Here is a 57,671-nt window from a genome sequence, read left to right on the forward strand (position 1 = left end):
TTAAAACAGAGGTTATGGCACTTTTAAAATTACCTTACATTACTATTAACAATCTAATTACTATAATAAGTTATTGATCTGTATTTAAAATAAAATCGAAAAACCTTTAGTATATTTTGTAAATAAATCGATTGCAATCAGGATGATTATCAGTAAAATAAGAACTAATAAATACGTCATGATTTGGGCTTTCTTATTTAACTCAAAAGTGGCGGGATTTATAAAATAATCAGCATAGACGGCCTGAGAAATTTTTATATGAGGCGAAAATAAAGTAACGCCTTGCAAAAAATGTCCAATTAAATGATATTTGTTTTTCGGGATATAGGTTAGTCCATTCTCAGGTTTAGAGAAATGAATAGGAATCTGTTTACCTTCCCTAAAAGCGAAAATATATCCCGGAGAATATTTTGTTCCAATTTTTCTATCGATATCACTTACATAAGCTTCTCTGCTGCTCTCAAACTCCTTGTATAAAATACTCTGGATAATGCCATTGTATTGGTGATGATGTATACCATTCCGATCTACAGAGATGAGGATGATTTTTTTAAGTTTTTGGCGCTTGTGATTCTTATAAAAAACCAAAATACCCCAAAGTAGTATAGGAAAATATACTAGATTGAAGATTATCTCACCAGTAGATAAACGACTATTATGCTCCAGCTGAATGCTTAAAGGAAGGGCTATAAATAAAGCAAGCATTGCAATAACCAAAAGCCCGAACAGTATGTACACAAAAATAGTAGCAGTTAGATTACGTTCTGAAGTTATTTCAGGGAAATTTTCTTTGTTATAAATCATTAACTAATTATTATTAAAAAACATCATTAAAATTTAAATCGGGCATCCCTCCTTTCTACCAAGTTTGTTTTTACTGAATCAAACTGGTAAAATTAGATACAATCTTTTATACCTAAACTCTTTCTGTAATATTATAAAAAAAAAGATAAAACTTCTTTGGTTAAGTTAACACTGAGTTTCTCTGTTAACATAAATCTTTTTTTAGTTCAGGAATTTGTTATAAAACATTTCCAGGATCGAAAATCCAAAAGTGTAAATCCTAATTCTACTGAGTTACCACAACAAAACTACTAAATTTGAAACTTCATAAATAGAATTATTTTTATCAAAACTATAATTCACTACCTTATTTAAATTAAAATGGTTCGAATCTGAATCCTTGTTGTCCCTAAAATACATGAGCTACAATAAGTGGCTCCAAAACCAATTAGACTTTTGCTAATAACCTATTTTTATTAAATTATTATCCTCTTTATGCAACTTTCAAACTAATAAATCATAACATTCAAATAAAAAAACAATTAAGTTTGCAGTATGGGGAAGACTATTAAAATTATATCATCAGAGGAGTTTCCAAGACAATTTATGTCTGATGCTTCTTTAGAGTTTGATTTTTTAAAAACTCCTCTACAAATATATGATTTGAATACTACAACAGAGTATATTCAAATTCCAACTCCGCTTTTTAGGCCTGATTATAATTTTATTGTCCATGTTACTAAGGGTAATGCAAAACAACAAGTAGATAATGAGGTAGTATCATTAACAGAAGATGATGTTTTGTTTGTAAAACAAGGCCATATTACTGCAATGAAAGAAATTGATTTGGTAATTACAGGTCATTTTATTTTATTTGAAGAAAGCGTCCTCAATCACATTTTGTCAAAACAAGAATTGATACAGATTTTCGCCACTAATTCCGTTATTAAGTTGCCGAAAAAAACTAGTATATGGCTTAACTCTTTATTTTGCTTATTAGGTCAAGAATTTCGGAATGAAAATTCCAATATTGAAATTTGTTATTCGCTTATGCAAGCAGCCTTTCAAAAAATAATTTCTTCAAATAAAGAACTTAATAAAACTGTACATCGAGGTAATGAAATCACTTTTTCCTTTAAAGAGTTGGTTTACAAATTCCATAGCCAAGATAAATCGGTATCCTTCTATGCTGATAAATTAAAAATTTCTGTAAATCATCTCAATAGATGTATTAAGCAAACCACTGGAATAGCTCCAAAAGAATGGATTAACAACGTTAGCATCCTGCAAAGCCAAATTCTTTTACAAGATTTGACTAAAGATATCTCAGAAATTGCTTTTGAATTGAATTACGAAGATCCCTCTTACTTTGGGCGACTTTTCAAAAAAATAACAGGTACAACACCTTCTCAGTATCGAAGTTCACTTAGGCACGATTTGTCCGAATAAAGGCAAACTAAATCCTAGCAACAATTATTGTTTTAACCACACCTTTGTCTCAAGAAAATCTTAGAGAGCAGATAAAGCTCGTGTGTTTAAATTAAATAAATGTTATTTTGAAAAAAGTGCTATCATTGGTTTTATTAACCTCGTTTATTTGCCTTCCAAATAAATCTCATGCTCAATTAATAACTGATGGTGCAGGGATTGGAGTTACTGTTAATGGAAAAAGTAGCTTTGAGAATTTATCTACTGTAAACCCGTATCATGAAAATAAATTCAAATACAATACCTACGATTATTGGTTGCCAATACCCTCTTTTAAAATTGGAAAAACTCGTATTCTTGGAATAGTCAACTACCGTGTTTTAGACTTTACATTCGACAAGAAAATTAAAGTTAGTCCGAATTACATCACAAAAATACAAGAGATAAAACCAACCATTGTTGTGCGACGTCCTTTTGGAAAAAGATGGGCCACTTTTGGAGTTTTCATACCAACTATTGCTTCTGATTTTCAAAGTAATTTCTCGTTGAATGATATGGTATTTGATGGCATTTTTGGAGTTTCAAAGAAGTTTGGAGAAAAATCAAATCTTGAAATTGGGATCGGACCTCATATTATGTATGCCTTCGGAAAATTTTTGATAACACCTGCGGTATCTGTCGATTATAAAAGTAATAATGGTAAGTGGTTTGCTCAGCTATACTGGCCAAGGGTCAATATTTTTCGAAATATCGGCAATAATACACAAGTTGGTGTGGCGGGATCGATAGACTGGACACTTCACAACTTACAAAATTACAAGAATGATGAGAACCAAGAAATTGATTATGCACAGTTCTCGGCTATTCATGGAGGTTTACAAATTAATCAACGCCTTTTTGATGGTTTTTGGCTTCAACTGCAAGGAGGTCTAGCATTTGCTAACAAATACACATTGTATAATTCTGAAAATAAAACAATTAGCAACTATAAAACAAGCGAAATACCATATGTAAAAATGATGCTAACCTATCGTTTTGGGAAATAATAAAAAAATTCAATAACAATAAATTAAAAGGAAAAAATGAAAAAATCAATTCTTAGTGTTCTACTATTAGGAGTATCGTATTTTGCTAATGCGCAACAGTTAAAAATGAATGTAGATGTGACCAATGTTCAAAAAGGAAAAGGGAGTGTCGTACTGAATGTTTACAACAAAAAAGAAAATTTCCTTAAGACCGCTTACTTTACCAAGATTCAAAAGGCAAATCAAGGAACCATAAAATTTCAAATCGATTTGCCAAGAGGAACTTATGCTATTACTGTTTTTCAGGATTTGGATAGTAATGAGAAGTTAAATAGTAATTGGTTAGGAATGCCTAAAGAGCCTGTAGGAAACAGCACCAATTTTAAACCTGATGGCGGAGCACCAACATTTGGAGATTGCTCAATTTATGTTTTGAATAATGATTCTACAATTGCAATTGACCTCAATTAAGAAAACTTAAATTATGGAAGAGGCAACTTTTAAAAATAGAATTATTGCAGAAATAAAAGATGCTTGCAAGGAATATCAGACGGGTGATACATTGATTACAGCCTTAAAACCTACAACTATTCAATTTAAAACCGGGGAACTTACATTGATAATAGGTCCTTCAGGTTCAGGAAAAACAACCTTGTTGTCACTATTGGGTTGTGTTATTTACCCCACTAAAGGAGATGTTTTTATAGATGGTCAACAAGTAAATACACTTTCGTCCAAAGAATTATCGATTTTGAGGTTGAATAAAATAGGATTCGTATTTCAAGGCTTTAACCTTTTAGCTCCACTTAACTCTTTAGAAAACGTTATGATGCCACTGCAACTTATGCATTTAAGTGATTCTGAGGCAAAGAAAAAAGCAGAAAAAGCATTGGAATTAGTAGGGATGAAAGATAGAATGAAAAACTTACCCAAAATGCTAAGTGGTGGTCAACAGCAAAGGGTTGCAATTGCGCGAGCACTGGTAACTAATCCGCCAATTATGCTTTGTGATGAACCAACAGCTGCATTAGATGTTAAAAGTGTTGGTTTGGTAATGAATGAATTAAAAGCACTTGCCCAAAATGGTAAGAGTGTTATTGTAGTTACACACGATATGCGGCTCAAAGAATTTGCTGACAGAATTATTTATGTAGATAATGGGATTGCAACCGAAAAAGAAAATCCAGCATTTATTGAGAATCATTAATCAAATTATTAAAGAATGAAATATATTTTAATTTATCTAATAGCCATTTTTTTTTGTAGTTGTAGTAAGAAAGAAGAAAAGATATCAAATCAGGTATCAGATCACAAGGAAGTTGTTCCATCAGATATTGTGGGACTCGGCAGGATTGAACCTGATGAGAAACTATCCTCATTGGCTACAGAAGTAGGAGGCATTGTTGTAGCTATCCACAAGAAAGAAAATGATATGATTATCAAAGGTGATCTAATTATTGAATTGGATCATTCTCTTCAAGATGCAAAAAAAGAACAGATTAAGAGTAGAATGGAAACACAAAGAATCGAAATTAATGTTGCACAACTAAACTTAAAAGAGCAGAAAATAAATTTAGACAACAAACAAATTGAGTTGAAGCGATTGAGAAACTTACTTGAAAAAGGAGCAGAAACAAGACAACATTTTGATAATATAGAAACAGAAACAAAAAAAATTCAAGCGAATGTAGAGCAATTACAAGCTCAGGTTATGATAGCAAATACACGACTTCAAGAAATTAAACAAGAGTTGAACGTTTCAGATAAGGAATTGCAACAGTATTTGGTAAAAGCACTAAGCAACGGACAAATTTTGACAATGAATGCTACTAAAGGTGCTGCATTATCTCCAAATCAATCATTTGCAGATTTTATTCCAAAAAGCAAATTAGTTGCTACTTGTGAAATTGATGAGCTATTTGCAGACAAAATTAAAAAAGGGCAAAAAGCTATTATCCGTCAAATTGGTTCCAATAAAACCATTGGTTCAGGTATTGTAGTTTTTGCTTCTTCGGCACTCAAGCGCAAATCACTTTTTTCTGAGAAAGCTGGTGATCAGGAAGACAGAAGGGTTCGGGAAATAAAAATTCTATTGGCGAATCAAACAAAGTATCTAATTAATTCTCGAATTGAATGCGTTATTCAAACATCTAATAACTAAGATAAACAAAAATGGAATTGCATATAACTTAAAATTGGTTGCAAATACTCATTTGGAAATATAAATACAGCATTTCATAAAAAAACAAATAGCATCTCAAAATGAATTCTATTATTAAAACTGCTTGGAAGTTTATCCGCTTTGATAAAACAAAAAGTATAGGAGTAGTTGTTGGAATAGTAATAAGTACCTTTCTTATTGGTCAACAAATCGGTACATTTAATTTTTTGACAGGACTAATGAGTGTGTTGGTAAAAAATACAACAACAGATATTTGGGTTGTTGATAATAAGACGACAGATGCCAACCAACTTAGTCTGATTGACACGAGAAAAGAAAAAGAGATTAAGAGCCTACCAGGTATTAAAGAAGCATTCCCTATTGTTGTGACAAATGGGAAAGCTAAATTTCCCGGAGGAACAAGTGCTGTGGTAAACATTATAGGAAGCGAATATCCTTATTTTAAGGCAGGTCCTGATAGCACTAAAATAATAGAGGGAAAACTTCCTGATTTATTGCAAGAAGCGGGTGTCTCTGCAGATTACTTTGACCGAAGTAATTTTGGAGGTTCATCAGATGTTGGAACCTATTTTGAGATTAACGGAAAAAGAGCCGTTATTACACTACAAACTAAAGGAATACGAGGTTGGGGCGGTTATTTAATGTACACCTCAATAGATAGAGCAAGATATTATGGCAATATCTCTCCCACTAATATAAGTGCCTTAATGGTAAATGTAAAAGAAGGGGAAGATGTGGATCTTGTCGTGAATCAAATCAATAATTCGATTTATGGAGTAAGAGCTTGGCGTACATCATCTCTAAGTTCATCTACTATAAAAAGTGTTTTAGCTTCTACTGGTTTAGGTGCCAGCACAGGATCTCTGGTCGGGTTTGCCATCATTGCAGGTTTTTTTATTATTGGTTTAACTATGTATTCGTCGGCACTCGACAGGATTAAGGATTATGGAACTTTAAAAGCAATTGGTGCTACCGATTCATATATTAGAAATTTAATCCTTACTCAAGCCACTTTATTTGCTATTGTTGGATTTCTAGTTGCTCTTGTTTTCTTAATGGGTTTTAAGAACGGAATGCATCAAACAGGAATATTGATAAATTTTAGCCCAATAATACTTCTCTCAATCCTAATCGTCACTTTTTCTATTTCGCTTTTTGGGGCTGTATTTGCAATTAGGAGAATAAAAAATGTAGAACCTGCTTCAGTATTTAGAGGCTAAAAAAGTTATTATAATGAAAAATAATACAATGAATGGGTGCTTTATAGGATGCCTTATACTACTATGTATTTCAAAAATGAATGCACAAAACCCTGTATGGTCGTTAAACAAAGCACTTGAAGAAGCACAAAAGAACCGAAAATTATTGACTTCGTTGGAAACAGAAACTAAAATCAATCAGTTAAAAACAAAAGAGCTAAATGCAAAATATTTGCCCAGAGTATCGCTGAATTACAACTATCAGTATAATCCAATTATAGCTACAAATGTTTTACCTGCTAGTGCATTTAACTCTGGAGATTCTTCAAGTGATATGATTCCGATAAAATTAGGTGCTAATTATTCTCAAAATACGGGTGTTTTACTGCAACAACCTTTGCTAGATATCTCCATTTCTAAATTAATTACAGAGTCTAAATTGCAAGAAAAATTAGCAAGTTTAAGTGAAAAAGAAGCAAGGTTAGAGCTTGCTTATGAAGTTTCAAAAGTGTATTTCAATATATTGTTAGCAGAGGAACAAGAAAAAGAAGCTATTGGCGATACCACTCGCACGGCATTAAGCTTGAAAACCATAACCCAAAAATATAATAATAAAAGAGTTTTAAAAGTTGATGTGAATGATGCTAAAGTAACGCATAATAATACTGTCCAAAAATATCTTAATGCAACAAATAACGCGTTGGTCCTAAAACAGTATCTTTTGTATGTTACAGGAAATGAATCTTCTCTAGCTTCTTCAATAGTATTAGAGAAATATAACATAAATGAAAATATTACTGATTTCGATGAAAATCTAATTCTGACGTTACCTCAAATCGAAATTTTAAAAACACAAAATGAAGTATTAGAGAATAAAAAGAAATTGGAAAAAGCAAAACATAGCCCAATGATTACCGCCAATGGATATTTAGGAGCTGATCAGTTCACCGAAAATATGAATCCTTTTCAGCAAAACAGCTGGTATGGGAATAGCTATATTGGTGTCTCCTTAAAATTACCCATTTTTTTTGGGGAGAATACAGCAAAAAGAATAGATCAATTAAAATTTCAGCAAGAGCAAAATAATAATCGAATTGTTGAGGATGTTAATAAAAACAAATACAATGCTCTCAATGCAAGTGCTACATATAATAATGTCTTGCAACAGTTAAAAACCGTGCGTGAAAATAGCATACTCACTTCCGAGATTGTAATGATCTACCAAGAACGGTATAAGTTTAACCAAATATCGTTTTATGAACTAAATGATAAAGAAATACAATTACAAAATCTAGAGCTTGTACATAATCAACTTCAAAAAGAATTAATAGTGTCGTGGCTTAATTGGAAAAAGGCTGCGGGAAAATTAGTTTTATAATATTTAAAACCTCATAATACTGTTATTACAAGTATGCTTATAAAGACATACAATACAAAAAAAGACTGCTTCACAAAGTGCAAAGCAGTCTTTTATATTTTGTAAAGAGAACTCTAATTCATCTTCTAATATAAATAATTCAGGGCTGTAACATCATTAGCATTGAAAGCTCCAGTTTCATTTGAACCAAAACAAGCTCTCATATAAGAAGTTGCATCATATCCTGAAGGTGTTCCTGGAATTAGGATTGCTCCAACACCAGCTGTTCCTTCATTTGAATTTTGCCCACAACTTTGACGGCTGAACCAGTCTGTATGACGTAAACCAATACAATGACCTATTTCGTGTGCAGCTACGTGCGCATTTACACCTGTTGAATAAGTATCTAATCCAGAATATAATGTAACTGAATTATAAGGATTTCCTCCTGAAGGGAAACCTGCTACACCACCAGCAGATCCAGTCTGTCTTCTTACAACAATGTTTGCACCTGTAGTACTTGAACTAAAGGTTAGTGTAAAATTAATAGACAATCCTAAATTATTGTATCTGTTTATTGCTGCTTGTAATCCAGCCTTCATATTTGCACTTAAGGCTGTTGTACCAGTCCCAGATAATCCTACAACTTTAATAGTTTTTGGGGTAGATACTAAATTAGTAGTACGATATTGTTCTGTAGTGATACCACCGTGAAGATCCATTTTTTTTAATTGATCTTCCGTCATGACTATACATCCTTCTATCAAGAACGCATCCTCAGTAGTACCATCTAACTTGGTATTTTTGATCACTTGAACATCTGTACTATTTAGTGAAAGTGATCTAATTTTATTTAACACCTCTGGTGTTACTTTAAGAGACTCCTGATTTGATTGACCTGACTCATCTTCTTTGTTGCAAGACAACAGGGTTAACGCTATAAACGATAAGGCTAAAATTGATTTAATTTTTTTCATAATAGGTTTTTTGGGTTGTTAAAATAAATTGATAAATTAGGGGCTTTACAAAATATTAACATCAAATTTAAATTATTTTTAATCTTAAAATACTTATAAAAAACAAATTTAACAAATTTAACATTTTTTGTTAAATTATTCCATATACCTTTTTAATACTAATTATCCGATTTTAACCGCAAACCCAATGAAATCAATAATCAAATAGAAATCAACCTGTTATAGACAACAATATTATTTAATATTTTACTTTGTTCACAATCTGTTAAAATGTTTTTACACTTTCATATAACATTTAAAATAGAAAACAAACTAATAAAAAGAGAATCACTCTTACAAATTTGGAAGATTATCAATGAAATAAAAAATTATATTTTTTTTACAAATACTTTAATAACTTTGATTTACCTACAACTATAAACATTTAAAATAGAAATCATTAAGTACAAGTTTCATTTTTTTCTTTATCTCAATTAAGAAGTAAATAAGATTTACAATAGTCAATTTAGATACCATTGATAAAAATGATTACAATTGCCCTAACATCTACAATAAATGAAGACACAAATTACTTTTTTCTTTTTTATGATAACGACAATCAGTCTCTCACAAAGTTCTGAAAAATGGAAACAATACATAAAAAAAGAAAACGAAAGGAAATTTGAGAAATACTATTTTACATCTTTAAAAAATGCACATCACAACAAATACAAGATTGTAAAAAAACTTGACAGTACTTTTTGTATTGTTGAAAATGAAAACTCAAAATCGAATCAATCATTAAAAAAAAATCTCCCAGTTAATAGTTTATGGAAACTACCTTCAAATTTTTCAAATCACAAAGGAGACAAACAGTACATAATAGCTACTGATAGTATCGAAACCTTAATTACTGACTTGAAATCGATTAACATTTCTGATATCAAAATACTAAATAACCATCTCGTAGTCATAAAAAGTGACTCCAAAAAAATCATTGATGAAATTACAACTCTAAACAGTGTATCATCTATTTCACAGGAATCTCTACAACCAAAAGGAGAATCTAAAATAATAGACCAGAATTTCAGTATCAATTCTATAAATAAAGCCAATACTAATTTTCCCCTTTTAACAGGCGAAAACCAAATTGTAGGGATTAAAGATGATTTTTTTGATGTTAATGATATTGATCTATTAAATAAAGCTATTTCTTCCCCAACGCAATCGGCTATTGTATCGAGCCATGCAACCGCTATGGCGACAATAGTTTCTGGATTAGGAAATAGCTCTGCATTAGGAAAAGGGGTTGCTAAAAAGGCTATGATACTATCATCCGACTTTTTAAACATCTATCCTGATGAAGTAGTAACTTTACAAGGAGCAACCACTCAAAATCATTCCTACGGTACAGTGATTGAGAATTTCTATGGTTCGCTCGCCAATGCTTATGATACGCAATTATCCTTAAATAATGATTTGACTCATTGTTTTTCCTCTGGTAATAGCGGACTTCGAGGTTATAAATCACTTACAGGTAATTTCAAACAATCAAAAAATAGTATTTTATTTGGTTGTATTGACCAAAACGAAGTAATTATGCCTTTTTCTTCAAAAGGTCCAGCGTACGACGGCCGAATAAAACCAGAATTAGTAGCCTTTAGTACTCAAGGAACTTCAAATTCTACAGCATTAGCAACAGGAATTATTACCCTTATGAAACAACATTATAAAACTATAAACAATACCTCTTTGACTAATGCCCTGACAAAAGCAATTTTAATTAATAGTGCAAAAGACTTAGGTAACACAGGCCCAGATTTCACCTATGGCTATGGTAATATAAATGCTGATAAATGCTTAAAAACGATTAGTGAAAATAGAATAATATCTAATAAATTGAAATCTGGTCAGACAAATTCACATACTATAACTCTTCCTGAAAATACTAAAAACTTAAAAATCACATTAGTTTGGAACGATTTACCCGCTTCAATCAACAGTAATATTAGTTTGGTAAATGATCTGGACCTCGAAGTTATTTCGGCTGACAACACTACTTTTTTACCCTGGATTCTTAATTCTAATACTCCTGAGTTACCAGCATTAAGAGGAAAAGATAAAATTAATAACATAGAACAAGTAACTATTGAAAATCCCACAGCTGGTCTTTATAATATCAATGTTATTGGCTCATACGTTTCAAATACATCCCAAGATTACAGCATTGTTTACGAATATGAATTGAAAAATCAATTTGAATGGAATTATCCAGTTGCAAATGATAATTTCCCTTATGATGGTAAAACTATTTCTCCTTTCAAATGGAATTCATCATTTTCTGACACTCAAGGACAATTATCTATTAGTTACAATAATGGACAAACTTGGGAAGTTATCGCAAATGATATAAATGTGAATAGCGAACAATTTACTTATACTCCAGCTGAACAAAAATTTTCAAGAGCAAAATTAAAAATGACCATTAATGATGTCGATTATATCTCTGACACCTTTACTATTTCTTATGATTTAAACATCACTACAAGCCTAGTTTGTGATGGTGCTACAGAAATTAATTGGGACAAACCCACCGATGTTACTTCATTTAATATTTATCAACTGATAGGAGATCATTTAGAGTTTAAAGAGCAAACAACAAACACTAATTATATCTATACTGATGGAAAGATTCACACTGTTATTCCTGTATTTAACAATAGTGAAGGAATAAAAAGTGAGTCAACATTACAGTATGCTCAAAACTCAAATTGCTATTTCGAGTTAGCACTAGCAGAAATTTATGATGAAGACAAAGTAAGGGTTGATGCCAGTCTTTTTAGCTTATATAATATCAAAAGAATTGAGTTAGTAAAAATAATTAATAATACCGAAGGTGTTATCAGTACAATAAATGATATCAATTCAAAAACATTCTCTTTTTTAGATTCTTCTCCCACAAAGGGCAGTAATAAATATAAAATAAATATAATTTTAGAAAACAACAATGTAGTAAGCTCCCTGATTCTGGATACTAATTATTTAGGCAATGATTTATTTTTTGTTCATCCCACACTATTACGCAAAAATGAAGAACTAAATATTGAAGCAAAGAAAGAGGAAAACGCAATTTTCTATTTATACAATATTAGCGGACAAAACACTATTACTTCTACTCTACTTTCTAAAACCAATAACATAGATTTAAAAAATATCACCACAGGAATTTATATCTACAAAATAATTACAAGCTCAGGCGAAACTCAAACAGGGAAAATTGCAGTTTATTAGTCTATAATTAGATATTTATTTTTTTGAATCATACAAAATTGAACTTATAACAAAATTCCAAAAACAAGTTTTTATAATTTGTAATCACCTTAAGAACATTAAGAGTCGAAAACTAAACAGGTAAAAGGAATACCTCTTTCCATAAAAGAACTAAGAGGGATTAAAAGGTGTTATTTCACCTCAGAAAGACTCAATATAACCTCAATTGTATTTCTACTCGAATATTACAAAACATCACATTACATCGACGTATATTAACTCAAAAGAACTAACACCAAAGATGAATTAATGCAAATTACAGAACTATATCTGGAAACATAAAAAACAATAAGATACCCTCTTCTGTCATGAGCAATAATAAAGCTTTCAGTTTAACTCCAAAAAAAAACTCCAATTAGCTTTAGCCAATTGAAGTTTTTAGTACTCAGAGCGGGACTTGAACCCGCACGAACATTGCTGTTCACTGGATTTTAAGTCCAGCGTGTCTACCAATTTCACCATCCGAGCATTATGTGGTACCTCCAGGGATCGAACCAGGGACACATGGATTTTCAGTCCATTGCTCTACCATCTGAGCTAAGGTACCATTGTTTATTTATAAATATATAAACAAATTAAGAAAAAAAACCTGCTTTGTTTAAAAAAACAGGTTCTAAAGAAAGGCGACGACATACTCTCCCACATAACTGCAGTACCATCTGCGCAGGCGGGCTTAACTACTCTGTTCGGGATGGGAAGAGGTGAGCCCCGCCGCAATAACCACCTTAAGGTCGTTAGTTGCTTTAGGCAACTTCTTTTAAAATATTTGTAAAAATATATTCTGTTTCGTTACTATTATTAATTCTTGATTGAGACAAAGGTTTTATAATTACATTTTTAAAGTTATTGTGATAAAACGTTTTTAAATCTTCTTTAGAATTAGTAACCAAAGTATTTGGTGTCTTGAACCCCAATTCTTTAGCTAGTTTTAATTGATATAATTTATTTTCAGCCTGATAAATACTAAAAGGATTACTCAACCATTTTGCATCAATTGTAGATAATAAATTTTTTAATAAAGCGTCATATTCTGTTAACAAGTAAGTTCTTTCAGTCAAATTTTGATTTTCTATATTTGGCAACTTTGTTCTCCTAAACCATACTGAACAAAAATTAGTTTCACCATCAAACTCTAATTTGAAGTTGTTGTCGATTTTGTAATTTTTATTGACAATGTCTTCACAGTTGAATCTTTTGTACTTTATGTTCCTTTGATTCAGTTTATTAATTACAAAATCACTGGTGTAATCCTCTTTGTGAGTTATGATTAGGATTGTCTTATCAGTCATTGTCTGTTGATTCTTGAGAAATAAATGTGAAAGTGTTCGTTCCTATCATTGATTTAAAAGCATTAAAACTTGAATCATTATCGCTACCTTCAATTTGATATGATGTGTGCGTCAAAGTGCCCATCATTAACCCCATGTTTTCACTATCACAATCCGAAGATTCATTGTAAGTACGTGTATGGGTTTCGGTTGACATATTCAGCAAATCAATAGCTGGAAGTCCTGTTTTGGTGTAAATCGTAAGGTTCAATTCTGAACTGTACGCGATTTGGGAAAGGTCAAAATTTTCATTTTTAAATTTTTCCGTATATTGCAAAATTAATGGATTCATAACTGGATTTTTACTGATAGTTTTATCGGTCATTGTCTGTTGCTTCTTGGGATACTAATGTTACAGAAGATGTGCTCATCATTGATTTAATGGCATTGAAGCTTGCGTCATCATCACTTCCTTCAAGTTGATATGAGGTGTGTGTTAAAGTTCCCATCATTAATCCTATATTTTCGCTATCAGAATCCGATACTTCTGTGTATGTTTTTGTACCCGTTTGGGTTGACATATTTAGATATTCTATTGCAGGAAGCCCCGATTTTTTATCAATCGTTAAGTTCAATGTTGAACTATATTCTGTTTTTGAGAAATCAAAATTTTCAGTATTTGATTTCTCAGCATATTGCAAAATTAATGGATTCATAATACTATTATTAATGCTTTCAAGCAAAAAAACTTCTTTTAAAATCGGTTGTGTTAACATCTAAGCGTATTTCTTGCTTTGTGTGATTTCATCTAATGATTCAATACTCTCTTTTATATCTAAATTTTGCTGAATCGTTTCTTGTCATACTTAACTTAGCAATCATTTTTTGCAAATGAAATAAAAGAGATATTGTACAAACATACGAAAAAGCAATTGAAAGAAAAATGAGTAAAACCGTAACTTATACCGTTTTTCTTAGTTTTGGCTTTCCTTTTAAAATTAAATAAAATAAGTAAGTTATATGTTGACATGGTTTCAATCTTGAGTTTTTAAAATGTTAGAAAATTTTGCAATCACTAGTACATTAGTTATGAAGGCGCTTATAAGACGCCTTCATCAGCAAATGAATAATAGGATTCGGTAGTTATAATTAATGAATCTAGTAATGTGATTTCAAGAAGTTTTCCAGCTTCTTTTACTTTTTGAGTTATTTGTTTATCGGCTTCGGAGGCTGTGAGGTTTCCTGAAGGATGATTGTGAATCATTATCAGAGATGTAGCATTTGCCTTAAGGGCCGCTGAGAATATTAATCTTGGATCTACAATAGTTCCTGTAATACCTCCAGATGAGATTTCGTAAATTCCAAGTGTTTTGTGAACTTGATTCATAAACAATACTTTGAACTGTTCGAACAATTCTATTTTATTATAATCCCAAGCTGAAAGAGCCAGTTTGTATGCATCTTTGGAAGATTTGATTTGCGGTCTTTCAGAGTTTTTTACTTTTGTTTTGTAGATCAGTTCAATTTCAGATACAGTCTGCCAGTTTTGATTTAAAGTTTCCATAATTTCTATATTTTAAATTAATTATGGAACATCCGCTGGGAATCGGCTAGCAAGCGCAAATAGCAACGCAATAAAGCAGGATTTTTTTTCCTGCATTTATGGGGGAATTTTTTGCAAGCGTCCGCAAGCGATTCCCTAACTTTGTGACGAAATTAAATAAGATATTAAAAGAATAAAGAACCGTTTGATAAATGCGTTTCAAAAAACACTAGTGAAAAACTTTTTAAATTAATTAAGGTTTGTCCCTTCTGCAGTCACTAAAAACAGAAAAGCTTACAAAGTATTACTCTGGCTTGTTTTGTTTTTGAATGTGCCAATAAAGGATAAATTACACAGCATTTTATTGAGGGTTTGAAGAGATTGGCTTACTACAAGTAGGAGATGTCTTTAGATGTCTTCAGTATTTTGATTTCGATGTTCCACTGAGGATTGAAGGAAAAATTTATTTGATTTCGCAAATAATTTTCAATAAGATATTATCGGATAATTTATTTAAAGTAAAAACAGACAGCATTAACTTTTTGTGGTAAAAAATAGCATCTCAGTTTAGTTTACTGATTTATAACAAAATTATAATTTTTTTAATGGGTTTTCTTTGGCATCATCATCCGTGGCAAACCCAAAACGTTTAGAGAGATAGCTACGAACAGCACTGAAGTTTGGATGTTTCATACCATTTTCTAGCCCGAAAGAATTAAGGACGTCAACAGACATTTTATCCATGTAAAATGAAAATTCAGGTGACTTGAGCCATTCCAGTGGTATTGGAATGTAATTTTGTTCTTCGGGCTGGCTTCTCATTTCTGTCGATAGTTTTGCTATCAAAGCCGCAGTCTCTTGCTGAGTAGTAGGCGGATTTCTCTCTAGTAAAATATTGACTTTTGTTGAAATAACAAAGTTCCTGAGAGCCGAAAGGATCTGCCAGTCAAGAAAACCTGTCGTACGTAATGAATCAACAAGTATCTTAAAGTCGGGATCTCGTTTCCAGATTTCAAGGCTGACCGATAAACTTTTATAATTACGTTTATATCTCCCGACAATTTTTTCTAATGACGTAACCTGATCATATTTTGCGCTGACTCCTTTAAAAGCTATATCTAGTCTGGATCCTTCGGAAGTAAAATCATTAAAGCTGACAGGGTTGAATGCTGAACGGTGGGATTCATTAAACTGTTCCTCAGTTAAAAGATTGAGATATACTTTTTGGTAGGTATTTATAATTAATCCCTTATGTCCTAAATTTTGTTTTGAGTAAAGTTCATCAAAAGCTTCGTAGAATTCTTTACTCGGAAGCAGACTTAAATTACTTAAGAGAGTTCTAATACAAGTTGTTAAAAAAGCATAGTGATATTGAATCTTTAGCTGGTCTGTTACCTCTAACGCAGGAATAGCTAAATCCCAGACTGCCTCATCATGAGATACGCGCTGTTTTAAATTTTGTGTGTATTCATCGGCTTGACTTAAATGAATTGTTGCTTGCATTTCCAGAAGATGCAGATCGACATTCATTAGGCCAATTTCACAGAGTATAATTTGAAAAAGGGCAGTAAATTCTTCTGCAATTGAATTCATCTTTACCTCATTTGAGAATACAATATTCCATTTTATTCCATGGGTGTCAAATTCTATTTTCCTTGACTGTCCGATATCGCTGAAAGGAATCATGGTAAGTTTTCTTTTCAGTAATTCTTTTAACTTGTTTTCATCTCTAAATTTTACTTCAGTATGCTGACCAATTTCCTGTAGAAATTCAGTATAGATCCAACCGAGTTTTTGCTTCTGATGTTGAATAAATTCCTGTAATTCTGGATGAATTATAGTCGCGGTACTTAGAATAAAACCAAGTTCCACTAAAACATTTGCTAAAACATGATCCCTTTCCAAATCAAGATCATCAGCATTAAATTCAATTCTTGCGTGGATGTAATTTTGAAAATCATCTAATGCACTGACCCAGCTGCCCTGCTGGTAGTCGGCGTGAAAAACTGAAGCATAGCTGTCACCAATAAGCTTCAATATAGTATGATCGCCAAAATGGACAGACCCCCAGACAGCAGTCAAACCATAGTATTTAGAGGCAAAATTCATTCCCAAAGCCCAATATACTTTTGCAATGTTGTTAAGTACCATTATTAACTGGGGGCGGGCATCATCATTATTGCAGTAATCTTTAGCTTTATGCAGGCAGCCTAGTGCTTTAAGATAGTTTGCAACTGAAGGTCTGCTAAGATAACTGGAGCTTCTTTGAACCAGCGTTTTTGCCGTCTCAAGGTTTTGTCCTGTTTTCATTGCCAAAACTTCGATGCTATCCAAATAATCTTCTAATACTTGTATGGCGGCAATCTCTGCTTCGAGTCTTATAAGCAGATCTAATATGGTAGAGGTTTGATTATTAAGAGTCGTTATACTGTAGGAGCTGGCCTGCGGGAGAATTTCAGGGATTTTACTGTAGAATTCTACTGACAGAATCGTCTTATCCAGCATAGAGATAGACGGATCGTTATGAAAATGAAAGTTTCCCATTAGCTGTAAAGCCAGGCAAAGTTCATCGACATTGTTATGATTTGATATTTTATTATCAATAATTTTATGTATTGAATTTCGCCAATTTTCTATCTCTTGAAACGTAATAAGTTCTGGAAAACTCTGAGAATACTTAGCCGCTATTTCTAGCAGTATTATATCATCTTCTACGTCAGAAAAGGAATTTCTATCGTCAAGATTTTCAAAATAATATCTGATTAAGTGCTCTGTACCTTCAATTGTATTTTTTATTGTGAAGGTTTTTGAATCCGGAGATAAAAGAATAAAAATATACTCGTAGATTGCTTTTCGACGGCAGGATGTTAATGTTTCCTCCAGTTCCATGTACTGTTTTAAAAGGCTACACCAAAGTTCGTCATGATCGGTTTCGATGAGCTCCCATCTGCAGTGCCTTGTCGCAGCAATGATTTCATAAAATTCTCCGACTCTGAAATCATTAATCGTTCCTTCTTCTTTCCATTTTTCGTAAAGGGCGGCATACCATCTGTCTTTTTCTGATCCCATATTAAGAAGTAGGATATCAAGCGACAGATTTGTGAGAATTTTTTTCTGTGTATCTTTTTCCGCAGTCCGAGCAGCTATTTCAGATAAAAGAACTGATATATAAGTAGTGGACTGATCTGGATTTAAAGAAAAAGGAAGCTGTATTACTAATTCCTCTAGTTCCTTAACAAGTTGCGGGATGGCATTTTCTTGAGGTACTGCATCAAATTTCCATCTGATAGATCTTACGAAGTCATTCCAGACATCATTAGGTAGTCGGTCATATATTTCCTTGGCTTCTTTCATTGCTTTATCAATTTCTGGAGAAAGCTTTGCGCTCATAACACTGGTTATATATTCATCAATTATAGATTTTACTTTTATCCTGCATCTTTCGAGCATTTGTGGTGAGAGTTCATCCTGATTCTGCCACCACTCCTTCAAAAGTTTTGGATCCTCGGTTTTATACTGTCGTGCTGGCCGAGAATTAGTTTCAAAAATAAAGGTCACATCATCCAATATATAATCACCTTTACAGTAGAGCATAAAAAAATGAGCTATGCTTTTTACTATTTCTTCCTTAGAAAAAGAAAAATTGTCAGAATATAATTTTACCTGCCTAAAAGTGGAAGTTCCAGCGTCTACACTGCGTTCGAAAATATCCTCTTCATAGTCACAATAAATGTTTGTGTCGTTCTGCTCAATTCTGTTTTGAAGCCATGTTCGCAGCGTTATAAGTTTCTGAAAGTAAAAACCCTGCTCTGTAGCAGTGGCATCGGTATCTTTTGTAAATAAATGTAGCTTGGTTAAACTCATAACTGAAGTATTGCTTTTTTTATAATTGAAAAGGAGCTGATACCATTTATTGATTTTGTATTAAATGGTAAGTGTTTATGTGTAAGCTAAAATACATTATTTTGATATCTTAAATTAAGTCCCTGATTTTTTTATACTAATTCCTCCAAAATTTTCTCAGTAATTCTTTGATAGCGATAATCTTTCAAAATAGAATCGAAAGACTTTAAAAGATTTTTTCTATGCAAAACACTTTGTACATCATTTGATTTTAAAGCATTGAATGCACCAACGATAAATTTTATAGTATCTTGATCCCTGCCAAATTCTGGTTCTCTGTTTTTTCCTTTATTGTCATGCAAAATCGCTTGATTAAATATATTGATGGATATATTGACATACTTACTGCATTGCTGAGTTAAATATGTAAGTAATTGCCCGGAAAGATAAAAATGAGAAGAGCTAATAAAAAGTGTCAGGAATTTTTCGATGTCAATTAATTCAATGTGATCAAGATTCAAATAATGAAAAACCAATCCTTTGGATGGATTTATGTTCTCAGCATCCATTAAATAGTCCAAAATAGTATTCCCTTTTAAATGACTTTGTTCGTTATGATAATAATTTTTGAAAATGACATGAAGAGCCCATGATCTGGTATGGAGATTTCTTAATATGAGGTCTTTAAGAAGTTTTTCAGCGGTGTCCTCTTCATAGAGATAAGAACTATATAAAATTAAAAATAAAGCATTAGAATCATCTTTTCCTAAGTTCTTGCTTTCAATCATTTTAGTAAAAACCGGGATAAATTTTTTAAAATTAATATTAACCATATATTGAAGTGACCAAAGAGCGGATACAGTAATATAAATATTGTTTTCTTGGAGAAGGTAATTACTAAAAATTTCAAAGGATTTTTCGCGATCTAAATTGTTTAGATAGACAAAGCGATTCAGTACAATGGCTTTTGCTTCGGCAGGACCGTCTTTTAATATTTTTTCAATTGTGTCAAAAGTGACCGCTTTATATTTTTTGTCGGTTATTCCCAATAATGCTTTAGCTGAGATTCCATAATCAGTACCAATAGCAGCTCTAACTAAATCATCTTCAGAAGTTTCAGAATTAACTAAAAAATCTATTTTTTTTGCTTTACTCCAATCAAGAGCTGAGTCAATAATATAGTTTAAGACTTCATTATCTTCAATATTAGATTCAATAATATATCCCGCAATTCTGACAAAGAAGTTGATATCATCATGCTCAATGCTATTGACAGACGGTTTAAGTTTTTTAAACAGCTTATGAATTACTTCAGGATCATATTTTATTTCAATTAATCCCAACATTCCTAATAGAGCGTAGTTCCTGTTTATTGTAATGTCTTCTATTGCTTGCTCTATAATTTCAACAGATCTTTTTGGATAATTTCTTGCGTGGTCTTTAAAAGCCCATGAGTGTTCTCTTAGCCCTCCTTTAAGGAAGTCCTCTGCAAAAGCATCTCTTTCTGAGTCATAGATTCGAAATGAACTTAGCCACTGAGTTGCTGTCATTTTATTGTATGCTTGGTTATTCAGCGGTTTTCGCACGATACCTGCTAGGAGATTGCCTGAGCTATAAGTCTCTTTGAAATTTTTAAATTTCCGATCTAATTCATCTCTTCGTTTTTTCAATTCGAGATTTTCTTTAAATGTATTTTCGGGGAACCTTCTTAAAAGGATGTGCTGTGTAAAACCCCATTTCAAGTGTAAGTAACTTTTCTCATTGTATTTACGAACTACCGTTTCAGTGGGAATTCTAAGACTTAAGACGAGTTCGACAATATTTTTTTGCTGTTTGAGATTGAAAAACGTAAAACTGTTTTGAAATAAATCACGGAACTCCACTCCAAGGTCACTTGCAGTTAAAAAACATTTATTATCATAAAAATGCAAGAACAATTTATAGGTATAGCCTGAATAATATTGAAGAGAACCACTTATAGCATGAATAATTAGGCGCAGAACTGCCTCATATCTTGACGTAAGATGATTATCAAGAAATTGCTTAAAATCGGGACTTTCAAGTAATGCCATTTCACGCAAACAATTAGCTAAAAGCCAATAATAAAACCCGTCTTTATCAGAAGGCTTTTTCGTATTTAAATTTACGCGCGTGTAAATATGATCATCATAAAAACTCAAACAGTTATGATCATTTGATTCTAATTCTTCAATTAGATTCTTAATCAGAGGCTTTGATAATTTCCACGGAATTACAGCAGACAAACTGTTAAGCAGCTTATTTTCCTGATAGACTGTATTCCTTACGGTCTCTTGTAAGGTATTGTTGAGTAGTTTTTTTTCAAGCAGATTGAAACAAAAATCAGGATTTGTTTGTGATATTTTATACAGAGCTACATAATATGTATGTGGGGCATCATCTAAAAGGTTAGGACATTGTTCAAAAAGCTTTAAGTAATTATCAACAGGACAATTATCTAAATAAAATAGAAGTGACTGCTTTACATCTGTATCATTTAATTTGAATAGTAAATCCCATGCACCTTCTGTATTTTTACTTATAAACCTATGTAAAAAACTTACGGTGCTATTGGTTTGATATTCACTAAAATCTTGATTATCTTCCTTAATCTTCCGGTTTTTATTTTCAATACAGGTTTTGGTTAGTAAGTCCTTTTTTAGGGCTGAGAGAAACCATGCATTGTCCTGAGCATTGTCAAAATATAATATCCTATATTCGATATTATTGCAAGCCAGATCTAATAACAATTCTATTTCTTGGTCAAAAGGAGAATCTTGGAATAAAATCCAGCAATAGCACATGTGCTTGATGTGGAAAAAAATTTCATCATCTTTAAAAATATTTTTTATTTGAGTAAAATATATTTTCGGATTGTATTCACGCAGGTAATTAATGATCATCTTTATCGCAGACCTTATCAGTATCGACTGGTGTTCCTGCTTTATGTATTCAATAATACTGCTTTTTTTTTCGACAAATCGTTTAGCGAAAATATAATCGTAAAAAGTCTGATGAAAGAACTGGAGCTGTCTTGCGTCCTTTTTTATCAAACGTTCACTTTCCAAATAATTCAATTCGTATAAGTAATTATCAAAATGAAATTCATTTACAGTAATAGTCTGATCTGTAAACATTTTATTGGCAATTTTAAAAAGAAGCTTTTTTATTTTTGATGGGTCTACTGGTGTTTGATGACTAATTGATCTGACTTTAGATTTGTAAAGTTCAGTATATAGTTCATGCAGAGATCTTATTGATGAATTTGAATTAATAGAGGAACTTACACGAGTGTAAATATTGAGATGACTAGGCGTTCTCAACAGATACAGCAGCTTCTTAGAGATATCATTTTCATTAATTCCCTTTTTTTTAACTATTTCAAATACTTCCGATTCACTTAGCAGACCAACTTTGACCGTTTTTAAGTTTTTATAAACTTTTAAGGATGGGTCATAATGAAGATCGAAGATTCGAACAGAGACAATAAGGCGTATATTTGGGTCGTATGTAAATTGGTCAATTATAAGTTTAAAAACATCAAGATAGCTTCTATTGCTGGACATTGACTGAGATAAAGCATCAATTTGATCAATAATAATTACCGTTTTATTGTATTTTTCTTTACATTGTTCTATCAGGTCCAGAACAGGAACTTTAACTCCCGTTTTAAACTGCAGCTCCTGTATATTAGAAGAATGTAATTTGTCGGCTTTCAAACCTAAAACAGGAACGTTATTATGAGTTAACTGATCATAAAGATCTTTTAGTATGACAGTTTTTCCCATACCTGCATTCGCTGCAAGAAGACAAACATTTAATGGGCGATCTAACTCGTCCAGATCATGTACTGCGTTTATCCATTCAAAAAGTTCCTCTGTTTCTTTTCTTAGAATGTGCGAATCTGATATGTCATCAAAATGATTCTTTTCGATATGCAAACTAGCTGAACCTTTATGTAATTCCTGTTTTATTCGAGGTTCGGTCAACACATTGTTAAGTTGCTCTAACAATGTTTTTTCAAGATTTTTAATAGGAACATCCGAAACTAGAGTACGAACCTGAAAAAATAATGGCTGAAGATGCTGACAAGAAGGATAGACAAGAAGAGCATCAAGATCTTGAGGATAGATTTTTTTTACTTTTATTGCAGCTAAAATTGTCAGGACATTATCAAAAGTTGAGGGCTGAAGTTCAAGAGGTTTTATTGTAGGGTGCTTTAGATTTTTACTGACCCATTTCTGTAGATCATTTTCGTTTACAATATTTGCATTAAAATCGTCAATAAAATCGCTGCATTCCATTACAAATCCTGTTGAAACAGCTATATAATATGTGAATTTTTTTTTATCTGGAATCAATCTTGAGTCCAGCAGGCTATAAAGCACGAATTTGGTAATTTCTTCTCCAAACTGTTGTTTGGAGAGATTCTTCGTGTACCTCTTGCATTGAATAATTCCAGTGCTCTTACCGTTATTAAATAAAGCACAGTCACGTCCTTTATCGTGGACACCTGACATAAGGGAAATACCTTCAAAAGATTCGAATTTATTCTCTTTAATCAAAATATCATATAGGCTATAAACCAATTCTTCATACCTGCGGTCATCAGAAATTTGGTTATAAGGAAATGATTTATTTTCAATTGCGATAGGCTTATTTTCTTGCGGATCGTCAAAAGATAATACAGTATGATATTGAATTAAATCCATATGAAGTAATTAGGGTTCGATAATTGTAATTGAGGGCTATTTCTAATGATATACTTAAAAAACAAAAAGATGAATGTAAAAGAAACTCAAATATAGATATTATTTGCTCTTTTTTTGGAGTTACTTAATAACTATAATTGAAAAGAAATAGTTATTCTTAGGTTCTATATGCTACTCATGAAAAGGGTCACTTTTATTTTATTTATATTTATTGTTTTAACGTACACATTGATTTTCCTATATTTTATTTGTTACATTTGAAAGAATTAATTGATAAAAATGTATATAGCACGAATAAAAATCAGCAATTTTAGAAATTTTACAGATCAGACAGTACTATTCAATGAGGGAGTAAATGTAATTATTGGTCATAACAATGCAGGAAAAACCAATCTGCTTAAAGCGCTTTCATTAGTTCTTGACAGTAATGCCTCCAAACGATTAGAAACAGATGATTTTAATAAAAATGTTGAATTCAGTCAGTTGCAGGCCGCTCCGCCAAAAATCAGCATCTCCCTTACAATCAAAAAAGGCAGTCACACAGAACTGGATGACCTGGTTACAGTTGGAAATTGGCTGACAGTGCTTGATACTAAATACGAGGCACTACTTACTTATGAGTTTTTCCTGCCTGAAAAGGATATTCCCGATTATTTAGCAGCAATGAAAAGTATTACAGATACTGATCCTATAAAAGCACGAGAAACAGCCTGGAAAATAATTAAACATGATTTCATAAGGTTATTTGTAGCGAGAATATGGGGCGGCAATCTAGTCAATCGGACTGCTGCTGATCATGAATCACTTCAAAAATTTGATTTTCAGTTTTTGGACGCAATAAGGGATGTTGAAAAAGACATGCTGACGGGTAGAAATACACTTCTTCGGGAAGTATTTGATTTTTTTATGGATTACGGGATAAAAAATGAACCTGAGGTAACTAAATCTAAAAGTAAAAAACTTGCAGAAATTAAGCAGCTTAAACAGGATTTCTCCTTACAGGCTGACCAACTGATAAGTACCCTTCATACAAGAATGAAAGAAGGTAAAGATCAAATATTATCCTATGCAAATAAAACCGGGGCTTCATTTGATGCGCCACCTAATTTTGAGGGAAGTATGAGTGATATTGAAATGTATTCTGTACTAAAGCTCATTGTTGAATATGAAAGCGGCATTAAAATTCCGGCAACACATAATGGACTTGGATATAACAATCTTATATATATGTCTTTATTGCTTGCGAAAATGCAGGTCAATTCTAATGGGGATTATATGGGAAGCAATTCTAAAGTCTTTGCAACATTGGCTATTGAGGAGCCCGAAGCCCACCTGCATCCTGCTATGCAATATAAATTTCTAAAATTCCTTCGAGAAAATAAAAAAGAAAATAAGGTAAGGCAGATTTTTGTGACGTCTCATTCTACCAATATTACCTCCGCCGTATCCTTGGATGAGATTATATGCCTACACAATGACAAAGGCGTAACAACGGTAGGTTATCCTGGAAAAGTATTTCCGGATGATGGTAAAAGTAAAAAGTATGTACAGCGCTTTTTAGATGCTACGAAGTCAGATATGTTATTCGCAAAAAGTATCGTATTGGTAGAAGGTTTGGCAGAACAGCTTCTTATGTCCGTATTTGCTCAATATGAGGGGACACCCCTTGAAGAGAACCATACTGCTGTTATAAATGTCGGAGGAAGATTCTTTGAACATTTCTTATATCTTTTTGATACCGATAAACCGTTTACGATTCCAAAAAAAATAGTTTGTATTACCGATAGGGATCCTGAAAGAAAAGAGTTGCCGTCAGGCAGGTTTAAAAAATGCTATCCATATGAGGTAGATATTGATACTGCTAGCTATGCTTATCAAAACAATCCTTCATCAGGTTTGTATCCGGAAGGAAGTCATAAGAACATTGCTTTTTTTACACAAGACGCAACCTATGGGAAAACATTGGAATATGACCTTATCCTGAGCAATACTGTTTCAGAATTGCTAATTACTGACGGTATGTCAAACAGCAGTGAAATTTTAAAATTAATGAAGTTGTATGCAGATAAAAAACCGATTAATGAATTTTTGGATATCCTGAGGTCTAGTGATGAAAACAATAGGATTATGGCTGGAATAAGTGCTTCGGTATGGCCGGATGAAGAAAAAAAGAAAGCTATTATAGCGGCACGTTACCTAAATTCTGTAGGTAAAGGGGAAAATGCGCTGAACCTTTCTGTTCAGCTTATTGAAAATCTAGACGAGAAAGGAAAGGCCGGATATCAGGATTTTATTGTACCGGATTACATTAAGAAAGCAATTACATATATATGCAAACCATAACATCTCAAGATATACTTCCTGATATTGAACATCATTTTCGCATATCAGCCGGCCCTGGTGCTGGAAAGACGCATTGGTTGACCGAGCATATAAGAAATATACTGCATAAGTCTGTTCGAATGGCCGCAACACGCAGGATAGCTTGTATTACCTACACAAACATTGCTGTTGAAACCATACTAAAGAGGCTGGGTACTTCAGTAACAAGAGTTGAGGTCTCCACAATTCACAGCTTTTTGTATGAAAATATAATAAAGCCTTATGTGTTTCTTGTAGCAGATGAGTATGGTTTAGATGTTTCTCAAATGGATGGACATGATGATACCATTCTTTCAAATTATGGCTTTCTTTCGGATTGGAAAGCAAAAACATCGCAGGTTTATCTTCGAGACGACAAAGAGATAGCTAAGGCTTTCAGTAAGATACAATGGAAATTTAAGAATAAAGAGGAATTGGAAGCTAAACCAAGCCGGCCTTACGCTGTTAATGGAACCAATATAAAAACTGCCTCTTATATGGTTTACAAGAGAATGGCTTGGGAAAAAGGTATTATGCATCATGATGATGTATTATTTTTTAGCTATCAGATCATCAAGAAACATCCATTTATATTGGAAGTTTTAAGAGCCAATTTTCCTTATATATTCATAGATGAATTCCAGGATAGCAGCCCGATACAAGTGAAAATATTTCAAGCAGTGGGACAAAAAGAAAGCATCATCGGAATCATAGGAGATACTGCGCAGTCTATTTATGTATTTCAGGGATCTGATCCGGCTGAATTTAAGAAATTTAAATTAAAAGGGATGAAGGATTATGTAATGGAAGATAATCGAAGAAGTACCAATGAAATTATTGATGTACTGAACATAACAAGAACGGATATAAAACAAAAAAAATATCGGAATATAGAAGGAAATCTCCCGTTTATTTTGATTGGTGAAAGGAGTAGTGCATTGGCATTTGCCCAATCCCACTGTGGAACCCAACCTGTCTATTCACTCTCAAGACATAATATTACAGCAAATGCAATGAAAAAAGAAATCTCAGGTGCTTTCAATTCTAAACTTTTTGATGAACTTTCCGAAAAAGATAAACCTGGTAGTGGTAATAAATATCGGAGTAGTGCTGTAGCAAGCTGTCTTAAGGCTGTGGAGTATGCGCGAGTAGGTAAATTCAAAGATTCTATTAAAGAAATGGAAAGACAATTCAAATACGAATCTGATCCTTTTAAAAGAAAAAGTATTGCCTTAAATCATATCGTAACTTTACTTGAACACTATGAGGGGTACTCCAAGGGGACATTATACGATTTTTTTCTTTTGGTAAAGGGGCAAATTAAAACCAATATTACAAATTTAGGATCCGGTGTTGCCAAAGAATTTTATGTGGGACATAGTTATCAGAATATGGCATTATGCGTGAAAATTCCTGAAGATATCAGTCAGCATAAAACAATTCATAAAGCCAAAGGAGACGAATTTGATAATGTGTTGGTAATTACTTTAGAAGAAAGTGATTTAGATTTTCTAATCACTCCCGATTTTGCTAAAGAAGTGCATCGTCTTCATTATGTGGCAGCAAGCAGGGCTAGAGAGAAGCTGTTTATTTCAGTGCCTGCCTTAAGCTTGGCAAACCAAAACACTTTAGAAAAATATTTTACTATTAAAACTATTTAACGCTGATGAGCAGAACTGATTTATCAAACTGGGTAATACATTTCGTGCATAACGTAAATACCAATAATCAAAGTATTGAATCTTCATTTATTTGTGGAGATGACCAGTATGCTATTCCTGATGGATTTACATATGATGGAAAGCCGATTCGTATTACAGAAAAATATCAGGAAGATGATTATGGACTCCCTGATGAAGCTTGTGCATTTGAAGTACTTAAGAAAATACTCCATGATGGGGTAATAAGGGCGGGCTGGTCATTCAGATCAGGGAACCCTACAATATACGGATCAAAGGCTGCTGCATGTTTTACCGAAATGCCCCTTTATGCACTAATTGACTATGCTAAAAAAAGAAATGCTGAAGGGTATGTTGAACCTTACGGAATTGCATTTGTAAAACATGAATTATTTGAAGCAGGGGCAAGACCTGTGATATACGGCTTGAGTGTTCCACCGAAAGAGGCAGTAGCAGGTGATCCTAATTTTGGGATTGGACTACGTTCATTAGCCGCAGAATGTGGTATCGGAAGTAAAGAAATGTACAGATATGTATATACTAAACTTACTAGAAACAAGAGTGTTAACTGGATGCACGAACGTGAATGGCGCTGGGCTGATGTTGCAGAGGAATTTGAGTTTTTTGGAATGCCTTTTTATGCCTTAAATGAACAAACTAAATTCACTAAGGTTATCATTATAGTTAAAACAAAGTATGAATCTAAGGAAATATTAGAACATCTTATTAATCTGTTACATTCAAGGACCACTAATTTTGACCGTGAGTATGATTTAAAATTAATCTCAAACACATATGTACTTGCTATAGATGAATTAGAAGGGCTGACTAATGACACCGCAAGTGTCAACTTAGACGATCTTCCTTTAAGCCGTGTTCCTAAGCTGCCAAAAATTACAGTAAGCAGTGAAATGTCTGAAAGAGTTAAAGAAGCTGTCAGAGCTGCCGAATTAATCTGCTATGAAGTTTCAAAACAGTATTTTGAACAATACGGAGAAAAAGATATCTGCGGAAATTGTACAATAGTAACCAGTATTCCTAATACTGAAATTACCCAAGCTTTGATTGATTTGGAAATTGCAAATTCCTATGCCAAAGGGGATTATTCATTTTATTTAAAAACCTATCCAACACAGGCACTAACAGCTAAGGAAAAAGGTTATACAGCGGCAGCTGAATACCTTACCAAAACATTAGGACAAAAGTTTACTATGGAATCTAGTTGGGACTAATTTTTTAATTTTTTGCGTAAAATTACCCTAAAAAGGATTATTTCTACCATCCCTTAGAATCCGGTATCACATAATTTTATAAGTATAAAATTTTGGAAATTACAGCAGTAGTCATCTTGGAGAAAGGTGGTGATTTTATTTTACAGAAAATGCCAATAAAACCATGTCAAAGTTAAAATGTATTTTTAGTAGTGTTTCACTAACTACGTATCTTAGTGAAACACTACTTTAATTTCTAAACTTATCCTAACAGTCCTCTTCGTTTTTGCTTTTTCCTTTTATTTTTCAACTGATATGGTAAATAATCCGTTGTCTGCTCAGATTGCATTAAATTGTCAATAATCTTATCAAGCTTTGGCAACAGTGTAAAGTACTGTTTTTTATCCATCACAAGAACATCCAATGCTTTTACTAAATCAGAAATAGTAAGTGTATTTTTTTGTTGCTCCAAAACAGTAATTAATGTTTCTTTAGAATGAAGCTTTTCATAAATCTGATTTCTTTTTTCTTCACCAGCAACCTTTAATCTGCATCGTTCTTCAATGGCTTTTGCACTGTATTGTTTTCCCAAGTTACTACCATTAAAAACGTTTTTCGTTGTATGGTCAACATAGGTGATGCCGTAAAGCAAACCGTCTGAATTTTTTCTAAAAACGGTATCAATACCTTCTCTTTGCAATCGTCTTGCCAGTTCGGTTATAGGCAAAGTACGCTCTCTTAATAATGCCATATCAACGGCAAGTTTTACTCTTGATTTGTCGTGCATACTTCTGTCCACATTGTATTTAAATTTTGCTTCCAAGAATTTTAAAGTTGGTTTCGTATAAAAACTACTTGCTTTAATTGGAACACCAATTGGTCTACCTTTAGCGTCTAATATATGATACACTAATCCTCCAGCTAAAAACATTCTTGAATTCTCACTACCGCAGTCAGCCATTATATTGTATTGTTTAAGAACTGCATTGAGTTCTGCAAGGCTATTATATTTATAAAGATTCACAACAGTATTGAGAACATTAAATATAGCTTTCTTTGATTCAACCTTTCCATATTGAATGCTTCCCATTGAAATAGGTTCTAAACTAAATTTTTCTTCCTTTTTTCTTCCCTCCGCTTTAACTAGTCCAAAGTAATCTTCTATCTCCTTTCTTGCAGGTTCGGATTTTCTCATGCCTATATTGTGCAGATCAATTCGCTTACCATCTTTCTCAATATTTATAGAAATTACATGGAGATGTTGGTGTTTTGTATCGTTATGTTGATATACCAAATAAGGTTGTTCACCGAAACCGATTTTCTCCATATAACTGTCTGTAATAGCTATTAGCTTTTCTTTGGAATAATTTTCTGACGGATCAAAATTCAAAGAAATATGTAGCGTATTGCATTTTACATTTTCGTTTAATTCTGCTCGTTTTATAAAGCGATTAAGCTTCATAGTATCTGTCATTTTATCGACGTCAGCAGGATAGTTTCCAGCTGCGATACACTCAGCTACACCCGTTTTTACTTTGTTTTCATTGTAATAAAAAACACCTCGGACTGAATGGGTTGATTTTATGATTGCAACCATTTGTTCGTAATTTTAGAGGTGTGTTTTTCAATCTTGTCAATTTTATCATTTATGATTCTTTTATCAATTTCAAAACTGACAATCCAGACTTTAAATTCTGGGATTTGTTGTAACATGTGCAGTTTTTTTACTATCTGATTTAAGTTAATTCCAATAGCATTTAACTCCTTACGAAGTACTATTGTTTCTTCTATGAAATCATCCAAAGATTGATTCCTGTAAATAGTTGTAACACTCTTGTGGAATAGTTGTTTGCGTAAATAATCACTAAGCTTACGGCATGTACTAGTCTTCCATTTCTGCTCAATTTTCGCATATTCTTCCGCTGTCAATCGCAAAGTAATCTTGCGTGTTCTGTTTGAATTTTCTCTTTCCATCATCTTTCATCATCATTGTTATAAAACTCTTTTTAATCTTTTTAGTATCACTGCCCACGAGTTCCGAGTGTGGGGCAGCAAGATCTGGTTGTCCGACAACCATACATCTTGCTGATGACAGGAACGTTGGCATCTTTTTAGATTTTTTTAATGTCTATTAGAGATTCTAATCTTTTTAGAATTTCAAAATACTATTCTATTTTGCAACTTTTTTATAACTACAATATGGTGGTCTTAGCATTGTAAATAGTTATGAAATCATTCATTACAACCTGATGCAATCTTCATAAGTCATATGAAGAATCTCTAATTTTTAGTGAGCAGGGAAAGTGCACACTGCCTGCAATTTAAAACCGTTGGAGAGAGGTAATTCCAAAACCGAATTTGTTTGCCAATTTTTCATAAACAACCGTGCTCTTTCAAAGCAATACACCAATTTTAAAACAACAAAATCCTGACTGCTTCAAGGAAGGTTTTTGGTTGTTTCTTATGCAGGTATGAAGTGTCATTACATCATTGTTTTTAAGCTTCTTAATTTTTATTTGAAGAGTTCTAAAAGTTAATTAAAAGGCAATTATTTGAATTGGACGCATCTAAAATTGTATCATACATTTTAGTGGTTATCATTTATCTCCGATACAAAATTATGTAAGTGAGTTGGATTCTATCCATCATGGACATATTACGTCCATGATACTTTAAGGTTAGCTTTATACCTTTACGATATAAATTATTAATTTAAAACGTGAAGATTATGACAGTAAATGATGTAGCCAAGGTTGTAGATACTGTACTTAGTATCCCAGGCATGAATGAGGTAGTGAAGCTTGATTTAAAAATTTCACGCAAGAATGTATTGTTATTGAACCATATTATTGAACGTGGCTTATCCCCCAAAGACAATAATAAACCATCAATTCTCATGTCTAGTATCCAAGAAGAAAATCTGGAAGAATTAAGATTATTTGGAGAGGAATGTTTGCAAAAAGCAGGGCTAATGGAACTCAGAGAAAAGCTTTCTATCTTAACTAGTGAGTCAAAACAATAGAAGGGATGTAGGTTACCTAATTCTGTTTTGTTCGTAATTCAATTTCAACACGCCATTTTCATTTGATGAAAATGGCGTGTTTTTGTAAACTATTGGCTTGATTTTGATATGCTGTTTTGATTTTGATGCGTATAAATTTGTAATTGTATTTATCAATTTAATCATCGCCTTATGAGAGTATATAAAAATGCAAGAAAAGTTTTTTTAGAAATAGTATGTCTACTATATGTTTTTTTACTGGTTTATGCTGCGATGAATAAAGGACTTGATTTTGAAAATTTCAAGGTAGAACTTGGACAATCTCCTTTACTAAGTGCTTTTGCGGGTTGGATTTCTTGGGCAGTACTTATTATTGAATTTCTGATAGCGATATTACTTCTTTTTCCAAGCACCAGAATTAAGGCACTTTATGCAGGGTTTTGTTTGATGAGCATGTTTACAGCTTATATTTTCATCATGCTTAATTACAGTTCTTTTCTACCATGTTCTTGTGGAGGAATATTGGAGAAAATGAGCTGGCAGGAACATTTAATATTTAATCTTGTTTTTGTAGTAATGGCAGGACTCGCACTATGGCTTAATCATTCCCAAAGTCGTTCAGGAAGAAAAGTAAAAAGACTTGTTTCGTATCCAGTTAGATTAGTTTTAACTTTCTTTTTGAGTTGTATCGCTGTCATAATTCTATTTCTTTCTTCGGAAGAAATCATACATCATCAAAATCCTTTTATTCGCCGTTACCCACATCATCCTATTACGCTCACCCATACTTTAGATTTGAAGTATAATTCCTATTATTTTGCGGGAGCTGGGGATGGTAAATTATATCTTGGAAATTATACCGTTCCAATGTATTTATTATCCATTAATGATAAACTACAACAACAAAAAATACGAGCGACATTTAATCGCGATAGCTTTTCTTTCAAGTCAATTCGAATGATTGTTCGCCCTCCTTTTTTCTATATAATAGATGGAATAGTCCCTGCTGTTTTTAGTGGATGTATTACCGATTGGGAGGCTAAATTACAAGAGCCTAAACCTCCTTATTTTACTACTGCAGTACCTGTTGATAGTAATACAATTGCATTTAGAGGTATTAGTAATTCGAGTGGTAATAATATTCTGGGTGTTTTTAAGACAGGTACTCAATCAACGACGCTGATGGCACCAAAATTATTGCAAAAGCAAATCGATGGTATTTTCGATACAGATGGAATGCTGCATTACAGTGAAGAAATGAAACGGATAATCTATCTCTATAGTTATCGAAACGAGTACATCGTTGCAGATAAAAACGGATTACTTGACTATCGTGGTAATACAATTGATACAATATCACGTGCTCAAATAAAAGTAGCTCATCTTAAAGAAAAGAAAGAACAGACAATGGCAACACCAGCATTAACAGTTAATTCAAATAGTAGTGTCTGTGGGCATCTCCTTTTTATAAACTCCAATGTTCCGGGACGTTTTGAATCAAAAAAAGTATGGAAAAAAGCCTCAATAATCGACGTATATGACCTCAACCAAAAGTCCTATTTATTTAGTTTCCCTATTTATGGAATTGGCAATAAAAAGCTCCAAAATTTCCTTGTAACATCAACCCATCTGTATGTTCTTATCGATAATAAATTGGTGGTTTATCAATTGAATAATAAACTTAAAAATGAAATGAAACGTGTAGCTGAAAAAAAATCTGATACACATAATGATATACTAGGCCAAGTATCAGGAATTAGATCGAATACCTGTAGAAAAAAGTAGATCGTTATTAATCTTTAAATTATAATATTATGAAAGCAATAATTTTAAAAAAAATGATGCCAGCTGCAGTTTTTGTATTGGCCATTTCCGGTGCATTTTTAACCATGTCAATGCAAAGTGAGGCTAAAGTAAATGATTTAGCTCCTGTAATTGGTTTTGTTGCCTTACCAGGAAACCCTTGTGCTATTCCCGTAGCATGTGATGATACAGGAGGTCAGGTTTGTCGTCTTTTTTATCCTAACGGACCCCAAGCTCGTGAATTAAATGATGAAGGAACTACCTGCTCCGAACCATTATTTCGTCCAGGGAGTTAATTTTTAGAACCTTTATTAAAAATGCAATGCAGTTCCAAAAGAACTGCATTGCTATTTAGTGCAAGTTATTATTTAAGCGCTGCTCTTATCCATGTTGGAGGTACGATATCTTTTAGATGGTAATCAAACCACTGATGCACACGAATAGAAAGATCTTTTTGGTTTTTAGTATCCATAATTGTATGTTTTTCTTTGGGATAGACTAACATGATATGTTTCTTTTTCAGTCGGCGTAATGCTAAATAAAATTCTATACTTTGATTCCAGTTTACTTGTTTATCCTCTGCTCCAGTCCAAGAGAGTAGCGGCGTAGTAATATTCTTAGCGTGTTCAATTGGAGAGTTTCTATCGTAGCCTTTCTTATCCTCAAAAAGTGATTTTCCCATACGCCATTGTTGACTCTCGAAACGCCACATATCAGGTTTTCCAGAAGCTCCTATTGTTAGATAATAACTGGTTAGGTTTGTAGCTGCAGAACCTGCCACTGCCGCTGTAAAAAGATTGGTTTGTGTAATAATGAAATCAGTCTCATATCCTCCGAAAGAATGTCCAATAAGCCCGATTTTATCAAGTAATACAAGTCCTTGGTCAATCACTTTATTTGTTGCAGAAACAACACAATCTAGCGCTGATATTCCAACGTCGCCTATTTCATAGGAAATGTCAGGAGCAAGTACAAAATAACCTTGTGTTGTAAAAGAGGTGATATTGAACGACTCATCTTCTCCTGCAAATTGGGAAGGATAAAGGTATTTATTATGAAGGTTTTGTGTTAATTTCTCATAAATATAAACAATCATAGGGTACTTCTTTTTATTGTTGTAATCAGCAGGATAATATAAGATAGCCTGCAACCATTTTCCTTTTGCATTTTTATATTGAATCCGCTCAGCTTTTCCCCAGTAAAATTGCTGTTGTTGTGGATTACTTTGTACCATTGTTTTAGGTAATGTATCAGTGTGGTTCTGTAACATTAATCTAGGGGAAAGATTATAACCTTGTTCCCTAAAGATAAAAGTATCACCAGTGGCAGACTGAATTAACTGATCAAGGCGTGAATTGGAAGAAAAGGCCAGCTTCTTATTGGATCTTGAGGACCATTTAAAGTAACCGAATTCCCCCTTTTCATTCGTAGCCTCCAATAATAATCCTTGGTCTAAATCTATAGTTTTAAAAATCCATCCATCGTAATTAGGCTTGCCTAACATAATTCCAGAATAAGCAGCTAATCTAAATTGAGTCCTGGTTTCCCTCCCATAGGTCAGCCTACGGGCAGCGGTGCCATCGGGACTAATTGCCCAGAGGTCGTATGGATCACACAATAAAATTTCTTTGTCATGTAGTGTCCACCCTAAATTGGGATAAGAATCTTCATTTTGTGGATTTTCATTGTTGTTATGAAAAAAAGGTTGTCCAATATTTTTAGTAATATTGGTATGAGTTTTCTTTGTAATGTCATAGACCCACCAGTTTTGCTCCTTAAAATATGCAATATATTTCCCCTCTGGAGAAGTAATGGTATTTAGAAAATGTCCTGAATGTTTCTTTAAAAGCAGCTCTTTTTTGCCAGTAGATAAATCAACAAGATAGAAATCTCTTGGACCACCAATAGTATATTGTGGTTCATATTGTTGTGTATTGGAAATAATGGCATATTTCTGATTTCCACTGAGCATAATTTGCGGTAATGTATCATTGGTTATGAGTTGATAAGCATCCTGTTGTGGATGCCATAATCCAAGATAAATTCCATTTTTTTTCTTTGCTTCCATTGGATAGATCCATTTGGCATTTCCATTCCATATTTGCACATCGGAGCTTTTTTGGTCCTCATTTGATTTAACCTTACGTTGCAGTGTAAAAAAAATGCTTTGCATGTCATCTGAGATCTTTAATTTAAAACTTGAAGTAGGAATTAAGAGAGAATCTCCCAAGAAAAGTTGCTGTTTTTTCCCATGTGAGCTATATAGTTTTTTGTTGGATAGGCTATAATAAAAAATAATAGTATTGGGCTTGGCTGTATCGAGGCTTTTTTGCAAGAATGCCAATGCTTTTCCTTTTTCATGCCAAACTAAATTCGTAAAAGAACCCAAACTACTCAAGAGCATTGTATTTTGGTTTTTTTTAGAAAGTTCCAAAAGGTTAACCGTATTTTGATTAGCCCTTGTCGTTGTATAGAGTATCCTTTGGTTTGTAGGATCCATTGTAAATTCATTCACTCCTTTGATACGCTCCTCATGGCTTCCATTGAGTTCCCGAATAAGCAATGTGTTCTCTTTTTCATTTATCAATAACAACAACTTCTTAGCTATTGGAGCATACATATATTGAGATACATTAGTTATAGTTTCTTGTTTACCTATTGTGAGATTCACCAGATGCACTCCTTCAACAGTTTGGTAGATAAACCAATTCGGAGTTAGAAAATCACCATTATTCCCTAAAGGAAAGGCTCGCGTTTTCATTGATTTAGTATTTTTTATAAATAAGGTATCAAGACCATTTTCATAGGACATTGTATAACTAATCCACTGTCCATTTGCACTCATTTTATCAAGACTTAATTGTCCCCATTTTGGATAATCCGCCTCTGTTAATGCCCTTTTTTGCACTACCTGCCCCCAAAGGGAGCAGGCGACTAATTGCAAAATAAAAACTAAAAAAAAAGGGATCTTTCGCCATGACAAGACAGCGGTTATTTTGGATTGTATTTTCATTTTTGTGTTCGTGTTAAATTTTAGTATCCCGGGTTTTGAGGCGTCAGATTAGGATTAGCACTGAGTTCGCTCTTTGGGATTGGTAATAACTTATCATTAGTATTCCAACCTGATTTTGTAGATAAGATAAGGTCTAGTTTACTTGCTCTTTTGAGATCAAAAAAACGATGTCCGTATTCAGAAAATAATTCTTTTCTTCTTTCCTGTAGTATTGCTTCTAGAATTTCTTCTTTTGAACTTGCTTCTATGTCGGAGAGCCCCGCGCGTTTTCTGATTTTATTTAAATCTTCCTTGGCTACTATGAGATTTCCCTTTTGAGCTAGGGCTTCAGCTCGGATGAGGTATTGCTCGGTCAAACGAAGTATTATGGTATATTCTCTTGAAACGGAAGTATTTCTTGATTCTTTGTATTTATAGGGAGAATACCATGTTCCTATTCTATTGCTTACTTCTTTTGTCCAGTGTGATTTTCTTAAATCGTTTATTGTGAATGAATTGATTAGTGATTCAGTTATCGCTACCAGTGGTGGTGGACCTAAGGTAAAATTGAATACGATAGCATCATCTGTATTTTTTCCTGCAACAGTTGGCATAAATTGCCAAATTGTTTCCGTGGAGTTTTTTAAGAATACCTTATCGAGATTATTTTCAAAAACATATAACGAATTGTTATTTATTACTGCTGTAGCCATTTCGTTGGCATCTTCCCATGACCCCGTATAGAGGTAAACCCTTGCTAAAAGAGCTTTTACTACAAATGAATTGGCACGCACCCTTTCTGTTGTTGAATAAGAAGATGGTAACAATGCCTCAGCAGTTTTTAAATCAGTAATAATATGCGCATATATTTCATTACTTGTCATTCTGGTTACAGTACTATTAACTTTGTAATCTGTGGTTTGGATATAGGGTATATCGCCAAAGAGTTGCAAGAGATAAAAATGAAGTAATGCACGTATAAAAAGTGCTTCCCCTTGTAATTGTGCTTTGTCTTGTGTGCTAAATGGAGCTGTCTGAACTCCTTCAAGTACCGCATTAGAAGCATAAATTTGATTATAGGAGTTGTTCCAGAATAGTTCAAGGGTACTATTAGAGGGGAGTATGGTATTGGCATAAAATTCTGAAGTGGCATTGGTAGGTGCCCCATAAAAAGTAAATTCATCGGTATAATTGCCCAATTGATTTGAAATACCAAATTGACTTCCGGTAAGGAGACCTTTGTCTCTCATTTTGGAATAAACATCTGCCATGGCCGCATTGGCTGTGGTATAATCTTGGAAAACTGTACTATTTGTAAGTTGTGATTTTGGTAACTCTACTTCTAGAAAGGAGTCACAGGCTGGCATAGAGAAAACAGTGCTTAAAAAAACTATTTTTATAAATACACTCCAACAGCAGTTCATACATTGTTTTTTATATTTCGTTTTCATATTGTATTTATTAAAAAGTTAATTGAATTCCGGCAGTGATAGTTTTTAGCGGTGGCAAATATCCACTGCTTGGAAATTCAGGATCACCATCGGAATAAGGAGTAATTGTCAAAAGGTTCTGCCCTTGTAGTGTAAGGATACATTGGATTTCTTTGGTGATCAAAGGGACGTCATAACTCAAAGCAATTGTTTTTAGCCGAACGTAAGAGGCATCCACTATGGCCGCGTCACTGCTACTATACCGGGATTGTGCCGTCATTGCATCGGTATTGTTTCCTGCGGTATAAATTTGAGAAGAACTCCTATCTCCTGTCTGTTGCCAGCTATCCAACATTCTTTGAGGTTGGTTGAACATCAAACCAGGTGGAATACCAGAGTAACTTTGACGTCTTTGTTTTACAAATTGGAAAAGAAAATCAAGTTTCCAATGTTTATAGCTCAGTTGATTTTGTAGTCCTCCATAATAATCAGGAGTGAGGTTTATTGTAGTTTGACTGTCATCAGGAAAGGATATAATACCATCGTTATTCTGATCAGCAAACTGATATATTCCTGTTGTTGGATCAAGTCCAACGTACTTGTATGCCAATAAAATATCAAGGGGTTCTCCGATGCGATATTTATTTTTATATGTTGAGCTGCTTAAATTTGGGAAAGCTAGAAGTTCGTTACGGGAAAAACTCAAATTAAGACTGGTAGTCCAATTGAAACGTCCCTTAGAAAAATTAACAGTGCGTAATGTGAATTCAAATCCTGCATTTTGAACTGTTGCATCTAAGTTTGCTTGGATTTGGGTAAAACCAGTGGTTCCGGGTAGTGGGATTCCAACGAGTTGGTTAGAGGAACGGTTCCGATACCATGCTGTAGTGAGAAAGATACGATCAGCGAAAAATCCCAGTTCTAAAGCGGCTTCTAATTTTTTATTAGTTTCCCATCCAAAGTCAGGATTATATAAACGAGTGGGTTGTAATCCAATGATATTTTGATAATTGGTACTTGGAGAGTTATAGGTATTTAAGAATTGATAGTCCCCGATTTGATCACTTCCTGTGGTTCCATAACTACTTCGAAGTTTTCCAAAACTTAGCCAAGAACTATTCTTTAGGAAGGTTTCATTCGAGAATAACCAAGCCAGACCGACAGCGCCAAAGTTTGCAAATTGGTTTTTGTGGCCAAAACGGCTTGATCCATCTCGCCGCGCAGTCAAATTTATGATATAACGATCATGCCAATTGTAGTTGATCCTTGCAAAGAATGCTTGGTATTTGTATATGGTTTCGTCACTAAGGACTACACGTTTGGTAGTTGCAGATGCAAGGTCATAAATTAAACTATTAGAACTAAATCCGGTTCCAGACTGAAACAATCTAGAAGTTGTAGTTTGCTGAAAAGTTCCTCCTAAGAGAATCCCCAATTTACCTACACTAAATTTCTTTTCCCAATTAAGTTGCGGTTCTATAATCCAAGAACTACGTTTGGTATTGTTGAGATATAAACTGGAATTGGCGCTGGTATAATCATAAGAAGGATTGTAAATGGTTGAAGGATCAATACGACTTTCGGCATGCTGCAAGTCAGTATAACCAAAACTGCTTTTGAGAATCAGGTCAGGAATGATTTCGTAAGATAAAATAGTATTGGCTAAAAGGTCTTTGGTTTTGGATAGATACTCGGCAGGTATGGTTGCCAAAGGATTATCCCATGTTCCATTTTCCCAATTGAGGTTTCCTGCGGTATCGTATAAAGCAGGTGCATTTGGAGCTAGCAAGAGAGCAGTGTTGGTAAAATCAGAAGATGGTTGTTTGTTGTTTTGAGCAGTATATCCTGCTGTAAATACTAAATGAAACTTTCCATTTTCAGATTGATGATTCAAACTAAATTGAGAACCACCTTTTTTGTATAAAAAGTTTCCTTGGAATACTGTTGATTCGGTGTGGTAATTTCCACTGAGAAGAAATCTGGTGTACTGTGAACCTCCTGTGATGGTTCCTTGCAAATCTGTAATTACTGCTGTACCACCGATGAGTTCTTTTTGCCAGTTGGTATAGTGATTTTGATTCCATGTTCCATTGACATCATACGCATTCTCTGGGTAAGTAGTGATCCCATCGTTGGTAAATGCCTGATAACGCATGCTTAGATACTCTTGGGTATTCATAAGTTTCATGAATTTGGTGACCGTTGCAGCTCCTGAGGATGCAGTAATAGTAAATTTGGTTTTTCCTTCTTTTCCTTTTTTTGTTGTAATAAGTACCACTCCGTTTGCGCCTCGTGAACCATAAATGGCTGTCGCATCGGCATCTTTGAGTATTTCTATACTCTCTATAACATCCGGATTGATACTGTTGAGTGGACTACTGTTATTAGTAGGGAAGATTGTTGAGGTTCCTGTGTAGCCAATAGGATCTGAGGAATAGGGAACACCATTTATAATGTACAATGGATTATTTGCCTCGGGGCGTATGCTATTTTGCCCTCGTATCTTAATTTCGAATCCTCCTCCGGGGACTCCTGTGGTTTGAGTTACATTTACCCCTGCCATTCGTCCTTGCAAAGTGGCAAGAACATTAGTCATGGGTTGAGTTTCGATGTCCTTGGCAGTGATTCTGGAAATACTGCCCGTACGCTCGCTTTCCTTTACTGTATAGTACCCTGCGTTGACTCGGACTTCTTGCAGTGCCATGGTATCGTACTCTAAGCTTATGTTTATGGTTTGCCGTCCTTTTATGGGGACTAGGGCGGTTTTGAAACCTACAAAAGAAACTATTAAAGTATCTGAAACAGCTGCAGCAATATTATACTGTCCATTGTAATCGGAAATAGTACCAGAATTGGATTTACCTTTCAAGGCAATGGTGACACCAGGTAAGGGGTTGGTGCCATCTGTTATGGTACCATGTACCAAATTTTGTTGAGAGCTAGATTGCAGTTGTCGCAGTGAGCTCATTGCTTGAACAGGGGTAAAAGACAAGAAACACCCGAAAAAAATCAGGCAATAAAAGGCCTTACTACCCTTGTAAAATGAATAATTATTCATAATATTGGGTTAGTTAAGTAAAACATTTGTTTTGTTTGCTATGGTCCTCTATACTAGTTTGGTGACGAAGTAGAGGGCCATTTTTTATGCGTTAAGTTGAGTAGGTTATGGTATCGACTACCAGTTTTGTTGAATCATAGGCACGCAAGATTATTGGTTAAACAATAATAACTAGTTGCGAAACATCGAAATTATGAAAGTGCGCCCTGAAAAGAATTGAGTATAAAGTTTCTTATAAAAAAGAAACGTGGGACTCAACTTATTGCATAGAAGGATTTACTGGACTACCTGCGCGCGAATAAGCGAGCCCACGCCCTTTTATAAGCGTAGGCATTTGCACTTATCATCTTACGCGCTAAAAAAGTGTCCAGTTTTTTCTAAGCAAGATTCAAAGCGAATGCTTCAAATATTTTTATATGAAGTATCGCAAAAATACATTACAAATCGTAATGATTATACAAATATAACAAATAAAATGATTATGGGGATATATCCCCATAAGTTTTATGTTAAATATTGGCAAATTCACTTGTCAAAAGAAATAACACTATGGATGATATATTTAATGATTTTCTAAGGGAATTTGGTAAAAGGGTAAAAATAGAAAGAGAAGCAAGGAACTTAACTTTAGGGGATATGGAATTTCACACAGGTATTGATGATAGTGACTTTAATAAAATTGAACTAGGAAAAACAAATATTACGTTTAGGACTTTCTTAAAAGTTGCAAAAGGACTTAATGTGCAGCCCAAAAGATTATTAGATTTTGATATTGATTTGAAAAATGAAAATTTAGATTAGATAAAGTGCTTGGTCATCTTTTTTATCCTGAAATTCAAATATTAGGAGAGTGTTTTGAAGTTCTGAATAAAATTTTATATAAAACTAGGCTAGCGTTTTAATTTTATAAAAAAGAATATGAGAATAGATAAATCAGATATAATTGTAATTACTATAGGAATTTTACTTTTAATCTCAGGCTTACTAATTCGTTATATTGTAAATAAACGTAGGTTTAATAGGAGAGGAGAGGGTGGCTTGCAACACTTTAAAAGTTATGAACGTGCAACCGTGATTACTTTTATTGAGAAAATAATCATGCTGTTATCTATGATTATGTTATTAGTAGGTATGGTATTCTTAATTGCAGTTATTTTTTTCTAGAAAAATAAGATTATAAATAAATTGTAGTTGTTTATGATTGAAGAATAACAAACCTTGTTTAATTTACTTAAGCAAGGTTTGTTTTTTTAATGAATTTATTTCTTAGATTCTTCCACAGAAATTTTTCTAAACTCTTTTAATAGTTTTTCAATTTCTAAGGTTGATTTACGTGCTCTTGGTCCAGCTGCTTTTACACCTTTTTCGATTAGTGACTTAGATTCTGTTTTAATCTTTCTTACTCCATAACAAACCATAATCTTTCCGATACTATTACATTACTTAATTCTACAAATAACTAAGCTTGCTTTAATTGATTTCGCTTCGATACTATTGTATTCTTCTCATAATACAAACACCTATTGTATACTCCTTAGCATTAATGAAAAACATTCAATTAAATTAACCTTTTAATTTAGGTAAAGAAGAATGTCTATATTCTATTGTTTTGTAATATCGATGTAAGTGATCGTAAATTATTAATTCATACATCCTTTGTTTTGACGTATATTGTCTGTTTACTATCATATGAATGTGACTCATCAAAAAAATTGATAATGGAATTTGCAAATTTTCTTTGATTTGTAAAACAGCTTCCTTTGTTTGATTTTGCTTTTCTTGTATTAATTTAAATACTTCAGGATAATCATTTATAGCATTACCAGACAAGAATTGGCATATTTCATGGGATAATTCACGATATTGTTTGTCCATTTCTTTTTTAAGAATCTTATTAGCATTAAATTCATCTTTAAAGGACAATTGTAAATCATTCATTAATTTTAATTTATCTGTATTGGTTAATAAGAATGAATCCAGAAAATTATTAATCGCACAAAAACTAAAAAGTAGCTGGGCATCTACATTTCTGAAAGAGGGCTTTATACTTAGGTATTGTAAAATCATCTCGCTGTCTTGCCAAAAAAGAAACTCAGAATCGAGCATAGTACTCTGGCCATACCTTTCTATCTCTCTTTTATAAGTATCTGTTTGAATTTTCCAAATAATATTCTGCTCTAACATTTTATTTAAAACAGGGTAAAGCAACATTATTGTTTCCGATAACTTATTGGGTGAATCAATCAAGAAACGGATTCTTAAGTGTTCATCAGAATCTTTATATCGTATAAAAAACCATTTACTAATTAGTTTTCTCTCCTTTAATAAAGAAATAATTGGATATAGTTTTTCAACCAAAACAGTATCAGCTGTTTTTACTCCAGTATATATTTTATAATATAACCATTCACTTCCTAAACAAAAATCTCTTTTCACTTTTATGTTTGTTCTTTATAAAATGACAATATAAATTGGTTGGTAAAATCCTCTCCATTGGCGTCTTTTACAATGGAATCGTTGGAGAATAAAAACTCTTCAAGTATAATTCTATTATAATTTTGAACCGATTTTAAAAACATTTTGATGCAAATTTCTTTTTCTAAATCAAGTAAAAGTGTATTGTCTGAATTAACCCAATTTACAAGTTTAGGTATATTCCGCTTATTCCTCCAGATACTGAAAGTTTCAAATAATTTAGTGTCATCTGTTTTTAAAAACTGACTAATTTCATTTTTATTTACTACCCATTTTGCTTTCGAAAGAATAACATCTTTATATAGCATTCTCGGAAAAAAATCATAATGTAAATCCAAAACTCCCCAATTAAAACTATAAACAGGTTTTAAATTTTGGGCTTGCAAATCACATAAAAAATGATAAATAGGTAAAGATTTATCAGAATAATTATGTGCATTAGATAAACAAGGAATAACTTCTTTATTATGTTTTTTTGACCTCAAAATAATTTTATTCCCTTTTATTGAAATCATCAAATCATTTAAATCGATTGTTTGAGTTTCAGGTACACCCGCAGTAGAAAGGTATGCAATTTCATATTCTCTTAAAACAGGTCTTCGTAATATATTACCTGTTCTTGACTCTGGAATATGAACAATTTCTGCCAGAATTTTATCTGAGTGGTATATAGTTTCTTTTTTAATAATTTCTTTTGTCAAATTATGAATACCTCTATTCCCATTACAAAAACGCCCTAATAATTTTGCCGCACTAATATTTCCTGAAGATTCTATACTAATTCCTTCATCTTTAAAAAGTTCAATCATTACCGAAAAGGTCGCTGGCGTATTTTCCCAATTAGAATCAAAATCTGGGAAATCTTTTTCCGAAAGTGAAATCTTTTTCCCTTTTCTCAAAATACATTCTTGTATTTTTCTTTCTAATATATAATCAAAATCACTCCATGATTGACTTTCTTTCTTATATATTGTCTTTTCAAAAGAAAACCGTTCTAATATTTCATGAACATCATTCATATCAGAATTCTGAAGATAACCAATACCCGTTTCTGTATCTAGAACTGTTGATAATAGCATTTCTTGTGATTCATATCTTAGGTTAAACGCTTTTATAAATGCTAACTGATTGATGGACTTTTTTCCATTTTGAATTCCGTTTAAAAAACGGATAGCTTGTAATACTTTCTTCGGAATTTGTGGGCTTAATATATTTGTATAGGTAGTTGTATTTAAGTCAGTTTGAAAAAGATATTTTTCTTCGTAATACAAATCCATCTTTTGAATTAAAGATTTTATTGCTGTATAACTATCTTCTGAAGGAACAAGATTCACATCCAATTTTAAAAGCATTTTTTTAATGATTTGCAATTGTTTGTAATCATATTTTAGATCAGGAATTTTATTAAAAATAGTGGCTATTTTATACCATTCTTCTCTCCCAGTGATTGTCCCATCGATTTCACTTACAAGAAACTGAAAATCGATTAACTGATAAATAAAAATGAGCGCGTCTTCTTTTTCAGTTGGATCATCTATAAGAAATAAAATCATTTCATCAATAGTTATTCCTGATTTTGCATGAAGAAGTAAAGTCTCTAAAAGAGCTGATTTTTTTAATGCTGAAATACTGTGTTCTCTTTTTGTTTTTACATATTTATATTCTACATATCTATAAAAATCGCCAAGGGCATAAATTGAAGTATTAGGATAGTATTTCAGATGATGTACAACTTCTTTTCGTTTCTCTAATTCCTGCATCATTTCTAACCAAAATTGCATGTCAAATTGTGTGAAACGAATAAAACTAGCAGGAGATTTAAGTGTAATATTTGTTTCAGAATTGATTTCTCCTATAGTGCAGCCTGCAAACAATCCAAAGGGAGTACAACGAGTAGACATTCTGGCAAGATATTTTAATACGGCAATCTCTAAATCAATTTCTTTCTTACTTGAAAGATTAGAAGGTTCTTTTACCCATTTGTTTAAAGTAGATACCAGCTCCGGCGATGCTATACGAATCGCTTCTCTTACTAATGGATTCTCTAATTCTTTTAATAATGCTTCTTGGGAATAATTTTCTATTAGATTTAAATAAAAAGATATGGGAAACAAAGGCGTTCGCAAAACATACTGCGTAAAATACTGAACTTTATAATCGCTCATTATCGTTTCTGTTTACTCACTTTTTCGGCGAGTTGCATTGCGTTATATACATTTAATACTTTTCCTGATTTAGACAATTCTGAGAACGGAACTTTTTTATCTTTTGTACCCGGAACTATAACTTCTAGACTATACGCAGTCCCTGAGTCAAGAATGATATTTTTGACCTCTGCAGCCGTAAGATTAGGGTAATATAACCAGATTAAAGCTGCTGTTCCTGAAACCATTGGAACCGACATTGAAGTTCCTGAGTCTGATATATAGCTATTCTTTGAAGCTGTGGAATATATTTCATCTCCAGGTGCAAACAAGTCAACATTTTGCTTACCGTAATTAGAAAAATCTGACACAAAATTACTATTCAATTTATGGGTAACTGATCCTACATTGATAAAATTGAAACTTACTTCTTTAAAATTCTCAAAATCATTATCATTTGGATAGTACGGATTTTCATCGATATCAAAACCATCATTTCCAGCGCAATGTATTAAAAGAACATTATGTTCTTCAGCATATTTAAAAGCATCTGCAACCCATTCTTTGTGTAAAGAAAATTCTTTGCCAAAGGACATATTTATTATTTTTGCTCCGTTATCAACAGCATAGCGTATTGCCATAGCGACATCCTTATCATGTTCATCTCCTGACGGAGATATATTCAAAGGCATAATTTTGACATTTTGTAAAATTCCGTTTACCCCAATAGCATTTTCTCTATTAGCTCCAATAACTCCGGCCATTTTAGTACAATGGTCCTGAAATGGTCTATGGCCAACTTTATTATTACTTACATTATTATTACCATAGCCTTTTTCTAAAATATTAGGATTGTCACCAATAAGCAGTCTTTCATTATAATTTATATTTAAATTTTTACTTATAACAGAATCCAACTGAGCTTGTTTTTCCTGAATATCTTCTAAAGTATTTTGATTCATCTCTAAGCTGGACATCATACAATAAATTAGCGCTCCTAAATCTCTATCGTTATCATCACGTCTTTGCTTAAAACTCTTATCATTTACCTTATATTTTTCATACATACTATCCAATTGTTTGTATGTATAATCTTCTTTTGGAAAAAAGTGTTTTAAAGTATCTTTAGTTATTGCATAAAGTGCTGCTTTATAATTCAAAGATTTAAGCCATCTGTTATAATATGGATCTTTTTCTTCCAACTTTTTTAAAGCTCTTTGGTATTCTTTAAATTTATATATGTCTTTAGAATCAATTTGTGATTCCGCTTTATTTTTAAATAATGGCCCCCAGTCTCTTATAACACGTACATATTCATAATTACTCCACACCACATAGCCTCCACTTTTAGTTCCTATAAAGCTCCAACCATTTACATCATCAATATATCCATTATGATCATCATCAATTCCATTGTTTGGTATTTCTTTCTCATTTACCCAAATTTGTCCTCGTAAATCCTCATGCTTTAAATCAATTTGTGTATCAATGACAGCAACAATGATACTCTTATTTTTAGGCTTTTTTTTGTTTAAAGTATACCATTTATCAACTGAAATACCAGGAATGGTATCCTCTATATAGTCTTTTTGATACCATGTTTGTAATTCTAATGGTGTAAGCTCAATTTTTGAAATTAAATTTACATGTGAATTAGTTGATACTTGCGAAGACTTACAGCCTATCAAGAATAAAAAAAATAAGATTACTTTATAAAATGGTTTCATGTACTTTTGGGATACTATTTTAATATTATTTTTTTAGATTTACTTAACAATCTTTGGATGAGCCTCCTCCTTTGTTATTTGTTCCATCAATTGTATCCCCTTCAGAAGGAGCGTTTCCTCCTTCAATCACGTGCAAATTTTTTAATTTTGCTACTTCAAATTTTTCTAAATCAAATTTGTTAACTGCTTTTTTTTCTTTTGTTGTTTTCATCGTTGCAAATTTTTTACTTTAATAGATACAAATATATAGTCTCCTTTTTATAGAATTAGCAAATTACTGGTTATGCTTCTCGGAATTCGGGAATTTCGAGTCATTAAAATGGCATAACATATTTATGATAACTAATTTACGTGTTTTTTAGTTCGTCCAATTCCTTAATAAAATAGGTTGGTTTTATACCTGTTTTTTTATAAAAAGCAGTTGAAAATGATTCTGCATTATTAAAACCAAACTCTAATGAGAGTGCTTGAATAGTATATTTTCTTAGTTTATAATTTTCTTTTAACTGTGCTATTCCATATTCAATTCTTAAATCATTTATATATTGAATAAATGTTTTTCCTTTGTACACATTCACTATTCTTGATACGTATTTACTATTGGTTTCAAATGTGGTTGAAAGCATTTGTACGGTAATATTAGATGCCAGATATCCTTTGTCTTTTTCAAAACAATCAAGTTTTTCCAAAATCTGATTTATCAATTCTTCTCCAATACCAATATCCTCGATTTTCTTTCTATCTGTTTTTATTTCGTTAATTTCAATTTGTTGCGCTTTAACTTGTAAGGATTTGTCAATTATTTTTTCAAATCTGGAACGGTATCTTTTTTTAAGCTGGTATTGATACATTCCAAAACCTCCTATACCGATGGTAGTTAAAAATAAAGCTCCTAATACCCAAGAAATATTAGCTTTTTCATCATTAAGTGAAGCTATAAGATTTTCTTTTTCAGAAATTAAGTGCGGAGTATCGTATTCTTTATTAACTAACTTATTCAATTCCTTATAGTTTTTGTGTAGAGCACTATCTATTAACATATAAGCCGTTATGTATTTTAATTGATTCTCTTTATCCCCTAAATTTTTATAATATGAAATTAAATACGGATATCCATCTATAAATTCAGTGCTTATTTCTTTCGTTTTTTTATAAATAGAATCCACTCTAATAAAGTTTTCTGCTGCTTCTGTTTTTCTTCCTAATCCATCATAGGCTTTCCCTAAATAAAAATACCCGGCTAATACATTGCCAATATTTTTATATTCAATCATCTTTGGTATGGCTTTCTTTATACTGTCTAATGCTATTTGATAATTTTTCTGAAATACTTGATTTGCTCCTTCATTTAAAGTAAACAGATATTTATATTCTTCATTTTTTGTAATATTAGATTCTGTGTACCCTAGTTTATTATAGTATGTAGTTGAGTCTACTTTCTGAAGAGATTTATAGCAATCTGCCAATCCAAAAATAATACTTTGATAATTTCCCGCATATCTAGAGCTTCTTACATCTTTACTTTTATAGTAATGATAGCATTCTTTAAAAATGTCTAATGCTTCATTATAGTCACCCAAGTCTTCAGATTTTGTTATACCAATATATTCTCTCACTACATAATAATAATCCGTATTAGTTTTAAGTGCTATTTTTTCAGCCTCATTATAATTAGCCATAGCTTCTTTAAACTTATACTGTTTTTTAAGAAAATCTGCTTTTTCGCAGTAGGCAGCTGTTGGAAAGGATCTATCCCCGGTATTTTGGGAATATTTAATAACACTATCCAAATACATAATAGCCTTATTTGGATTTGTTTTATAATATAAAAGCGCAAATAGATAATTGGCTCTGGCTTTACGAATGGAATTACTTTCCTTGTTAGCTCTAGTTAAATAGGCATGAGCATATTCTATTTGTTTCGTTTGGTCTTTTACATTATCAAAATAAAGATTATGCAACTCATCGTAGGAAAGTTTAGTAAAGTATTTTTTTTGAATTTGCCCCAATGAGATTATAGGTAATAAAAGCAATAAAAACTTTTTATATTTAATAAAGCAGCTCATTATAATCGATTTTCTTTCAAAAATACAGCAAACTTGTGTAATTATTCTGATAAATATATAATTTAATGTCTTTTATTTAAGTAATTGTAAATCAACTAGTTTTATTTGTTTTGAAATTGAAAGCTTAAAAAACATTGTCGGAATTCCCGAATCTCGATAATGACAATTTGCTTTCAATATGTTGTTTCATATAGTTTTGACTTCGAGAAATTAAGTCAATTTTTGTAGTTAGATATTTAGGAGATTAATTTCCATAAAATAGGCATTCCAAAGTTTATTTATTATAAAGTAAATATGGGGAATTTTATTTTTTTAGCTTTTAGATTATAACAGATGTTACTGTGTATTCCCAAATATCATTGTGCAAATTATATCTATTTAATGTTATTACAATGCACTTAGTTGTATTTATCTTAATCCAGTTTTAATATGAAAAAAAACTACTTACTACTTTTATTTTTTTATCCTCTTCTTGTGCAATCTCAGGACATTCTTTGGGAAAAATCATATGGAGGCAAACATGCCGATTATCTTTTTGATGCGCAACCCACAGCTGATTATGGTTTTATACTGGCAGGCAGTTCTTTATCAGATAAAACAGGAAACAAAACCGATAATAATCATGGTGATTTGGATTATTGGATTTGGAAAATGGATGAAAAAGGTGATCTCGATTGGCAAAAAAGTATTGGAGGAAGCGGTTTTGATTTACTGCAAAGCATAAAAAATACACGAGACGGTGGTTTTATACTTGCAGGAACTTCAAGTTCTCCAAATGATTTCCAAAAGAAAGATTCTTGTAAAGGCATTACTGATTTTTGGGTAATAAAACTTGATGCTAAAGGTGAAGAACTGTGGCAGCGAACTATTGGTGGTAGCGGACAGAATGAACTTTTATGCGCCTTCCAGACCAAAGATGGCGGTTATATGCTTGGAGGTTCATCTAGCTCAAGTCCAGCATTGATAACTTCAAAAACTTTACCTCTAGATACTAAACCTGATATATATGCTAAATCGGAAAAAAGCCGTGGAAACATGGATTATTGGATTGTTAAATTAGATAAAGCAGGAGTTGTAGAGTGGCAAAAAACATATGGAGGTCAGTATGCTGATTTATTAAGAAGCATGGAACAAACCCAAGACGGAGGATATATTTTAGGAGGATATTCTAACTCACCACAATCAGGAGACAAAACCTTGCCTAATAAAGGGATAGGAGATTATTGGATTATAAAAATTAACGACGTAGGTGGTATTGAATGGCAAAATGTATATGGCAGCAATGGCGATGACCAATTGTATGTAATTCACCAGACAGCAGATGGTGGTTATATAGTAGGAGGTAACTCTAATAGTACCCAACCACTAACGACTTTAGGCGGTACAGTAGGGAATGGAACCGATTATTGGGTACTGAGATTAGATGAAAAAGGAGATGTAATCTGGAGTAAAACCTTTGATTTTGGCAAAGTAGATATCCTAACTTCATTGGTAGAAAATAAAGACAAGACGTACCTGATTGGTGGTTATGCTCAAAGTGAAAAAAAAGGACCTAAAGAAGGTCTTGTGGGCAAAGCAACTAGTTTGATAGATAAGGACAAAGAAGGTATTAATGATTATATCGCTTTAAAAATAGATGATAAAGGTGAAGAACTTTGGAAGAAAACAGTAGGAAGTGCAGGTGAGGATATCCTTCGTAAACTTATAGAAACCCGTGATGGCGGGTATCTTATGGCAGGAACATCAAACTCTAGCGCATCTAAGGATAAAAACGGAAGTATTGGTGGCAATGATTTTTGGGTAGTCAAGCTAAAAGACAAAACCAAACTCGAAAAAGTTAAAACTAGTGTAGAAGCCATTCCTAATCCAGTTGTAACATTTACCAATATTATTATAGGATATGAGTATGAAGCGGGTACTGCTGCGGTTGTAGATATGGCAGGACGCATCCTACAACAATTTAGTATCACAGAGCGAACCGTTCCTGTAGATTTAAGCCGTTATCCGGAAGGTATTTATGTGGTAAACATAAAAACCAATGTACAGAGTGATGGCGTAAAAGTAATAAGAAGAGGAAAGAATTAGATATGAAAACTATTTATAGCAGTATCAATTTTTTAAAGTTAATGAAAAAAATAACTGAAAAAAGAATAGAATGTATGAAAAACATAAAGATAGCGACACTTATTTTACTGATTCTAGCAAGTAATAACCTCAGAGGGCAAGCAATTGTTAATGGTGATCGTTTACTGCCAACAATTTTTTCAGCTAGTCCTAATGCTGCTTCCTTGGGAGCTTATGGACAAATTCCTGTAAATTTATTTAATGGATTACCGAACATCAATGTTAATTTGTATAACATTAAAGTTGATAATTTTGAAATGCCTGTATCAATTTCATACAATTTAGCAAGCATCAAACCTGAAGAACGCCCAGGTTGGGTTGGATTGGGTTGGTGTTTAAATGCTGGTGGAGCCATAACAAGAATTGTTAAAGGAGGGGTTGACGAAGTTGTGGTTTCAGGTACTACAGATCCAACGGTTTTTTCATACTATGATCATTACAGTGAACTTAATATTACAAATTGGGATTCAACTGCTAAATTAAATGAATATGACAATTGGATGGGGGCAATTGCTCCTACAAAATTGGCGCCATATCCTGCGCCAGATGAATTTATATTTAATGTGAATGGTCTTTCAGGTAGTTTTTTTAAAAATCATGAGGGTGTTTGGGTTGTCAAAGCAAATAAAAATATTGATATTAAAATTAATGAAGAATTAAAAAGCAGCTTTAAATTATTTGAAGTAGGTAACCATATGGCCAATAACAGAATGTTTATTATTGGCAGAATTTTTTATGGTTTCACCCTAACAACTGACGATGGTATCCAATATGTTTTTGGTAAGGATCCTAACTCCTTAGAATTTACCGCTTCTCAAAATAATACAACGGATGGTAAGAACCCTAATTTTATTGTAAAAACGTGGTATCTGACTAAAATAAAGTTACCTAATAGCAAAGTAATTTCTTTTCAATACAAGACAAATGTTTTCGCAGCTGAATCTGGAGGAGATGTGAACAATAAGGCTGTTTTTAAGCAATACGTGTCTTCTGATATTATGAAATACTGGACACATTATGCAGATGGAAGAGTAGAATTGACAGAGGGTAACTCATCAGGAAGTATAACTAATAAAATTTTAGAGAGAATGTATGTGGTTTATCTGGATAAGATTACTACTACAGATATGGAAATTATGTTTACTAATTCTTTATCAAACGATTTAGACTATGATTTATCTAATTCTCCATGGGATCCATATACAATTGAATATGTTAAATCATTAGATGCTGACTATTTAGATTCGAAGCATTGGTATAAGCTCAATGATATTGTGGTTAAAAACATAATAGATGCTAAACAGATATATAAGGCATCTTTTAAATATTTAGAAAACCCTACAAGTAGATTGTTTTTAATAGGTGTTGAAGAATCAGGACAGCTAGATAGTCCAATTATTAAAAAACATAGTTTTGAATATAGCTCCTTGACTTTACCTCCATATAATTCGCAAAAAACAGATCACTGGGGTTTTTTTAATAATACCAATTTTTTCCAGACAGTAGCACTGCCTGAAAATTCACTGCATTATACTCATGATCAAATTAGGAATTATTATTATCCATCGAGAAATCCTAATCCTGCTGCTTTACAGGCTGGTACATTGACAAAAATAGTATATCCTACAGGTGGATTTACTCAATTTTATTATGAAGCCCACGATTTTTCTAAAGTTATTGATAAAACTGGTACTGCCTTTAATATAGTGAATGCAACAAGTAATAATGAGATTGCAGGTGGATTAAGAATACGAAAAATTGTATCGGATCCTTTAAATAATGGAACTCCATTGGCTAAAGAATATTTTTATACTAAAGACTATAAAAATAATAATATGATTTCAAGTGGTATTTTATCCGGAAGGCCTGTATATATTGAAGAAGCATCGGTGCCTGATATGCACTTTTTTAAATTAAGCAGTAATACATTTAGTCAATTGAATGATACAAATGGAAGCCATGTTACTTATACAAACGTTGTTGAGAAATCACAAGATGGAAGTTTTACGGAATACATTTATTCTAATCATGATAATGGGTATATGGATAAATTAGCAAATCAATATTTGTATGAATATAGTAATGCTTTGGGAAATGTTTTTGGTTTTCCCTCTGACGATACTAATAACATAATAAGTAAAAAGATATCTTTTAATTCTTTAGCTGCTGAGAGAGGAAATTTACTTTCTGAAAAAAAATATAATTCCCAAAAAATGATTGTTGAAGAAACAAATTACACTTACAATAATGATATTAATAGATTTAGCGACAATATAAGATCTATTGATTTTTCAGAAACTGTTATTGGTTCTCTTAAAGGCAATGTTAATGTTGGTGGTGGACCTGTTTTTGAGCATATTAAATCATTGACAAAAATGTCCGCGTATAGTATTTTTAGCCACCAGATTTATTTAAAGAAAAAAGAGAACATTCTCTACGGCTTGAAAAATGATTCCCAAATAATAACAACAACGACAGATTACACTTATAGTAATGCAACTAATCATCATCATTTAAAAAGCGAAAAGACTTATTCCTCTACAGATAACATTTATGAAACGAAATTTTTCTATCCTTTAGACCCTGAAATGATAAATGAACCATTTAAATCTGAACTTGTAGAAAAATACATGACTGGGGCAATCATTAAAAATCAATTATTTGCAGGAACAGCTTCAAATGCGGTAAAATTGTCGGAGCAAAAAACCGAATATGCACAGGATGCTACAACAGCTAACTTACTGTTACCAAAGTTTATTTATGCCGCTAAATTTCCAAATTCACTCCCTGCTTCCAATCCTTTAAATAAAAAAATTTCATACGATAAATATGATGATAAAGGGAATATTCTTCAATATACGTTAGAGAGTGGTATACCGGTGGCCATTATCTGGGGATATAAGAAAACTCTGCCGATAGCCAAAGTCGAAAACGCAACATATGATCAGGCAAGTACAGCATATGCGACTGATGAAAACACATTTAGAACTAATCTTCCTGGTGCTATGATTACTACCTATACATACAAACCATTGGTAGGAATAAGCACCATCACTGATGCTAAAGGTTTAACTACCTATTATGAATATGATGAATTCAACCGATTGAAAATTGTAAAAGATAGTCAAGGCAATATTTTGTTAGATAATCAATACCATTATAAAAACTAATTTAAGAGTAATGAAAATATATATGTACCTAATAATTTTGTTTCCATTATTGATTTTTTCACAACCTAATGCTGAAGACTATTTAGAAAAATCAACATATCAATTAAATTTAACGGATCGTTATCCCAATTATTATCAGGAATTAACTCTTTCAGATTTAATTTATATGGATTTTGCTGAACCATCAGTTGGTAATGAGCTTAGTGGTTCCATAACAATAAATAATAATATACTAACTGTCAATTTCAATAAAACATGGGCGCCACAGTATATGAAAATTGGAATAATTAAACATCTTGAAGTTTATCCCATTTTACCCAATACTGAGCTAGGACCTATTTTGTCAGCTACAGGAGGCTCTCAAACAGGATACTTTGCACGAATCGAAAATAATGACCTAATTATTTATTCTCCTTATGCTGTAACGAGTTTAAATACTCCAACACCAGTTACGATAGCTTCTTACGCCCCAGATAGTATATTTCCTTTCTTTGGGATGACAGATGGATCAGGAACAGTAATTATAAATCAAAACAAATTATCTTTTGATTATCAGATTGATTCTGGAGCCTTTGATTCAAATATAAGGGGTACTATTTTAGATTTTTCTATATTCACATACAATCATGGAGGAGGAATGACATCGTCCGTAGAAATTTCAGATACTGATCTGGGGATTCTTCAAAGTAATTCTCTCAACACTATTTATAGAGCCAAAATAGAGAATAATCAACTAAAAATTTATGCTACAGAAGCTATACTTCAAGTTCCATCAGGTGGCTTTTTAAACTTTGTTTATGACCTTACAACTCATGGTCCTCCAATGTGGTATAGAGATTTTGATGGAGATAACTTTGGATCACCTTATGAAACCTCAACAGGAACCGCTTCTCCCCCTATAGGTTATGTTGCAAATAACACAGATTGTGATGATAATAATATATTAATAAATCCCGATACGATTTGGTATATTGATTATGATCAAGATGGATTTGGAGCTACAAATGCCCCTACAATTAAGGCATGTATAAAACCACTAGGATATGTTATTAAAAGTGGGGATTGCAATGATAGAGATGCTACTTTGAATCCCGATACGATTTGGTTCAAAAATGACACTAATGTTTATTATCCTGTGATAACCAGTTGTAGCCAACCTCCAGGGTATACTGATCATTATACTATTACACCTGGACCTGGTCAGATTCCTTCAGATTGTTTCGTCGATGGAGAAATTATAAATCCAGAGACATCTTGGTATTTTGATGGCGATGGGGATACTTATGGCAATAATGCAATCAAAGAGAAAGGATGTACAAAACCAGATAGATATGTTGCCAATAATTTAGACTGTGATGATTCCGACATCACTTTAAATCCAACGACTGTCTGGTATCAGGATCACGATAAAGATGGATTTGGTTCTATGGCATCCACTGCTATTGGGTGTACACAACCAATAGGATACGTAAGAAATTATAGTGATTATGATGATGGTGTGGAATGTATCACAAATATTCCACCACAAACATTTTATGAAGATTTTGATAAAGATACTTTTGGGAATCCAAATGTGAGTGTGTACTGCAGTATTCAGCCCATAGGATATGTTATCAATAATTGGGATTATGATGACAAAACAGAGTATATTACTAATGTTGCTCCACAAACATTCTATGAAGATTTTGATACAGACAACTATGGAAATCCAAATGTAAGCGTATATCGTAGTATTCGACCAACAAATTGGGTAACCAATAATTTGGATTGTAATGATAGAGCCATACTAATAAACCCAAACACAAAATGGTATGAAGATAATGAACTTGATGGTTTAGGAGACCCCATGAATTTTGTACAACAATGTATAAAACCAATAGGAAATTATGTAGATAATAATTTGGATAACTGTCCATTAATAGAAGGTTCAGCGGCTGATTGTTCCAGTATAAAAAAACCTTCATCGGATCTTAATTATATTATAGCCACTACCTACAAAAAATCAGTTGCTGTTATTTTGGCAAACCCATCCTCAATTGAAGCTCAAGTAAACATCACTTATTTTGATGGATTGGGAAGACCAATACAACAAATTGCTAATCAACAATCCAATTTAGGGAAAGATATTATAACCCATATCGGGTACGATGATTTTGGGCGACAAACAAAAGAATATTTGCCTTACGCCTCGACATCAACCAATATGGATTATGACACTAATGCTGCTATAAATACAATCAATTTTTATAGTACTGAAAAATATGAAAATACAGCAAATCCTTTTTCTGAAAAGAAACTAGAATCATCTGCACTTAACAGAGTTTTAAAACAAGCTGCCCCGGGAACTGATTGGGCTATGGGTGGAGGTCACGAAATCAAAATGGATTACCAAGCTAATGCTAGTGCAGAGGTGAAGTTATATAAGGCAACTACTAACTGGAATGCAGGATCAGGGCTTTATGATATTGCTCTGTCAGAAAATGGTACTTATGCTGCTAATGAATTATTCAAAACAATTACTTATGATGAGAACACCTCGGCAAATCCAACCGAAGCTGAAGGAAGCACTATTGAGTTTAAAGACAAACAAGGTCAAGTTGTTTTAAAAAGAATTTACGGATCGGGCATCAAACACGATTCATATTATGTATATGACATTTATGGAAACCTGACGTATATTATTCCGCCAAAGGCAGATGGAGCTATAAATGATGAAGTTTTAAATGGATTGTGTTACCAATACAAATATGATGATCGTAATCGTTTAATCGAGAAGAAACTACCAG

The 57,671-nt window shown here is 32.7% G+C and carries 39 protein-coding genes, 2 tRNA genes and 1 rRNA gene (1 of these 42 running past the window's edge); 19 read left to right on the top strand and 23 right to left on the bottom strand.

All coding sequences use genetic code 11. The annotated features are described in order from the left end of the window. Nucleotides 1–84: 84 nt before the first annotated feature. On the bottom strand, nt 85–804 hold the full coding sequence (locus IW20_RS09810) for a hypothetical protein (RefSeq protein WP_035621405.1): 720 nt from the start codon (nt 802–804) through the stop codon (nt 85–87). 534 nt (nt 805–1,338) lie between these two features. On the opposite strand from IW20_RS09810, the gene IW20_RS09815 reads away from it, so the two are divergent. The 7 genes from IW20_RS09815 (at nt 1,339) to IW20_RS09845 (ending at nt 7,995) form a co-directional block, all read left to right on the top strand. Beyond that, nucleotides 1,339–2,232 carry a helix-turn-helix domain-containing protein gene (locus IW20_RS09815; protein ID WP_035621407.1) on the top strand — a complete coding sequence of 298 codons (894 nt, stop codon included), beginning with the start codon at nt 1,339–1,341 and terminating at the stop codon, nt 2,230–2,232. Nucleotides 2,233–2,348: 116 nt separating this feature from the next. Then, complete coding sequence (locus IW20_RS09820; protein ID WP_240478475.1) at nt 2,349–3,257, top strand: DUF6268 family outer membrane beta-barrel protein; 909 nt, start codon at nt 2,349–2,351, stop codon at nt 3,255–3,257. Between the two features lie 36 nt (nt 3,258–3,293). Next, nucleotides 3,294–3,707, top strand: a complete 414-nt coding sequence (locus tag IW20_RS09825) for a DUF2141 domain-containing protein (RefSeq protein ID WP_051885681.1) — start codon at nt 3,294–3,296, stop codon at nt 3,705–3,707. 13 nt (nt 3,708–3,720) lie between these two features. Beyond that, a complete protein-coding gene (locus tag IW20_RS09830) occupies nt 3,721–4,443 on the top strand; it encodes an ABC transporter ATP-binding protein (protein ID WP_035621411.1) in 723 nt (240 codons plus the stop codon). Between the two features lie 15 nt (nt 4,444–4,458). Next, nucleotides 4,459–5,397 (top strand): HlyD family secretion protein, encoded by a 939-nt coding sequence (locus IW20_RS09835; protein WP_035621413.1) that lies wholly within the window; start codon nt 4,459–4,461, stop codon nt 5,395–5,397. Between the two features lie 101 nt (nt 5,398–5,498). Then, nucleotides 5,499–6,638: an ABC transporter permease gene (locus IW20_RS09840; RefSeq protein WP_035621416.1), complete on the top strand. Its 1,140-nt coding sequence runs from the start codon at nt 5,499–5,501 to the stop codon at nt 6,636–6,638. Nucleotides 6,639–6,651: 13 nt separating this feature from the next. After that, a complete protein-coding gene (locus IW20_RS09845) occupies nt 6,652–7,995 on the top strand; it encodes a TolC family protein (protein ID WP_081912463.1) in 1,344 nt (447 codons plus the stop codon). Between the two features lie 125 nt (nt 7,996–8,120). On the opposite strand, the gene IW20_RS09850 is transcribed toward IW20_RS09845, so the two are convergent. Next, nucleotides 8,121–8,951: a M57 family metalloprotease gene (locus IW20_RS09850; RefSeq protein WP_035621421.1), complete on the bottom strand. Its 831-nt coding sequence runs from the start codon at nt 8,949–8,951 to the stop codon at nt 8,121–8,123. A gap of 555 nt (nt 8,952–9,506) precedes the next feature. On the opposite strand from IW20_RS09850, the gene IW20_RS09855 reads away from it, so the two are divergent. Then, nucleotides 9,507–12,221 (top strand): S8 family serine peptidase, encoded by a 2,715-nt coding sequence (locus IW20_RS09855; protein WP_035621423.1) that lies wholly within the window; start codon nt 9,507–9,509, stop codon nt 12,219–12,221. Between the two features lie 421 nt (nt 12,222–12,642). Here the strand turns inward: IW20_RS09855 and IW20_RS09860 are convergent. From IW20_RS09860 to IW20_RS09900, 9 genes are all read right to left on the bottom strand, one after another. Beyond that, nucleotides 12,643–12,728, bottom strand: a tRNA-Leu gene (locus IW20_RS09860). A gap of 6 nt (nt 12,729–12,734) precedes the next feature. After that, nucleotides 12,735–12,807 (bottom strand) — tRNA-Phe (locus tag IW20_RS09865). Between the two features lie 71 nt (nt 12,808–12,878). Further along, a 5S ribosomal RNA gene (gene rrf / locus IW20_RS09870) occupies nt 12,879–12,988 on the bottom strand. 15 nt (nt 12,989–13,003) lie between these two features. After that, nucleotides 13,004–13,549 carry an ATP-grasp domain-containing protein gene (locus IW20_RS09875; protein ID WP_035621427.1) on the bottom strand — a complete coding sequence of 182 codons (546 nt, stop codon included), beginning with the start codon at nt 13,547–13,549 and terminating at the stop codon, nt 13,004–13,006. Then, a complete protein-coding gene (locus IW20_RS09880; RefSeq protein ID WP_035621429.1) occupies nt 13,542–13,913 on the bottom strand; it encodes a hypothetical protein in 372 nt (123 codons plus the stop codon). Before IW20_RS09880 ends, IW20_RS09875 begins: the two co-directional genes overlap by 8 nt. Continuing rightward, nucleotides 13,903–14,244 carry a hypothetical protein gene (locus IW20_RS09885; protein WP_123869488.1) on the bottom strand — a complete coding sequence of 114 codons (342 nt, stop codon included), beginning with the start codon at nt 14,242–14,244 and terminating at the stop codon, nt 13,903–13,905. Before IW20_RS09885 ends, IW20_RS09880 begins: the two co-directional genes overlap by 11 nt. Nucleotides 14,245–14,627: 383 nt before the next feature. Next, on the bottom strand, nt 14,628–15,092 hold the full coding sequence (locus IW20_RS09890; RefSeq protein ID WP_035621433.1) for a JAB domain-containing protein: 465 nt from the start codon (nt 15,090–15,092) through the stop codon (nt 14,628–14,630). 570 nt (nt 15,093–15,662) lie between these two features. After that, entirely contained in the window at nt 15,663–18,935 is a 3,273-nt protein-coding gene (locus IW20_RS09895) for a dsDNA nuclease domain-containing protein (protein ID WP_035621435.1), read from the bottom strand. A 131-nt stretch (nt 18,936–19,066) separates the two neighbouring features. Next, nucleotides 19,067–23,644, bottom strand: a complete 4,578-nt coding sequence (locus IW20_RS09900; protein WP_035621438.1) for an AAA family ATPase — start codon at nt 23,642–23,644, stop codon at nt 19,067–19,069. A gap of 279 nt (nt 23,645–23,923) precedes the next feature. Between IW20_RS09900 and IW20_RS09905 the strand changes: the two genes are divergently transcribed. Genes IW20_RS09905 through IW20_RS09915 form a run of 3 tightly spaced genes read left to right on the top strand, consistent with a single transcriptional unit; the run spans nt 23,924 to nt 28,916 of the window. Beyond that, nucleotides 23,924–25,987 (top strand): ATP-dependent nuclease, encoded by a 2,064-nt coding sequence (locus IW20_RS09905; protein ID WP_035621440.1) that lies wholly within the window; start codon nt 23,924–23,926, stop codon nt 25,985–25,987. Continuing rightward, the gene (locus IW20_RS09910; protein ID WP_035621443.1) at nt 25,975–27,666 is read left to right on the top strand and encodes a UvrD-helicase domain-containing protein; all 1,692 of its coding nucleotides are present in this window, start codon (nt 25,975–25,977) and stop codon (nt 27,664–27,666) included. The genes IW20_RS09905 and IW20_RS09910 overlap by 13 nt, the downstream gene beginning before the upstream one ends. 5 nt (nt 27,667–27,671) lie before the next feature. Continuing rightward, entirely contained in the window at nt 27,672–28,916 is a 1,245-nt protein-coding gene (locus tag IW20_RS09915) for a hypothetical protein (protein ID WP_035621445.1), read from the top strand. Between the two features lie 241 nt (nt 28,917–29,157). On the opposite strand, the gene IW20_RS09920 is transcribed toward IW20_RS09915, so the two are convergent. From IW20_RS09920 to IW20_RS26225, 3 genes are read right to left on the bottom strand one after another with little or no spacing between them, the layout of a single operon-like run. Beyond that, nucleotides 29,158–30,492, bottom strand: a complete 1,335-nt coding sequence (locus tag IW20_RS09920; protein WP_035621447.1) for a relaxase/mobilization nuclease domain-containing protein — start codon at nt 30,490–30,492, stop codon at nt 29,158–29,160. Further along, nucleotides 30,477–30,872, bottom strand: a complete 396-nt coding sequence (locus IW20_RS09925; protein WP_081912464.1) for a plasmid mobilization protein — start codon at nt 30,870–30,872, stop codon at nt 30,477–30,479. The genes IW20_RS09920 and IW20_RS09925 overlap by 16 nt, the downstream gene beginning before the upstream one ends. Then, entirely contained in the window at nt 30,796–31,002 is a 207-nt protein-coding gene (locus tag IW20_RS26225) for a hypothetical protein (RefSeq protein ID WP_165571422.1), read from the bottom strand. The genes IW20_RS09925 and IW20_RS26225 overlap by 77 nt, the downstream gene beginning before the upstream one ends. Nucleotides 31,003–31,623: 621 nt before the next feature. On the opposite strand from IW20_RS26225, the gene IW20_RS09930 reads away from it, so the two are divergent. The 3 genes from IW20_RS09930 to IW20_RS09940 all read left to right on the top strand — a co-directional run bounded on the left by IW20_RS09930 (nt 31,624) and on the right by IW20_RS09940 (nt 33,995). Further along, complete coding sequence (locus tag IW20_RS09930) at nt 31,624–31,917, top strand: hypothetical protein (protein ID WP_051885683.1); 294 nt, start codon at nt 31,624–31,626, stop codon at nt 31,915–31,917. Between the two features lie 171 nt (nt 31,918–32,088). Beyond that, nucleotides 32,089–33,681 (top strand): MauE/DoxX family redox-associated membrane protein, encoded by a 1,593-nt coding sequence (locus tag IW20_RS09935; protein WP_207761514.1) that lies wholly within the window; start codon nt 32,089–32,091, stop codon nt 33,679–33,681. Between the two features lie 29 nt (nt 33,682–33,710). Further along, nucleotides 33,711–33,995, top strand: coding sequence for a DUF6520 family protein (locus IW20_RS09940; protein ID WP_035621450.1), 285 nt, complete (start codon nt 33,711–33,713; stop codon nt 33,993–33,995). Between the two features lie 68 nt (nt 33,996–34,063). Here IW20_RS09940 and IW20_RS09945 read toward each other — a convergent pair whose 3' ends face one another. From IW20_RS09945 to IW20_RS09955, 3 genes are all read right to left on the bottom strand, one after another. Further along, nucleotides 34,064–36,460 (bottom strand): alpha/beta hydrolase family protein, encoded by a 2,397-nt coding sequence (locus IW20_RS09945; RefSeq protein WP_165571423.1) that lies wholly within the window; start codon nt 36,458–36,460, stop codon nt 34,064–34,066. A 272-nt stretch (nt 36,461–36,732) separates the two neighbouring features. Beyond that, a complete protein-coding gene (locus IW20_RS09950) occupies nt 36,733–38,142 on the bottom strand; it encodes a RagB/SusD family nutrient uptake outer membrane protein (RefSeq protein ID WP_035621454.1) in 1,410 nt (469 codons plus the stop codon). 10 nt (nt 38,143–38,152) lie between these two features. Then, a complete protein-coding gene (locus tag IW20_RS09955) occupies nt 38,153–41,089 on the bottom strand; it encodes a SusC/RagA family TonB-linked outer membrane protein (protein WP_316930647.1) in 2,937 nt (978 codons plus the stop codon). A 639-nt stretch (nt 41,090–41,728) separates the two neighbouring features. On the opposite strand from IW20_RS09955, the gene IW20_RS09960 reads away from it, so the two are divergent. Next, the gene (locus tag IW20_RS09960; protein WP_035621457.1) at nt 41,729–41,980 is read left to right on the top strand and encodes a helix-turn-helix domain-containing protein; all 252 of its coding nucleotides are present in this window, start codon (nt 41,729–41,731) and stop codon (nt 41,978–41,980) included. Nucleotides 41,981–42,097: 117 nt separating this feature from the next. Beyond that, nucleotides 42,098–42,343 carry a hypothetical protein gene (locus IW20_RS09965; protein ID WP_051885685.1) on the top strand — a complete coding sequence of 82 codons (246 nt, stop codon included), beginning with the start codon at nt 42,098–42,100 and terminating at the stop codon, nt 42,341–42,343. 95 nt (nt 42,344–42,438) lie between these two features. Here the strand turns inward: IW20_RS09965 and IW20_RS09970 are convergent, their stop codons facing one another. The 6 genes from IW20_RS09970 to IW20_RS09990 all read right to left on the bottom strand — a co-directional run bounded on the left by IW20_RS09970 (nt 42,439) and on the right by IW20_RS09990 (nt 49,591). Further along, nucleotides 42,439–42,597, bottom strand: coding sequence for a histone H1 (locus IW20_RS09970; RefSeq protein ID WP_035621459.1), 159 nt, complete (start codon nt 42,595–42,597; stop codon nt 42,439–42,441). A 145-nt stretch (nt 42,598–42,742) separates the two neighbouring features. Continuing rightward, entirely contained in the window at nt 42,743–43,615 is an 873-nt protein-coding gene (locus IW20_RS09975) for a thiopeptide-type bacteriocin biosynthesis protein (RefSeq protein ID WP_035621460.1), read from the bottom strand. Nucleotides 43,616–43,617: 2 nt separating this feature from the next. Beyond that, a complete protein-coding gene (locus tag IW20_RS09980) occupies nt 43,618–45,819 on the bottom strand; it encodes a lantibiotic dehydratase family protein (protein ID WP_035621462.1) in 2,202 nt (733 codons plus the stop codon). Next, nucleotides 45,819–47,525: a S8 family peptidase gene (locus tag IW20_RS09985; protein ID WP_035621464.1), complete on the bottom strand. Its 1,707-nt coding sequence runs from the start codon at nt 47,523–47,525 to the stop codon at nt 45,819–45,821. Before IW20_RS09985 ends, IW20_RS09980 begins: the two co-directional genes overlap by 1 nt. 43 nt (nt 47,526–47,568) lie before the next feature. Continuing rightward, a complete protein-coding gene (locus IW20_RS26230; protein WP_165571424.1) occupies nt 47,569–47,736 on the bottom strand; it encodes a hypothetical protein in 168 nt (55 codons plus the stop codon). 136 nt (nt 47,737–47,872) lie between these two features. After that, nucleotides 47,873–49,591, bottom strand: a complete 1,719-nt coding sequence (locus IW20_RS09990) for a helix-turn-helix domain-containing protein (protein ID WP_035621467.1) — start codon at nt 49,589–49,591, stop codon at nt 47,873–47,875. Nucleotides 49,592–50,020: 429 nt separating this feature from the next. Between IW20_RS09990 and IW20_RS09995 the strand changes: the two genes are divergently transcribed. The 3 genes from IW20_RS09995 to IW20_RS25320 all read left to right on the top strand — a co-directional run. After that, nucleotides 50,021–51,676 carry a T9SS type A sorting domain-containing protein gene (locus tag IW20_RS09995; RefSeq protein WP_035621469.1) on the top strand — a complete coding sequence of 552 codons (1,656 nt, stop codon included), beginning with the start codon at nt 50,021–50,023 and terminating at the stop codon, nt 51,674–51,676. A gap of 74 nt (nt 51,677–51,750) precedes the next feature. Beyond that, entirely contained in the window at nt 51,751–54,885 is a 3,135-nt protein-coding gene (locus IW20_RS10000) for an RHS repeat domain-containing protein (protein WP_123869537.1), read from the top strand. Nucleotides 54,886–54,895: 10 nt separating this feature from the next. Continuing rightward, nucleotides 54,896–57,671, top strand: partial view of a DUF6443 domain-containing protein gene (locus IW20_RS25320; protein WP_081912466.1) — the 5' portion only. It continues 2,582 nt past the right edge of the window; the window shows 2,776 of its 5,358 coding nt (coding positions 1–2,776); its start codon is at nt 54,896–54,898; its stop codon lies off the right edge, out of view.

Source organism: Flavobacterium hydatis (assembly GCF_000737695.1).
Classification (GTDB): domain Bacteria; phylum Bacteroidota; class Bacteroidia; order Flavobacteriales; family Flavobacteriaceae; genus Flavobacterium; species Flavobacterium hydatis.

Excerpts from the sequence above, each read along its gene's own strand:
- IW20_RS09810 (WP_035621405.1), bottom strand. The coding sequence starts at position 804 with ATGATTTATAACAAAGAAAATTTCCCTGAAATAACTTCAGAACGTAAT.
- IW20_RS09815 (WP_035621407.1), top strand. The coding sequence starts at position 1,339 with ATGGGGAAGACTATTAAAATTATATCATCAGAGGAGTTTCCAAGACAA.
- IW20_RS09825 (WP_051885681.1), top strand. The coding sequence starts at position 3,294 with ATGAAAAAATCAATTCTTAGTGTTCTACTATTAGGAGTATCGTATTTT.
- IW20_RS09830 (WP_035621411.1), top strand. The coding sequence starts at position 3,721 with ATGGAAGAGGCAACTTTTAAAAATAGAATTATTGCAGAAATAAAAGAT.
- IW20_RS09835 (WP_035621413.1), top strand. The coding sequence starts at position 4,459 with ATGAAATATATTTTAATTTATCTAATAGCCATTTTTTTTTGTAGTTGT.
- IW20_RS09840 (WP_035621416.1), top strand. The coding sequence starts at position 5,499 with ATGAATTCTATTATTAAAACTGCTTGGAAGTTTATCCGCTTTGATAAA.
- IW20_RS09845 (WP_081912463.1), top strand. The coding sequence starts at position 6,652 with ATGAAAAATAATACAATGAATGGGTGCTTTATAGGATGCCTTATACTA.
- IW20_RS09850 (WP_035621421.1), bottom strand. The coding sequence starts at position 8,951 with ATGAAAAAAATTAAATCAATTTTAGCCTTATCGTTTATAGCGTTAACC.
- IW20_RS09855 (WP_035621423.1), top strand. The coding sequence starts at position 9,507 with ATGAAGACACAAATTACTTTTTTCTTTTTTATGATAACGACAATCAGT.
- IW20_RS09875 (WP_035621427.1), bottom strand. The coding sequence starts at position 13,549 with ATGACTGATAAGACAATCCTAATCATAACTCACAAAGAGGATTACACC.
- IW20_RS09880 (WP_035621429.1), bottom strand. The coding sequence starts at position 13,913 with ATGACCGATAAAACTATCAGTAAAAATCCAGTTATGAATCCATTAATT.
- IW20_RS09885 (WP_123869488.1), bottom strand. The coding sequence starts at position 14,244 with ATGAATCCATTAATTTTGCAATATGCTGAGAAATCAAATACTGAAAAT.
- IW20_RS09890 (WP_035621433.1), bottom strand. The coding sequence starts at position 15,092 with ATGGAAACTTTAAATCAAAACTGGCAGACTGTATCTGAAATTGAACTG.
- IW20_RS09895 (WP_035621435.1), bottom strand. The coding sequence starts at position 18,935 with ATGAGTTTAACCAAGCTACATTTATTTACAAAAGATACCGATGCCACT.
- IW20_RS09900 (WP_035621438.1), bottom strand. The coding sequence starts at position 23,644 with ATGGATTTAATTCAATATCATACTGTATTATCTTTTGACGATCCGCAA.
- IW20_RS09905 (WP_035621440.1), top strand. The coding sequence starts at position 23,924 with ATGTATATAGCACGAATAAAAATCAGCAATTTTAGAAATTTTACAGAT.
- IW20_RS09910 (WP_035621443.1), top strand. The coding sequence starts at position 25,975 with ATGCAAACCATAACATCTCAAGATATACTTCCTGATATTGAACATCAT.
- IW20_RS09915 (WP_035621445.1), top strand. The coding sequence starts at position 27,672 with ATGAGCAGAACTGATTTATCAAACTGGGTAATACATTTCGTGCATAAC.
- IW20_RS09920 (WP_035621447.1), bottom strand. The coding sequence starts at position 30,492 with ATGGTTGCAATCATAAAATCAACCCATTCAGTCCGAGGTGTTTTTTAT.
- IW20_RS09925 (WP_081912464.1), bottom strand. The coding sequence starts at position 30,872 with ATGATGGAAAGAGAAAATTCAAACAGAACACGCAAGATTACTTTGCGA.
- IW20_RS26225 (WP_165571422.1), bottom strand. The coding sequence starts at position 31,002 with ATGCCAACGTTCCTGTCATCAGCAAGATGTATGGTTGTCGGACAACCA.
- IW20_RS09930 (WP_051885683.1), top strand. The coding sequence starts at position 31,624 with ATGACAGTAAATGATGTAGCCAAGGTTGTAGATACTGTACTTAGTATC.
- IW20_RS09935 (WP_207761514.1), top strand. The coding sequence starts at position 32,089 with ATGAGAGTATATAAAAATGCAAGAAAAGTTTTTTTAGAAATAGTATGT.
- IW20_RS09940 (WP_035621450.1), top strand. The coding sequence starts at position 33,711 with ATGAAAGCAATAATTTTAAAAAAAATGATGCCAGCTGCAGTTTTTGTA.
- IW20_RS09945 (WP_165571423.1), bottom strand. The coding sequence starts at position 36,460 with ATGAAAACGCGAGCCTTTCCTTTAGGGAATAATGGTGATTTTCTAACT.
- IW20_RS09950 (WP_035621454.1), bottom strand. The coding sequence starts at position 38,142 with ATGAAAACGAAATATAAAAAACAATGTATGAACTGCTGTTGGAGTGTA.
- IW20_RS09955 (WP_316930647.1), bottom strand. The coding sequence starts at position 41,089 with ATGAGCTCACTGCGACAACTGCAATCTAGCTCTCAACAAAATTTGGTA.
- IW20_RS09960 (WP_035621457.1), top strand. The coding sequence starts at position 41,729 with ATGGATGATATATTTAATGATTTTCTAAGGGAATTTGGTAAAAGGGTA.
- IW20_RS09965 (WP_051885685.1), top strand. The coding sequence starts at position 42,098 with ATGAGAATAGATAAATCAGATATAATTGTAATTACTATAGGAATTTTA.
- IW20_RS09970 (WP_035621459.1), bottom strand. The coding sequence starts at position 42,597 with ATGGTTTGTTATGGAGTAAGAAAGATTAAAACAGAATCTAAGTCACTA.
- IW20_RS09980 (WP_035621462.1), bottom strand. The coding sequence starts at position 45,819 with ATGAGCGATTATAAAGTTCAGTATTTTACGCAGTATGTTTTGCGAACG.
- IW20_RS09985 (WP_035621464.1), bottom strand. The coding sequence starts at position 47,525 with ATGAAACCATTTTATAAAGTAATCTTATTTTTTTTATTCTTGATAGGC.
- IW20_RS26230 (WP_165571424.1), bottom strand. The coding sequence starts at position 47,736 with ATGAAAACAACAAAAGAAAAAAAAGCAGTTAACAAATTTGATTTAGAA.
- IW20_RS09990 (WP_035621467.1), bottom strand. The coding sequence starts at position 49,591 with ATGAGCTGCTTTATTAAATATAAAAAGTTTTTATTGCTTTTATTACCT.
- IW20_RS09995 (WP_035621469.1), top strand. The coding sequence starts at position 50,021 with ATGAAAAAAAACTACTTACTACTTTTATTTTTTTATCCTCTTCTTGTG.
- IW20_RS10000 (WP_123869537.1), top strand. The coding sequence starts at position 51,751 with ATGAAAAACATAAAGATAGCGACACTTATTTTACTGATTCTAGCAAGT.